The organism is Paraglaciecola sp. QJM3NY_14 (assembly GCF_056173245.1).
Map to the genome: position 1 here is coordinate 2537544 of NZ_CM149664.1, position 57671 is coordinate 2595214.

The window sequence follows — 57671 nt, forward strand, 5'->3', positions numbered from 1 at the left end:
CTCATGCCGAAACCAACAAGCTCTGCATAAATTTTTGCGCCGCGAGCTTTAGCTGACTCATACTCTTCTAGCATAACGACACCGGCACCCTCGCCCATAACAAAGCCGTCCCGGTCTTTGTCCCACGGACGGCTGGCTATTTGCGGGTTATCGTTGCGAGTTGATAACGCTCTAGCAGCCGCAAAGCCACCTAAGCCCAATGGGCAAATAGACGCTTCCGCACCGCCAGCTAACATCGCATCAGCATCGCCGTAAGCAATGGTACGTGCAGCTATCCCCATATTATGGACACCTGTGGTACAGGCAGTCACAATATTTAAATTAGGGCCTTTTAAACCTTCCATGATGGACAGGAAGCCTGAAATCATATTGGTGATAGTAGCAGGAACGAAAAAGGGCGAGATACGCTTAGGCCCAGAGTTAACTAATTTAGTATGATTTTTTTCAATCAAACTTAAACCGCCAATACCTGACCCTATGGCTACGCCAACTCGAGAAGCATTCTTTTCAGTAATGGCTAAACCTGAGTCCACTAAGGCTTGCTTTCCAGCTGCAATACCAAACTGGATAAACTTGTCCATTTTCTTGGTTTCTTTCTTGGCGATGTAATCTTCAACGTTGAAGTCTTTCACTTCCCCTGCGAAATGCGTGGTGTATTCAGATGCATCAAAAACCGTGATAGGGCCTATGCCACTTTTACCGCCGACGATATTCTGCCACGTGGAAGCATAATCATTGCCCACAGGAGAGAGTACGCCAAGACCGGTTACTACAACCCGACGTTTAGCCACTTTGGCCTCCGAACGTAATATAAATTTGGTGTGTTAGATAAGAGAAACGGCTCAGAAAGAGCCGTTTTTAAAAACTGTTTACGCGTCTTTGTGAGCGTTAACGTAGTCAATAGCAGATTGAACTGTTGTAATTTTTTCTGCTTCTTCATCAGGAATTTCAGTATCAAATTCCTCTTCTAAAGCCATAACCAATTCAACTGTGTCTAGAGAATCCGCACCTAAATCATCAACAAACGAGGCTTCTGATTTTACTTCTTCTTCTTTAACACCAAGTTGTTCAATAATGATTTTTTTAACGCGTTCTTCGATGTCACTCATAATTCTAGTTTTCCCTTAAAAGTCGCTAGATATAAATTTCGAGTAGTGTATTCACCAACCCATCGCCTTGCAAGCAAGACATTGAAGTTTTTTACTGGTCGAACCACTAAAAACTATATAATAATCAACAAAAAATTAACAGGCAAGCAATGTTTTAATAACCTAGGTTATTAAATAAACATACTACCCCATATACATTCCACCGTTTACATGCAAGGTTTCCCCTGTTATGTATGCGGCGCTATTACTAGCTAAAAAGCCAACCGCTGAGGCAACTTCTTGAACAGAGCCTAAACGATTTGCTGGAATATCTTTAAAAATGGCCTCACGTTGGTCGTCGTTCAGTGCCTTAGTCATATCAGTATCAATGAAACCTGGAGCAACTACATTGACTGTAATTCCACGAGAAGCGACTTCACGTGCCATTGATTTAGTAAAACCTATGACGCCAGCTTTAGCTGCAGCATAGTTTGCTTGACCTGCATTACCTGAACTGCCTACAACAGAACCAATATTGATGATTCTACCACAACGTTTTTTCATCATGCCACGTAAAACTGCTTTAGACATGTTAAACACGGATGTGAGGTTGGTATTAATGATATCTTGCCATTCTTCATCTTTCATTCGCATGAGCAGGTTATCCCGGGTGATACCGGCATTATTGACCAAAATATCGATCACACCAAATTGTTCTGCGATGTCAGCTAACAAGCGAGTCATCGATTCTGGCTCTGATACGTTGAGTACCATGCCTTTGCCATTGTCCGCCAAATATTCACTGATAGCGCTGGCGCCAGCTTCAGATGTAGCTGTACCAATGACCCTCGCTCCATCATTTACTAATTGTTCAGCGATCGCTTTACCGATACCGCGACTAGCGCCCGTTACAAGTGCTATTTTTCCGTCTAATCCAGACATATATATTCTCTATATTATTGAATTGTTGATACTGTTTCAGCGTTGTTTACCGCATCACAGCTCAATGATTTATCTATGCGTTTTATCAAGCCAGTTAACACCTTACCAGGGCCAATTTCATGAATCTGGCTTACACCCAAAGCGGACAGCTTTTGAATGGTTTCAGTCCAACGCACTGGGCTATATAACTGGCGCAAAAGTGCAGATTTGATATCTTCTACATTAGATTCAATAGCGACATCAACATTGTTTACCACCCCTATAGAAGGGGTTGTAAACTCAATAGTTTCAAATAGCTCAGCAAGTTTATCTGCAGCGGGTTTCATCAAAGCACAGTGAGAAGGCACACTTACTGCTAGAGGTAGAGCGCGTTTAGCGCCCGCTTCTTTGCACAGCTCAGCTGATTTTTCAGCAGCTTCTGCATTGCCTGCAATAACGACTTGGCCTGGTGAATTAAAGTTTACTGCAGATACGATTTGCTGTGTTTCGTTTTGCGCTTGTTCGCATGCTTGAATGACTTTCGCATCATCAAGACCAATGATCGCATACATCGCTCCTACCCCTTCAGGGACAGCCTGCTGCATAAACTGGCCGCGCGCTTCTACTAATTTGACGCCATCTTCAAATGATAGAACACCAGCACACACAAGGGCTGAGTATTCTCCCAAGCTATGACCTGCAAGATAGTGCGGTAAATTAGCGCTTTGTGCTTTTAAAACTTGGAATATAGCGAAACTAGCAGCTAACAACGCAGGCTGTGTCACCTGCGTTTGTCCTAATGTTTGCCCACTGTCGTTTTGCACTACGTCCCAAAGGTCGTAACCTAAGACCTTGCTTGCCCGGCTAAATGTTTCTTCTACTAGCGGATGATGAGCCGCTAAGTCTTTCAACATGCCCACTGTTTGTGAACCCTGACCTGGGAACACCCACGCGCGTTTTGACATAAAACTTCCTTTCATTTGATCACTAAAATAATCGTTACCACCACATTAATGATGCTGGTCTTTAATATCGCACTAAAGCAGATGCCCAGGCGAAACCACCACCAAAGGCTTCTAATAGGAGGTTTTGCCCTCTCTTGATACGCCCATCTCGAATTGCTTCATCTAACGCCGTTGGCACCGTCGCCGCTGACGTATTACCGTAGCGCTCAAGTGTTATAACCACTTGATCAAGCGACATATCTAATTTTTTCGCCGTGGCTTTAATTATTCGGAAGTTAGCCTGATGAGGAACGAGCCAATCTAAATCAGATTTCTGCATATTATTGGCGGCTAAGGTTTCTTCAACGATTTCACTTAACTTTGTCACAGCAACGCGGAATACTTCATTGCCTTTCATAGAGCCCCAGTTTTCGTGGATGGATGATTCATCCCCACGAGTTGGATTACCAATGGCCAATAAATCACCGTATGACCCTGCAGCATGGATATGAGTGGATAATATGCCAGGCTCTTCGCTCGCTTCGATAATTGTTGCACCTGCAGCGTCACCAAATAAAATTACCATAGTGCGGTCTTCTGGGCTGATCATGCGACTTAGGCAATCAGTTCCTACGACCAAAATGCGTTTTGCCATGCCTGATTTAATGTACTGATCAGCCACGCTTAATGCATAGCAATAACCTGCGCAAGCAGCCGCTACGTCAAATGCAGGAATGCCATCGACGTCTAACGCTTTTTGGATCTCACAGGCTGTACTGGGTAGAGAGTAACGTCCGCTGGTTGTGGCACATACAATCATGTCTAATGACCTGGCGTCTATGCCAGCTGCTTCCAGTGCTTTTTTACTTGCCTCAAAGCCCATAGTGGCAGCGGTTTCATGCTCCCCGATAATGCGGCGTTCTTTGATACCAGTGCGATCTGTTATCCATTCGTCTGACGTATCCACCATGAGGGATAAGTCGGCGTTCGTGCGCACGTCGCTTGGATAATAACTACCAGTACCAATTATTCTAGAATTCATTTATTACGATCGCTCCATCAAGAGGTTTTCAATCTTATCTTTAATTTTTGTGGGAACTTGCCTTTCGGCTTCTTGAACCGCTTCGCGGATCGCATACAAAAAAGCCTCATCCGAGGCATTTCCGTGGCTTTTGACCACAATTCCGCGCAATCCTATCAGACTCGCACCGTTATACTGGTCGGGGTTCACTCGCAAATAAAGACGACGTAATAGGGGCATGGCCAGTTTTGCCATGATTTTACTCAATATATTTCGTTTAACATCACGCTTTACTTGCTCTATCAATAACTTAACCAGTCCTTCGCAGGATTTTAAAGCGATGTTTCCTGAGAAGCCGTCGGTGACAATGACATCGGCAATATCGTTAAATATATCGTCACCTTCAACGAACCCAATATAGTTTAAGTGGTCGCTGGCGGCTAATAATTGACTTGCCTCTTTGATATTCGCAGGGCCTTTGATTTGCTCCTCTCCCACGTTTAAAATAGCTACTCTCGGGCGTTCAATTCCTGCAATTTGCTCAGCTAATACAGACCCCATCACAGCATTTTGTAGCAATGTTTGTGCGTCGCTTTGTACCGTCGCGCCTAAATCCAAAAGATAGACTTTACGACCTTTAGCAGTGGGTAAGCTTGATACCAAAGCAGGACGGTTAACACCAGAGAGAGTTTTCAGTTGAGAGCATGCCATTGCCAGCAAAGCGCCTGTATTACCCGCACTTACACATGCATCCGCTTGCTCATTGTGAACGTGCTTAATAGCACAGGCCATTGACGAGTCTTTTTTATGACGAAGCGCTTTAACAGGGTTGTCATCCATCAAAACCTGTTGGTTGCAATGAACTATTGAATATCGATTGGATAAGGAAGAGGAGTGCTGGTTTAACCAAGATGTAATAACATCTTCGTCTCCGCAAAAAATTAAATTTAGGTGGGGGAATTCATTCAGTGCTTTTAAAGCTGCAGATAGAATAATATGGGGGCCGTTGTCGCCCCCCATAATATCTAACGCTAAGGTTAGATGACGCAAAGCTATCTCAAATTATAATGAGAGAACTTTTTTGCCTTTGTAGTAACCATCAGCTGTAACGTGATGACGAACGTGCGTCTCACCTGATGTTGAATCTACAGACATAGTCGCAGTTCCCAACGCATCATGCGAACGACGCATGCCACGCTTAGAACGAGTTTTACGATTCTTTTGTACTGCCATTAGTTTGCTCCTAGTCTCGCTTAAGTTCTTTCAAAACCGCGAACGGGTTTGGACGTTCATCGACCGGTTCAATTTTTCCGAACGTCATGTCCTCTGCTTTTATGTCACAATCCTCCTCTGCATGAAGGGCGACAATTGGCAAAGAGATGATCATTTCGTCTTCAAAAATTTGAAGTAAATTGACTTCTCCGTGGTCATTGACCTCTACCGGGTCGTAAATATCCGGTAACTCATCGGCCTTTTCATCATCAAGTCCCTGCACAGGACTGAAACAAAACGACACGTCTAAAGGATGAGTAAAAACACCATTACATCTTTGACAGACAAGTGATGTTTCACAACGAATTTGACCTTCGAAGTATGAAAGACCCTGCTCGTCTTTTAAAAACTTCACTTCGATATCAACTTCGTCGTCTACGCCAGCAACTGTACTTAGCAATCTCGGCATATCAGCCGTTAACATTACCCCCTGATATTCAGAGCGTTTTGTTGCACTTTTGATTGGGTCGAGTTGTTTAGGTAATTTTACTTTCTGCATAGCGCGCGCATCATAAAGGCTGAAAAGGGTTTAGTCAAAGAAAATATAATCTTAAGTCCTATGTAAATTAAGCAATTTATGCTTTTATGTCGGCCGTCAATAATAATACAGGTCGTCAAATTGATGAAACTAATTCTTGCTTCAACCTCCCCATATCGAAAAAATATTCTTGAAAAGCTGTGTATCCCCTTTTCATGTGCCTCACCCAGCGTGGATGAAACGCCGATGAATAATGAGTCTGCCAACACTTTAGTGGCGCGATTAGCAGCAGAAAAGGCAATATCTGTAGGGGTAACTCAAAAGGGGCTTATTATAGGCTCTGATCAAGTCGCTTGTGTTGACGGTGCTATTCTCGGTAAACCTGGTAATAAGCTCAAGGCATTTGACCAGCTTACACAGCTAAGCGGAAAAACTGTTACTTTTTTTACCGGGTTGTCCTTACTTGATAGTAAAACACAGCGTCAGGAAACGATTATTGAAACGTTTGATGTAATATTTAAATCACTTAGTGCTAAACAAATTAGTCGATATCTTGAACTTGAAGAGCCGTATGATTGTGCTGGTAGCTTTAAAAGCGAAGGTTTGGGAATAGCGTTATTTTCATCATTAGACGGTCGCGACCCTAATACCCTTATTGGTCTTCCTCTAATTGCACTAGTGGCGATGCTAAAAAAGTTTGAAATTGATGTATTTGAGCATATGCAGTAGATGAAACATCGTTCAACTATGTTATTGAGCGACGTTTCTCAAATACCAAATGGATATCTGTTTACCTAAAGATTATCGAGCATATTAGATAATTGCTTGCGCCAGTGGACAGTTTGGACACCTGAATCCTGTTCTGCCGCGGTTTTGTCGATAACAGAAAATGCGGGCCGTTTAGCCGGCGTCGGGTACTGGGCCGCATAGATTGGCTGCACTGGGATCGCTTTATGCAACAGTCCCTTTTCTAGTCCTAGCTCTTGGATAGCGATAGCAAAGTCATACCAACTGGCCACGCCTGCATCTGTCCAATGGTACATGCCTTTAATATCAGGCTTGTCGACCACCGCCCAAAGCCAATCAGCTAGCCCAGCAGCGTAAGTGGGTGTACCAATTTGGTCTGAGACAATACCTAGCTGGGGTTTCTCTTGCATTAACCGCAGCATGGTTTTAACGAAGTTATTACCATGGCTAGAATATACCCAGGCCGTTCGCACAATAATCGCATCAGGCAGCATGCTTTGAATCGCTAACTCACCTGCTAATTTTGACGCGCCATACACTCCAAGCGGGTTAGGTCTATCAGATACGATATAAGGTGAACACTTAGTCCCATCAAAAACAAAATCAGTTGATATGTGTAACAACCTTGCACCGACTTCTTTACAGCCGTTAGCGATATTCTTAGCACCTTCTTCATTTACTAAGAAGGCGGTGGCTTCATCTGTCTCCGCTTTATCCACTGCGGTATAAGCTGCGCAATTAATAACCACGTTAGGTTGAATAGATGCAAAAATTTCAGCAACTTTTTTAGCATCAGTTATATCGAGCTCTGCGCTATCAAAAGCGAACACCTCAACAGTAGGTTCGGGAGCGCGGTTACAAAGCTCCCACCCTAGTTGACCTTTTTTTCCAGTGATAAGTACTTTCACAATATTTCCGTATCTAAATTTAGATTAAATGTGCATCAGCGCACTGTTAAGCAAATTTTGGGGCATCGCTGAATAAACAACCCACTTTATCTTTTTCCGATAATGCTGGCGTTTCTCCGTTCACTAATGGCCACTGGATGCTAAGGGCAGGATCATTCCATAAAATAGACACTTCAGATTGTGGGTGATAATAATCACTGCATTTGTATACAAACTCAGCTGTTTCGCTGGTGACGTAAAAACCATGGGCAAAACCCGCTGGGACCCAAAGTTGTTTATTATTCTGCGCTGACAATTCGATGCCATATGATTGACCAAAGGTGGAAGAAGATTGGCGTAAATCTACGACCACATCATATACACTGCCTTGGGTAACCCGTACTAACTTACCTTGGGTGTGCTCTAACTGATAATGTAAGCCGCGTAATATACCTTGGCGGGATTTACTGTGGTTATCTTGTACCAGTGCTCTCACACCTGTTGCTTCGGTAAATAAGTCCGCGCGGAAGGTCTCCATAAAGAAACCTCGCTCATCGCCAAATACTTTTGGCTCGAATATGAGAACGTCATTGAGTGGTGTTTGGGTGATTTGCATATTATAAACTCAGAAAATTAATTGGGATTACTCGTAACCATTTGCGACTTTGAGCAAATATTGGCCGTAACCTGTTTTGGCCAAACTGTTGCCTTGTTCCGTCAACTGCGCTTTGTCTATCCATTTATTGCGATAGGCAATTTCTTCTAAACACGCCACTTTCAAGCCTTGGCGGTGCTCAACGGTTTGTACGAACTGCCCAGCGTCAAGGAGCGAGTCGTGGGTACCTGTATCAAGCCAAGCGAAACCACGACCCAATAACGACACGTGTAAATCCCCTCTTTCAAGGTACGCTAAATTCACATCGGTGATTTCCAATTCACCACGCACAGACGGTTTGATATTTTTTGCAATTTGGATGACATCATTGTCATAAAAATACAAACCTGTTACTGCATATTGTGATTTTGGCGCTAGGGGCTTCTCTTCAATACTGATGGCTTTTTTATCTTTATCAAATTCAACCACACCAAAGCGTTCTGGGTCAGTGACGTGATAACCAAATACGGTGGCCCCTTTTGTCACTTGGGTGGCGTCTTTCAACTTATCAGAGAAATGCTGACCATAAAAAATGTTATCCCCCAATACTAAACTGACATTCGCATCTCCGATAAAATCCTCTGCAATAATAAATGCTTGAGCAAGGCCATCTGGACTCGGCTGCACGGCATATTCGATTTCAACTCCATAGCGACTGCCATCTCCTAACAAACGTTGAAAGTTTGCTTTATCTTCGGGAGTGGTGATGATCATTACTTCCCGAATACCTGCGAGCATTAATACCGAAAGAGGATAGTAAATCATTGGCTTGTCATAAATAGGCAGTAGCTGCTTTGATGTCCCTTGCGTAATGGGATGTAAGCGGGAGCCTGAGCCCCCAGCCAAAATGATACCTTTATATTTAGGAATGTGATTAGCCATGTTTACTCCCCTTCGCCTAAACGGCCTAGTTTATACTTCCCTGATAACACTCGCTGCCACCATGATTCATTGGAAAGATACCATTGCACCGTCTTTCGCATACCTGATACGAAGTCTTCTTCTGGTTTCCACCCTAACGCTTTTTGAATATGACTCGCATCGATGGCATAACGAGCATCGTGCCCTGGCCGGTCTTTCACAAATGTAATTAAATCAGCGTAGGCTGAAATATCTGCTGCTCTTTGTTGCGGGGCTAACTCATCAAGCAACGCACAAATAGTACGTACTACATCTAAATTACGCTTTTCATTATGGCCGCCTATATTGAACGTCTCTCCTACTCTCCCAGATTTAACCACTAGACATAACGCACGGGCGTGATCTTCAACAAACAACCAGTCACGAATTTGACTGCCATCACCATATACAGGTAGAGGTTTACCGGCCAGCGCATTTAGAATGACATGTGGGACTAACTTTTCCGGAAAATGATAAGGGCCGTAATTATTAGAGCAATTTGTGATTACCGTCGGTAAACCATAAGTGCGCTGCCAGCTTCTGACCAAATGATCTGAACTCGCTTTACTTGCCGAATAAGGAGAGCTGGGTGCATAGGGGGTGTTTTCTGTAAATAAAGGCAATTCACCGCCTCCAGAGACTTCGTCCGGGTGAGGTAAGTCTCCATAGACTTCATCGGTAGAAATATGATGAAAAATAAACTGCCCTTTGCGCTCTTCTGGCAAATCCTGCCAATACGCGCGAGCGGCGTCTAATAGTGTATAAGTGCCGACCACATTGGTTTGAATAAAGGCACCCGGCCCATCAATAGAGCGGTCAACGTGTGATTCGGCTGCTAAATGCATCACCGCATCAGGTTGGTGTATATTGAATACACGTTTAATTTCTGCTGCATCACAAATATCTACTTGCTCAAAACGATATCTGTCGCTGTGTAATTCTTGGGGAATGGACTCTGTGTTTCCTGCGTACGTCAATACATCAACATTAATCACACTGTCTTGCGTGTTGGCTAATAGATGCCTGACGACAGCACTGCCGATAAAGCCGGCTCCACCGGTAACGAGTATTTTCATGTAAAACTAAACCCTTTTTTTAATTCTAAAATAGACATCTTGTCTTTGTTTTTAACTACGTATTTCCAACACGCTTAACGCTCTGTTTAATTGCTTATCGAGTGGGGCTTGAAAGCTGACTCTGTCTTCAGTCTTAGGGTGAATAAACGCTAAGGAGTACGCATGCAAGAATAAACGCTTCAACCCTTTTTGATTCATCAGCCCAGTAAACTCTGCATCACCATATTTGTCATCGCAAGCAATGGGATGACCTGCATGCAAGCAATGCACACGTATTTGGTGGGTACGGCCTGTAATAGGTGTGGCTTCAACAAGTGTGGCGCCTACAAATCTATCGAGCACTCGAAAACGTGTTTCAGACGGTTTACCTTCAGTATCTACCGACACTAAACGTTCACCCGATTTAAGAATGTTTTTTAACAATGGTGCATTGACTTTATAACGATTTTCGGGCCACTCACCTACTACTAATGCTTGATAGCGCTTATCCATTTTTTTATCACGAAGTTGCTCATGCAAGTTTTTAAGTGCTGAGCGTTTCTTAGCAATCACTAAACAACCTGATGTGTCTCGGTCTAAACGATGAACTAATTCTAAGAATCGCGCTTGAGGGCGCAATGCACGAAGCGCTTCAATCACCCCGAAGCTCAAACCACTGCCTCCATGCACTGCCATTCCTGACGGTTTGTTTAACACGATAAGTAAATCATCTTCGAACAAAATATGAGACTCAAGGGAAGCCACTTTGTCCAATTTAGTGGAAGGCGCCTCATTGGGCTCAGACACACGTATGGGCGGAATGCGTAATTGGTCATGGGCTTGAAGCTTATATTCAGGCTTAACGCGCTTTTTATTAACCCTAATTTCGCCCTTACGCACGATGCGATAAATAAGGCTCTTAGGTACCCCTTTGAGTAAGGTACGTAAAAAATTATCGATGCGCTGACCCTCTAGGTCGGGCTCGATATCGATAAACTGGACTTTCTGAAATGTAGTATCTGTGATCATTAGAGTATTATAACTGGAAGCCCCCCATGTATGACCAGCACTTTATTCGCTTGCCAGCGTTTAGATTTTAATGTGATAATGCACCAGTCTTGCTATAGGCACACGCCGAACAAGACAAACAGATGTAATAATCCGTTCTGGTAGCAGTGCGATACAAATAAGTCGTTAAATACTGCCCTATCAATCGCGAAGTGAGTAACTTTTCGTGGATTAGATAAAACAGAACCAAGACATCAGCGATGATAAATAACTATTTGATCGCGGCCGATGTAAAGAATGTAATTGAATTGACAACATACTGGGTTTGTTATGCCCATTTTTTTCAACGCATAACCACCGAGTATTAACCGTTTTAAGAAACGAATTTATATAAGTCAGGAAATGCCGAAACTGACACCCAAATGGGAAGTATTTAATACATATATGCGTTAAATAACGCATAAGGTACTTAGGCAGAAACTTAAAATTAGTTAGATACAGCCGCGAGGCTGCATGACAGAAAATTGTCGAAACTCAACGCATGTCTTTCATCCGTGGCGATCGGTACACCACCGAGTCAATAAGAATGAAAAGAATGTTAATCAATGCAACGCAGCAAGAAGAATTGCGTGTTGCCCTCGTCGATGGTCAAAAGCTTTACGATTTAGACATTGAAAGCCCTGGTCACGAACAGAAAAAAGCCAATATATATAAAGGTACAATTACCCGCGTAGAGCCTAGTCTAGAAGCAGCTTTCGTGGATTACGGCGCAGAGCGTCACGGGTTCCTACCTCTTAAAGAAATCGCCCGCACCTATTTTCCTCAAGGTTATAAATTTGAAGGCCGTCCGAATATTAAAGACGTCATCAAAGAAGGCCAGGAAGTTATTATTCAAATCGATAAAGAAGAGCGCGGCCAGAAAGGCGCTGCGTTAACCACTTTTATCAGTTTGGCAGGTAGCTACCTAGTATTGATGCCTAATAACCCAAGAGCCGGTGGTATCTCTCGTCGCATCGAAGGTGATGAACGTACGGATCTTAAACAAGCCCTAAGCAACCTTACGTTACCTGATGGAATGGGTTTAATTGTTCGTACCGCTGGTGTTGGTAAATCAGCTGAAGAATTACAATGGGATTTGAGTGTTTTATTAACCCATTGGACCGCTATTTCTGAAGCGGCGGATTCTCGCCCTGCTCCTTTCCTAATTCACCAAGAAAGCAATGTTATTGTACGCGCAATTCGCGACTACCTGCGTCGTGATATTGGCGAAATACTGATTGATAAAACCAGTATTTACGAGCAAGCCATGAAGCACATCGAGTTGGTTCGCCCTGATTTCGCGAATCGTGTGAAGCTATATCGTGGTGATGTGCCTTTATTCAGCCATTATCAAATTGAAAGCCAAATTGAATCTGCTTTTCAGCGTGAAGTGCGCTTGCCATCAGGTGGCTCAATCGTAATTGACCCAACCGAAGCCCTTACCTCAATTGATATTAACTCTGCCCGCGCTACCAAAGGCAGTGATATCGAAGAGACTGCATTTAATACCAACCTTGAAGCCGCTGATGAAATTGCCCGTCAGTTACGTTTGCGTGATTTAGGTGGTTTGGTGGTCATTGACTTTATTGACATGACGCCTGTACGTCACCAACGTGAAGTGGAAAACCGCATGAAAGACGCGGTAAGACACGACCGTGCTCGAGTGCAATTGGGTCGCATTTCTCGTTTCGGTTTACTTGAAATGTCACGTCAACGCTTACGCCCATCACTAGGGGACTCTGCCCACAATGTGTGCCCACGTTGTAGTGGTCACGGTACCGTGCGTGGGACTGAATCGTTAGCATTATCAGTACTGCGTATCATGGAAGAGGAAAGCATTAAGGACAACACAGGGCAAATCGAAGCCCAGTTACCTGTTAATGTGGCCACTTACCTGTTGAATGAAAAACGTGGCGCGGTTGCTGGCGTTGAAAAACGTCATAAAGTGCAATTGGTCATTATTCCAAATCCGAACATGGAAACCCCTCACTACAACGTTGCTCGTCGTCGCCCTGATGATGCTATTCATGACATGAGCTATAACGTTGAGTTAATGAAAAACGAAGATACCGAAGCAGATAAAGCCGTAACGGCCACACCTGTTAAGGAACAACCTATGCTACAGAGCTTCGTCTCGCCTGCTAAGGCTGCAGCTGTTCAACCTGAAACACCCAAAAAGGCTGATGTTGAAAGCGTGTCGTTGCTCTCAAAAATTGCTAGTTGGTTGAAGTCGTTATTCGCGCCAGCGCCACAACCTGAGCCAGAGCCTGAAGTTAAACCTCAGCGTAAGCCGCAACAACGTCGCAATAGAAACAATCCTCGCCGCAGTAAGCAAGGTGATAATCGCGATGACAACCGCTCTTCAAGCAAGGACGACAATCGTTCAGACAACCGCGATGGCAATGAAAAGCCGAATAATCGTAAGCCTCGTCGCAATGATACTCGTAAACCTCGAAATGATAACAAGTCGCCAAAAGAGGCAACTAACACCACCACTGAGCAAAAGAAAGATCAAAAGCCAGCCGCTCCTCAAAAAGAAGTAAAAGAGCACAAGGTTGCTGAGCGTCGTAAACGTCGTGATAACAGACGTAGCGTGCGTGTAGATGATAGTAAAGAGCAAACAGCTAAGGCTAACACTCACACTAACAATGCTGATATCGCTGCGACCAACAATCATAACGCTCAAGCTGCCGTTGAAGTCGACAGCAAAGTTGCCGCAGTCATTGAGCAAACCGCTACACAGGACACTCCTGCTACCGCGGAAACTCAGGCTCCTGTTGCCGTATCTGCACAAGATATTGAATCACCGAAAAAGTCTAAGATGAAGGCGGAAGAGAAGCGCGCTCAAGAGTCTTCTCACGAGACCCACGAAGACCCAGCTAAACCAGAGTCAATGGATAACACCGGTAACGATAAAGGTGAAAACTCGACTCAGCGTACACGCAGTCGTCGTTCACCTCGTCACATTCGTGCTGCAGGCCAAAAGCGTCGTAAAGATGAGGAAGCTCAGGCAACACAGGTGACCGATAACGAGCAAAGCGCTAAACAAGATGAGTTACAATTTGATGCACCACAGGCTGAAGCAGCGCCAGTGCAAACTGAACAAGCCATCAAAGAAAATGCTGTGCCTGTAACGGACACAGTTTCTGAGGTTGCTATCAGTGCTGATGTGACTCAACAAGCACCGGCTCAAGGCGACTTGTTAACTCAACCAGAGGACACTATTTCCAAAGGTGAAGAAGTCGCTGAAGCGCCTGAGGTCACGGCAGTTCAATCTATTGATGAGCAACCTGTCATCGCAAACGATACTAGCGTGGAAAGTAACGCACCTGTTGAATACGCAAAGGTTGAAACTGCAGCACCCGAAGTAGACGCGGTTGCAATTGTCCATGAAGCAGATGAAGTCATTGTGAAAACGACACCGTCAGCTCCAGAAAAGCGTGAAGAGAAATCTAAACCTACGAATAAGCCAAAAGCGAAAAAAGCGGTGGCAAAATCAACTCAGGTTAGCGCTAGCGATACTAAGGCACGTGCTTCACACCCAATGGCTACGCCAGCCAGTGTTGAGCATGAGTTCAACACGTTAAACATTGGTTCGCTAAGTGATGATGCACGACCGTCTGTAAATGCTTCTGGAAGATCAGCTGCTATGGTGGCTGCATCAACTCGTTCCGGGGCACCGGCTACGAGACCCGCATCACAAGACTAAAATTGTCAGACGCGTAAGCGTTCAATAGTGTCAATATAAAACCGCTGTCAGCATAGCTAACAGCGGTTTTTTTATATTCTCGATTGCTAATCACGGGATATACTGTATCCTCCCGCCCTCTCTATAATGCTTGAAAAAGCAGCATAGAATTTGATAATTAATTCACGACCAGCGAGTAAAATATGAGTTTTGCCGATTTAGGCTTATCCCCCGCAATTTTGTCTGCCGTTACAGCGAAAGGCTACACAGACCCATCTCCAATTCAAGCACAAGCGATACCTGCCATATTAGAAGGCAAGGACATCATGGCAGCAGCACAAACCGGTACAGGTAAAACAGCGGGCTTTACTCTGCCTTTACTCGAATTGCTGAATCGTGGAACACATGCACGTGGAAACCAAGCTCGTGCATTAGTGTTAACTCCTACGCGTGAACTTGCAGCGCAAGTCGCTGCCAGTGTGGTTGACTATGGCAAGGATCTTCCATTGCGCTCAGCTGTTGTGTTTGGTGGTGTTGGCATCAACCCACAGATGATCAAGTTGCGCAAAGGCGTCGATATTCTAGTCGCCACACCGGGGCGCTTGCTTGACCTGTATAACCAGAATGCGGTTAGATTTGACGATTTAGAAATTTTGGTGCTGGATGAAGCGGACCGTATGCTAGATATGGGCTTTATTCACGACATCAAAAAAGTGCTAAAGCTGCTACCAACGAAACGTCAAAACTTACTTTTTTCAGCCACCTTTTCAGATGATATACGTGCATTAGCGAAAGGGCTTGTGAATAACCCGGTCGAAGTATCTGTTTCCCCGCCTAATACAACAGTAGAAGCCGTGGAACAGTTTGTGTGCCCCGTTGATAAGAATCAAAAGACACCCGCTTTGATTCGCATGATTAAAGACAATGATTGGCAACAAGTGTTGGTATTTAGCCGCACCAAACATGGTGCGAATCGGATCGCCAAGCAACTTGAAGCGCGTGGAATCACCTCAGCCGCTATTCACGGTAACAAAAGTCAAGGCGCACGCACAAAAGCGCTGGCCGAGTTTAAAAGCGGTAAAGTGCGTGCATTAGTGGCGACCGATATTGCCGCTCGTGGTCTAGATATCAGTCAATTACCCCAGGTAGTCAACTATGACCTACCCAATGTAGCAGAAGATTACGTTCACCGTATCGGTCGCACAGGCCGTGCTGGTGCAAGTGGACAAGCTATTTCACTTGTCACTGCGGATGAGTTTTCCTTGCTGGCTGATATTGAACGTTTTACTAAGCAAATCATTCCACGCAAGGGGATTGAAGGGTTTGAGCCTGTTCATGCATTACCTGAATCAAGATTAGATTCGCGCCCTATTAAACCTAAAAAGCCTCGAGTTCAGCACCGAGATGGTCAACGTTCTGGTGATAATGCTCGTGGGCACCACTCTGGTAACCGCCGGGGTAATGGGCCTAAAAATGCCAGCCCTCGCCGCTCAGCGTCTTAATCGTTAAATAGAGTATCCATCCTCTGCGTTTTATCGTGTTTCGGGTAAAGCGCAGAAATTTTTCTTAGATTAATATATGCATTTTTTGTTACTGTACTAGCCTTGATTTGCTTCTTGCTAGGCTGTTCTCAGTGGGTAAACTGTTTTCTCAAAAGCGCTACGCTGTTCCGCTCCTTTCTTTTGTTATATTGTTCATCATTGTCGCTACAACGTATTTTTTCAGAAACGCAATTAGCATCTTTTTCATAGAGCACTACGCTCGTGAGCAACACATCACTGTGAACTGCCTATCGTTTGATATTGATAGCCAATTGAATATCGAATTGAAAGAGTTGTGCTTACAAGCTCCGGGGATAAAAGCTAAAATCGAGGACGCGCTATTCTCGTACCAAGAAAATACACTTTATACTTCAACGCTGATTGTTCATCACATTTCGAGTAAAAGCGCTGATAAACCTTCATCTACTATCGCACCCATAGACATAACCAGCTGGAAACTACCAGTTAACTTCCCCAAAGTAACCATTGATGAAGTTACGATTAACAGCGATGTATTAAAAGAGTCACTGACCTTTAGCCTTATTCAACCAACACCCGATTCTTTGAAATTCGAAGGTGATATTCATGCAACGCTTTATTTGACAACAACTGATGATGAAAGTGAGCAAAGCGCTATTACGGCGGATATCAAATGGGTGCTATCTGAAGTCATCGGTCTCGTTAGCCTTAATGAAACGCAACTGACGGATCTCAAGCCTTTGCTAAATCAAACTTCTTTTATGAATACTCAGATCAGTACTCATCTCAGATTTGACGGTAACCAGCTTTCCTCAAAACATAGTCTTAATACCTCTTTTCATTACAATCATAATTCGTGTTCAATACAGTCTGAAATCGATGGGCTTGTGGTTGCTGATATTTCACTGTTAACCCAACAACTCAGTTTAGATATTTCTGCTTTAGACAACCGTATTGTATTCGGTGACGACTGTCTGGCATTGTTGCCTCAGGTGCCGATTAAGTTACCTAACGTGTTTTCACTCACATCATCAACACCTATGTTAGTCACACTCAATGATGCAGTGGTTCCTTCCTTGTCACTCACTGATGAAAACAAAGCATTAGCGCTAACGCTAATTGATACAGGCATTTCGTTTCCAAATGAAAAATCGCCGATTCATATTGAAAGTAGGCTTACCCTAAAAGGGCAACTGAATTTAAACAAACACGTAAAACCGAGTGAAAATTTAGCCAAGCAATCACCTCTGCCACCAATAACGCTATCTCATAGTGCGTACGTAGAAGTAAATGACCGAGATTGGTCATTAAGTCAAATTGATGGAGTCATTGAGGCCCAAAATTTTTCACAGGCAGGTTTTACCAATAATACGTTTTCGATGAGCGCCAGTGGATCTGTATCTTCCCGAAGAGGAATTGCATTGCAATTAACAGCAGATGCAAATGGTTTACGTTATTTGAGTCCAGAGGAGGCGAGCATCCCTATCACGATAAAATCAGTTCAGGCCGCCCTCACCCTATCCGGGGAAACTATAAACAATGTTTCTGTGATGTCTGATGTCACCTCGTCGCAAATCAAACGAGATGCTGTATTGGTAAACAAACTAACGAATCATCTAACCGGTAATGTATCTGATTTTAATCGTCTTGACTTTAGCGGTGACTCGATACTCAGTGGCATTGCTATTAATGTATCTGCGAAGCAGTATCTAACTTTTTCGAGCATTGATGTACGACATGACATTACAGCACAGCGCAGCTCTAGCACATTAATTAGCCAGCATGATGTGTCAATAGAAAAGTCTTTGCAGTTTAAACTCGGCCAATCTGGACAGCAGCTTAACCTAATGATGCGCCAGCAATCCATAGACAGCTTGCAAGCAGTCGCTAGCCGGTTTTTGCCGGAGCTCATACTGCAAGATGGTACATTGGATATTGATGCTCAGATGAAGTCAGATGGTCAAGATTTACAAGCATCTATTGAGCTTGTTAACGCAGAGATAAAATACGCAGACTTCAGTGCCAGCGGTATTTCAACTCACAGTAACCTATATTCTGATTCAGCGGGTCTTCAGCTTGATGACGCTAGGTTAACTATACTCAATGCGAATACTGGGGTACCTATCAGTAATATTGCTTTGGACTACTCCATCAAAAACAACAGTCTTAAAGTCGACAAAGCGACGGGTAACGTATTAGGTGGTAACTTCATATTAGGCGGTTTCTGGTTAGACAAGCGCAACCAAAACGCTCAGCTCACCATGAACAATATTGACTTAGCCGAAATTGTTGAATTACAGCAACAAAGTGGTATTGATGTGACTGGCTCTGTTAGTGGGATATTGCCTTTGACGTTAGAAGACGGCAAAGTGAATATCGATAACGGCCTATTAAAGAGTGACAGTGCTGGTGCCCTTAAAATTGATGGCAACCCCGCATTTGATTCCATTGCTCAACAACAAACCGAGTTGCTTTATTTAAAAGATCTAGAGTTTGAAAAACTAAGTAGTAAAGTGAAGTTGAATTCCGATGGATTATTGTTTTTGGATTTCTCTATATTAGGAAAAAATCCAACGCAACAACAAGCAGTTAATTTTAATTACCACCACGAGGAAAATATTCTAACCTTGATGCGTTCCTTAAGATTGACTGATTCGGTACAGAATCAAATTGAACATAACATTAAAAAAGGTGGTGAAGAGTGAAAATGTATTGGCTTATGGCGGCCTTGTTACCGTTGAGCGCTTGTACTCATAAAGTGCAAGTAGAAACGAAAGAACCCATTACTATCAACATTAATGTAAAGATAGATCATGAAATACGTGTGAAAGTTGATAAAGAGTTAGATGACTTATTCAGCGATGACAGTGAATTATTTTAAGGAGTGAACATGAAAATGAACCTATTACCTACATTGCTAGCAGCATCGTCCTTACTATTCGCCAGTATGAGCTTTGCAATAGAATTGGATGACGCTAAAGCACAAGGTTTGGTTGGCGAGCAAACAGACGGTTATCTTGGCGCAGTAGTCAGTAAGCCTGACGTAATTTCTTTGATCAAAGAAGTAAACGACAAACGAAAGCAAAAGTATGCGCAATTAGCCACTAAGAATAACCTTACTCTTGAGCAAGTTGAAAAGTTAGCTGCGAAGAAAGCCTATGAAAAAACCGACACTGGGCATTTCGTGTTGGTTAACGGTGCATGGGTTAAAAAGCCGTAGAAAGTAAATGTCATTGATTCAGCATAAAAAGCCGCCAGTGTATTCGTTACACTGGCGGCTTCATTTCTATTTACGGGCAACACGCTTTTAAATAGCTTAGGCTAAGTACCCTCCGTCCACTGTGACTGTTGTACCTGTCGTGTATGAAGATGCATCAGATACCAGATACAATACGGTTCCAGCCATTTCGTCAGGCTGAGCAACCCGTCCTAATGGGATCGTCATCAAAGCTTGTTTAAGAATTTTGTCATTGGATGTCAAAGCCGATGCGAATTTCGTTTCGGTTAAACCAGGCAGTAATGCGTTCACTCGAATGTTTAGCGAGCCGCACTCTTTTGCAAATGCCTTAGTCATGCTGATCACCGCAGCTTTCGTTACAGAATAAATTCCCTGCATATTGCCTGGAGAAATACCGTTGATCGATGCTGTGTTGAGGATAACCCCGCCACCCTGCTCTTTCATCATGTTTCCGGCGGCGATAGACATAAAGAAATAGCCTCTAATGTTCACATCTACCGTCTTTTCATAAGCCGCCAAGTCAGTATCTAATATATGACCGAAATATGGATTAGCTGCAGCGTTATTTACTAATATATCCAATTGCCCGAAGTCTTTCTTGATAGCGTCAAACGTGGCGTCTATCTGCGCCATTTCACCTACATGACATGCCATCGCAGTAGCTTTACCACCTGAATCGCGAATGCTTTTAGCAACCGCTTCACAACCGTCTAACTTGCGGCTTGATACAATCACATGTGCGCCGTAAGTGGCCAGTAATCTAGCAATAGACTCACCGATACCCCGGCTTGCACCGGTTACCAGGGCAATTTTGCCAGTTAGATCAAATAATTCTGTTTTCATTTATTGTCCTTTAATATTAATAACACGTTACGCAGTCATACCACCGTCGAGTACTACGGTATGGCCGGTCATAAAACTTGACTCTGCTGTACATAACCAAGCAATCGCGCCAGCCACCTCTTGTGGCTCTCCAAGGCGTTTCATTGGATTAGCCTTGACGAGTGCTTTTTGCCCACGTTCATCTAATTTAGACAAAACATTTTCCACCATAGGGGTGCGTATGAAGCTGGGGCAGACAGCATTAAAACGTATATTGTGCCGGGCATATTCCACCGCTGCTGACTTGGTTAAACCCACCACTGCATGTTTCGCTGCGCTATAGGCCGATAGCGTGGGAGCGGCACGAATACCTGCCACAGATGAGATATTGATCACATGGCCACCGCCATTTTGCATCATATGAGCCAATGCCTGTTTCATGCAAAACCACACACCATTCACATTCACCGCGATGTTTTTATGAAAGGTAGCATCGTCTATTTCCAGCATAAATTTAGGATCATGATCAATGCCAGCATTGTTTATCAACACATCGATATTACCTAATTCATCAATGGCTGAATCAAAAAGTGCCGCAACGGATGCACTTTCGCTGACATCTACTTTAACAAAACGCGCTTGACCGCCTTCATCACAGATGCGTTGAACCAGAGCATTGCCATCGACGTCGTTTAGATCTCCCAGTGTGATACTGGCCCCTCGTTTACTCAGTAACAAAGCAGACTCGGCCCCAATTCCTGAGGCCCCACCTGTAATTAATATATGCTTTCCAGCAACACTGTTGTCACTCATTAGCTGTATTCCACCTTATACTCAAATTCGTTTGTACCTCTGGGGTTTTTAACAAGCGCAATTCAGAAAGAGGGATAGATAATTGGATCCGCGCTTTGCCAATTAAAGCGCTCTTATTCCATATTAAACGCTGCTACCTATCCCTAATTAATATAATTTAAAACCAAGTTTCTTGCATCGCACTGCAGCTGTCACTCATGCTGCTTAACACTTTAAAATCCCGGTCCGTCAATGGTAATTCCCAATCAAGGAAATACTTCGCAGCTTGTAATTTTCCGCGATAAAATGCTTCATCATCCTGTGATACCGCATTTTTATTAAGTGCTTCTTCTGACGTAATTGCCTGCCTGATCCACATCCAACTGACAACTACTTGGCCAAATATGGTTAAGAAGCAACTCGCATTGGCTAGCAGTGCATTTTGGTTTTCACCTGCTAACTCCGCGCCTATGACAGGAATAAGCTTTTGCAGTTTTAATAAGTAAGGTTGAAGCTCAGCGATAAGCTGTTTGCTCACTGGGTGTTGAGCTTTAGCGAAGTCTTCGCCCATGACTTTTTGTAATTGCACTAAACCAGCGCCATCTGCCTGCCACAATTTACGTGTCATCAGATCTAACGCTTGAATACCGTTCGTCCCCTCATGAATCGGATTTAAACGGTTATCGCGCCAGCACTGCTCTACTGGATATTCTCTGGTATAGCCTGAGCCGCCCAGAATTTGAATTGCTAAATCATTAGCTTTCGGGCCGAATTCGCTGGGCCATGCTTTCACCACAGGGGTTAACAGATCAAGCAGCTCAGCTGTCCTCTGTTTCGCCTCTGGTGTTTCTGCTATATGCAGTTCGTCAACTAGTCTGGAAGCATAAAAACACAATGACATAGCACCTTCGACATATGACTTTTGCGCTAATAGCATGCGCTTTACATCACCATGTTTAATGATAGTGGCTGGTTTGTCGGTCGGTTTGCTGTTTGGCGCAACACGCCCCTGTGTTCTTTCTTTAGCGTAGCCCAACGAGTAACGATAGCCTGAATACCCAAGCATAGCGGCACCAAAACCAACACCAATTCGCGCTTCGTTCATCATCAAGAACATATACTTAAGGCCTTGATGCGCTTCGCCTACTAAGTAGCCGTGGCAATCGTCTTTTTCGCCGAACGATAAGACGGTAGAAGTAGTGCCTCGATACCCCATCTTATGAATAAGTCCTGCCAGTGAGACATCATTACGCTGTGCTGGCTCGCCGTTTTCATCGAGGCGAAATTTTGGCACCACAAAAAGTGAAATACCCTTAACACCCGCAGGCGCGCCTTGAATTTTTGCTAGTACCAAATGCACAATGTTGTCAGATAATTCATGATCACCCGCCGAAATGAACATCTTACTGCCCTTAATACGATACGTACCATCATCAGCCGGCTTTGCATTTGTGGTTATATCAGCAAGAGAAGAACCGGCATGTGGCTCAGTTAACGCCATAGTCCCAGTAAACTCACCTGTGAGCATACGCGGCATAAACTTATCTTTAATACTCTGCTCAGCAAAGTTCTTGATCACGTTGGCTGCGGCAACTGTCAAGAATGAGTAAGATGTGCTGGAGGGGTTCGACGCGGTAAAGTAACTTGAACACGCCATCATAATAGTTTCAGGCAGTTGCATACCGCCATCATCAAAATCGAAACGGCCGGCAATTAACCCTGAGTCTGCGTAGGCATCGAACGCCTCCTTTACTTCAGGGATCATGTGAACTTTCTCACCATCAAAGGTCGGCTCATTGAGGTCAGCCTTTCGATTATGTGGTGCAAACTTTTCCCGTGCGATTTTCTCCGCGGTGTCCATGACTGCATCGAACGTATCTTTGTTGTGTTCACTGAATCGCTCTTTATCACACAAGGACTCTGTATCGAGCAACTCGTACAATTGAAATGCTAGTTCTTTACGACTGACTAATTCTTCACTCATTTACCCACACCTTCTCTGATTAACTTGCCGCTTACGCCAAACATATAAGTATCTGTTGATATGTTTCGACTCTTATAAAGACAACATTCTTTTAACGGTGCTTAGCTTCGCAGATAAAAGTCAGGCGATTAATTGTCATATATGACATAATAATGGTCGTATATGACAGATATAACGCTCCGTGATACGCGCTAAAAACACGGGTTTATAGAGAGGACGAATTAGTGTACAAAGTGACTATTTTGGGATTCGATCAAGCCTACGCTAGTGCCATCACTGGGGTGCTAGATATATTTGGTTTAGCAGGTATTACTTGGCAGCGGATGCAGGGATTACCCATTAAACCGCTGTTTGATGTTCAAATAGCCTCGTTATGCCAAAGGCAGGTTAAATGTATTAATCAGCTTGAATTGAATGCCCATGTGTCAATAGAAAGCGTAGACAAAACGGATCTCCTCCTTATTCCTACCATCGGTGGTGACCCCATTGATGTCCTTAAAAATAATGTTGAACTCTTAGCCCATATAAGAAAACACCACGCTTTAGGAGCAGATATTGCGAGTAACTGCAGTGGCGCTTTTTTTTTAGCTCAGGCGGGAATACTTGACAAGCGTATGGCAACAACACATTGGGGCTACGCAGACTTATTTAGGCAGCTATATCCCAACGTTAATTTGCAAATCGATAGAATGATCACAGAGCAAGACAACATTTTTTGTTCAGGCGGAGGAATGGCGTGGTTTGATTTAGCACTCTTATTGATCGAGCGTTACGCTGGCCATGATATCGCGACCACAACAGCCAAGGCACACGTTATCGATTTATCTCGTGGGGACCAATCTGCTTACGCTTCTTTGCGCACTAAGAAATACCATCAGGATGCGGAAATTCTCGCTGTACAACAGTGGCTTGAGGAGCATTTCGCGCAAAAAATTGTGGTAGACACCTTGTGCGAAAAAGTAAATTTAACATCTCGTACTTTTGTTCGCCGCTTTAAGCGCGCAACGGAACAATCACCCCTAGCCTACCTGCAAGGTGTGAGAGTTGAAGCAGCGAAAAAGCATCTAGAAGCATCTGCTCATAGCGTAGAGCGCATTGTGAATCTCGTGGGTTACGATGATTTGAGCTCATTCACCCGACTTTTCAAAAAACACACTGGTTTGTCTCCCAGCCAATACGGGAAGAAATTTAGACGTTGAGCCTGTACGTTTACCAGCTGATAACTATCAGGGTATATTTCACATCATAAAGCTTAGAAACGGTGAATTAGCTAACGTAAATCATATTGTGCACAGTTTATGCTTAGTAAAAGCTATTGAACTGAGTATTAATCACAATATCTAGCTGATTTGCCAAATAATACGCTGTTAAACTAAAGAAAATCATGCGCATCAGATAGTTACAAGAATGGTGCTGAATTTTTGCCCTTATGTCGTCAATGGATAAAATAAGAAAAACAAATGATATGCATCAATTTAGGGCAAGTTATGTGCGCTAAAATAGAGATGTATATTTAAAATGCGAGTTTTAGTCTCTAGGAAGGATTGTCATAACGAGCCATTTGACGATGATAGTGGCTTAGGATGCGCTATTAAATAACATGCTATTCCGCTGCGGTAATAATGCGCGATGATGAAGTTCAATAGTTTAGTCGAACACAATAAGAGTTTAAGAATTTTAGGTTTATTTCGTAGTTTTATTACAAATAATTATAAAATTACGGCCAATTGGTGTATAAATGCACAAAATCTGTTCTTTAATTACGTTTGAGAGGAAATTATGGCTTTTAAGAAACAATATTTAAAATCGAAACCCGTTTGTAAGGTCACATTTAAAATCAGCAAGGAAGAGGCTAAAGCAGCAGATTCTGTCAGTATCGTGGGTGACTTCAATGATTGGGATAAGAAAGCTACTGTTATGAAGAAGCTTAAGAATGGTAGTTTCTCTGCAGCCATGGACTTACCCGTTGAGAAAGAATATCAGTTTCGTTACTTGTTAGACGGTAAAGCGTATGAGAATGACTGGCAGGCTGATGCTTATGCCATGTCTCCGATGTCTAATGAAGAAAACTCGGTTATCAAGCTTTAAAATGGATTGGGTGCTCTGCATTTTGAATGATTTGCAGAGCCCCCAATTTTAAAGACTTAATCGAGTGTTGTAAAAGATACGCCTGGGTAGGTTGTACCACTCCATTCTACGTCTTGCTGATTAAAGTTCAGCACAAGGGTTGTTTCACCACGTCGACTCAATCTCATGCCTTTAGGCAATGTGAAGGTTTCAATACCTACTTCACCTAATGCCGACTTGAAAATACTCTTTATTAAAGCCCCTGATAAAGCGCCAATAACGCTCACATTATCTTTTTTGGTCACCGCAGCAAGTCCTGCCATGGGACCGTTTACATACGTGTGTGTGGCATCCGCATCGGTTAATTCATAGCTCTCACACCAAAGTTTTGCAAAAAATTCCGTACTCGTTTCCCTCTGTTCAATTGATTGGGAAAGCGTTGGGCGCAATGAATCAAAATTTGCTAATTTGATACCTACCAAATCTTCTATTAATTGAAATTGTCCTTTTTCTGCTACTCGGCCTGTATCATTACGAAATGCGGTGCGAGGCCCAAAAATAATAGGGCAATTTTTAGCACTTTGGCTCAAATAAGACGCTATTTCTGATGTCATGATAGTCAGCGCAGGCGCAACAACTAAAGCATACTCCTTGTCCGCAAGTTGTTCAGGATGAATAATGTCTACGTCTACCCCTAACTCACGAAGTGCGCTGTAAAACATCATAAACTGATGCCAATAGTTTAGATCTTTATTGTGGGGTTGAAGGTTGTAAGCCCACAGGCTGTTGTAATCATGAAGCACAGCAACTCGAGCGTTCACTTTCTCCAGTGCAAACTGAGCAGTATCGAAGTCGTTAACTTCTTGGTACCCCCGGTCAGCCCGCCCATCTTGTTGTAATAAACCTGAATGCATAATTTCTTGTGCCATATGGCTTGCGCGCCATCTAAAATAGGTCACTGAACTCGCACCATGGACCCAGGCTTGGGCTGTCCAAAGCTGCACTGCCCCTTTAGCCGGCAACGGATTATACTGCGCCCAGTTGGCATGACCGCACTGTTGCTCCATTACCCAGAAATCCTTGCCGCCTTTAATTCCGCGATATAGATCATGATTAAAGCTCACTAGATCAGGGTGACCGGTCCGAGCAAACTCCGACTTTGTTTGTTCAGTTTCCCACGTGGCAAAAAATTCTAACATGCCGATCGGGTAACTATCCCAAGCGACAAAATCCAAATTTTTGGCGACTTTGTATAAATCGAACTCTTGAGCGAAAATGACAAAATTGTGAGTCAAAAAGCGATGAGGAGAAAGTGCTCTAAGTACATCGATTTGAACTTGTTGAAATTCTTCAATCATATCAGAGCAAAAGCGCTGATAATCCAACGCTTGTGACGGGTTTGGTTGACGTACAGCAGTCAAATTAGGCGGACAAATCTGTTGCCATTGTGAGTAGTCTTGGCTCCAAAATGCACAACCCCATGCCTCATTCAATGCATCTAAGGTTTCATATCGAGCTTTAAGCCATTTTGGGAAACGCTCAGCACTCGCACCACCGTAAGATACAGCTGTCCCTTCGTGGCCAAGTTCATTGTCAGTTTGCCAACCAATCACATCAGTGTGCTGACCATAACGCTGAGCCATAAGGGTTGTAATACGTTTACATTCTTGGCGATAAATATCGCTGGCATGGTCATAATGGCGACGAGAGCCAAACTTCATGGTTTGGCCTTGCGCATCAACAGCTAGCATTTCCGGATACTTTTGAACTAACCATGCAGGGGGAGTTGCAGTTGGCGTGCACATAACAATTTTTAGGCCCTGTGAAACATAAGTCTCAATCGCATCATCAAGCCATTGCCAATCAAATATGCCATCGCTAGGTTCAATTTTAGCCCACGAAAACTCTGCTAGACGTACATATTGCAAGCCCATAGCCTTTTGTTGTTCTGCATGGGTTTTCCATTCACTAGCCGGAACGTGCTCCGGATAGTCGCACACTCCTAGTGCAAGAACGTTGTTTGATGTTGCGACCATAGTGACGCCTCCATAATTTTATTTGTATGATAAATATGATGTGAGGAAATTAAACACTTATCGTACTCAACGCAAAGAATTTTTTGTCTTGTACCTTTGTTCGATGATTAATTAACCTAACGCCTAAATGCTTGCTCATGTTTAGAGTGAACTCAGGTATTCAGGATAATGAATGTAAGTAAGCGAGCTTATTGCTATTTAATAAGCATGACCTTTAGTGGTCATTCTACGAAGGACTGCAAAGCAGTAATGTAACGAAGACATCCACGAACAGCAGATAAAAAAATGCCGCTTATATAAAGCGGCATTCGAATGATAAAGGGTATTGCTTACAACGCTGCTTCTAGTTCAGGAAGAACGTCAAACAAATCTCCGACTAAACCGTAATCAGCCACCTGGAATATTGGTGCTTCTTCGTCTTTATTAATAGCAACGATGACTTTAGAGTCTTTCATACCGGCTAAATGCTGGATTGCACCGGATATGCCAACAGCGATATAAAGCTGGGGTGCGACAATTTTACCCGTTTGACCAACTTGCATATCGTTTGGCACAAACCCAGCATCAACCGCAGCTCGTGACGCGCCCATAGCTGCACCAAGCTTATCTGCTATGCCATCAAGCAATTTGAAGTTATCACCGTTTTGCATACCACGCCCGCCCGAGATAACAACGTCAGCAGCTGTGAGCTCTGGACGCTCAGATTTGGTTAATTCAGCACTAACAAATGAAGAAATGCTTGATGACTTCACTAAGTCTATAGCTTCTATCGGTGCAGAATTCTCCGTAGCATTTGCATCAAATGTTGAAGTACGCACTGTTAGCACTTTTATGTTATCACTTGATTGCACTGTCGCGATCGCATTACCCGCATAGATAGGACGTACAAACGTATCACTACTTTGTACACCAATAACATCTGATAATTGTGCTACGTCGAGTAAGGCGGCAACACGAGGCATAAAGTTTTTGCCCGTTGTGGTCGCGGCACAAACAATGTGGCTGTAGTCTTTACCCATTTCGGCAACCAAGTCAGCGACATTTTCTGCTAGTTGATGCTCATAGGCGGCGTTGTCTGCTAGTAGTACTTTGCTGATGCCATCTACTTCACTTGCTTGATTAGCCACATCAGCACAGTTAGACCCAACAACCAAAAGATGGAGTTCATCTCCCATCTTGCTCGCAGCATTGGCAAGTTTGAGTGTTTCAGACTTCAACTGGCTGTTGTCGTGCTCAGCATAAATAAGAATTGCCATTAGATCACCTTCGCTTCGTTTTTCAATTTATCAACCAATTCAGCTACATCAGCTACTTTCACGCCACCAGAACGTTGTGCAGGTGGCTCCACTTTGAGCACCTTCACACTCGAGCTTAATTCAACGCCGAAATCAGCGGCTACTTTTACTTCAAGGGGTTTACGCTTGGCTTTCATAATATTAGGCAAAGACGCGTAGCGCGGTTCATTTAAGCGCAAATCAGTGGTAACAACCGCCGGTAAGTTAAGCTCTACCGTCTGTAGACCGCCGTCAATTTCGCGGGTTACTTTCACCTTACCTGCATCGATATTCACTTCTGATGCAAACGTGCCCTGAGGCATACCAGTAAGCGCTGCTAACATCTGACCTGTTTGGTTATTATCTGAGTCAATAGACTGCTTACCTAGAATAACTAAGTCAGGGGCCTCTTCTTCAACCACCTTCTTAAGTAGTTTTGCTATTTGCAATGAATCCAAAGACTCGTTGGTATCAATTTGCAGACCGCGATCGGCACCGAGCGCAAGAGCGGTTCTAATTTGTTCTTGGCAAGACTTATCACCGATGGAAACAACCACTATTTCAGTTGCAACACCTTTTTCTTTCAGTCTGACTGCTTCTTCAACCGCGATTTCACAGAATGGGTTGATGGACATTTTGGCGTTGGTTAAATCAACTGCACTGTGATCGGCTTTAACTCGCACTTTCACGTTGTAATCGATTGCGCGTTTTACCGGCACTAATATTTTCATTTTCACCTCATTTGACAGGCGTTTAAGCAACAAAAATGTAATTAACATTACATTTACGGAATACATTCAATTTACGTTCTGTTGACGTACACGTCAACCCGCCCCTTTGTCGAACAAATGATCTAAAGCAATATATCCCCCTTTTGAAAGACAATGAGGATGATTTAGCCAACACTTAGATTGTAAAATAGGCAGTTGAAAGATTGGTTTTGAAGTAAAAGGGTTTCTATGGCATTCAGTATTTGTAGTCTGTGGCCCGAGCCGTAAGGCCGCATAAACGTGGCTTATAGAAAATATATATACAAATAAGTTGCGCTTTGTCGGCGCTATACGTAAAACATCTGCCAACTAAATTGTAAAATTTGTGTGACGAGTAAACACAAACGCATTTTTTTAATTAATACATATTTATAAAGAAGGAGATACTGGTGGAACGAGAATCGATGGAGTTTGATGTTGTGATAGTCGGTGCTGGTCCAGCTGGGCTCTCTACCGCATGTAAATTGATGCAATTGGCACAGGAAAAAGACCAAGAACTTATGGTCTGTGTTGTTGAAAAAGGCTCTGAAGTGGGCGCGCACATATTATCTGGTGCAGTATTTGAAACACGTGCCATGGATGAATTGTTCCCAGATTGGCAATCAATGGGGGCGCCTATTACGACCCCAGTCAAAGAAGATCATATTTATTATTTACGCAGCGAAGAAAAGGCCACTAAATTACCCAATATCATGACGCCGAAAACCATGCACAACGAAGGCAATTATATTGTCAGTATGGGTAATGTCACTCGCTGGTTAGCTGAGCAAGCAGAGTCCCTTGGCGTTGAAGTGTTTCCGGGATTCGCAGCAGCAGAAGTTATCTACAATGATGATGGCAGTGTTGGTGGGGTGCTAACCGGTGATATGGGCATAGGGCATAATGGTGAGCATAAAGATGGTTATATGCCTGGTATGGAACTTCGTGCCAAATACACAGTGTTCGCAGAAGGCTGCCGTGGTCATCTAGGCAAAGAACTCATCGCGAAATTTGAACTGGATAAAGGTAAGTCCCCACAGCATTATGCTATTGGTTTTAAAGAAATTTGGGATATTGAACCAAGTAAGCATCAAGAAGGCTTAGTTGTTCACAGTGCGGGTTGGCCGTTAACCGAAGCGTCAGGCGGTTCTTATTTATATCATGCTGAAAATAACCAAGTATTTGTCGGATTAATCGTTGACCTCAACTATAGCAATACGCACTTGAGCCCGTTCGATGAATTCCAGCGAATGAAACACCACCCCGTATTTAAACAATACTTAGAAGGTGGCAAACGCGTGAGCTATGGCGCAAGGGCCATTGCCAAGGGCGGGTATAATTCATTACCTAAAATGTCCTTGCCTGGTGCCTTACTGGTAGGTTGCGATGCGGGTACATTGAATTTTGCAAAGATTAAAGGTAATCACACGGCCATGAAATCCGGCATGTTGGCTGCTGAAACATTGATTAATGCATTAGGACCTGAAGACGCTGGCCGTAAGGATTTAGTCGATTACAGTAAGCGGTTCGAGGACTCTTGGGTCTACGATGAGCTATTCAGGTCGCGTAATTTTGGTGCTGCGCTACATAAATTTGGCACGTTTGGCGGCGGTGCTTATAACACCCTCGAGCAGAATATCTTTAATGGCAACATGTTCTTTAATTTGTCTGATAACGAGAAAGATCATGAACAACTTAAGCAGGCCAAAGACTGCCAGAAAATAGATTATCCAAAATATGACAGTGTGCTGAGTTTCGATAAGTTGTCCTCTGTATTTTTGTCAAACACCAATCATGAAGAGGATCAACCCTGTCATCTTAAATTAAAGGATAATGCTGTTCCAATTACGGTGAATTTACCTTTGTATGATGAACCCGCTCAGCGTTACTGCCCGGCCGGGGTATATGAAATCATAGATAATGAGCAAGGTGAAAAAGCATTGCAGATTAATGCCCAGAACTGCGTACATTGTAAAACCTGCGATATAAAAGACCCTACACAGAATATCCAATGGGTAGTACCAGAGGGTGCAGGCGGTCCTAATTACCCAAATATGTAATTAGTTTTAATGAATCTAAAAGGCGAATTTTATTTCGCCTTTTTTTCTTTTCAATTTTAAAACATTCGAATATTTAAGTTTTAAAACTATGAAAAATCATAAATTCCGATAAACTTATTGCTAACTATCACGTAAAAATATATGTTCAAACAAAATATACATTTAAATAAGAAGGGTAATTATGAGTGATTTTATTAGCATTTTGACTCATGGACGTCGATTACAAGGAGCGGTAAAGGAATTATCGGTAGAAGAATTAGAAACAGTCGCAGATAAACTCAATTCGATTATTGATAACCGTAAAGCGAAAGAATTAGAGCAGCAAGAAGCGGCCAAAGAGAAAAACGAAAAGCTAAATGAGATCCTAGCGCAATTAGAAGCAGCAGGACTTGATGTCAACGATTTACAAAAAGCTGAACCCGCGAAAAAATCAACTAAAGTGGGCAAAAAACGTCCAGTAAAATATATTTTAAAAGACAGCGCAGGTAATGAGCATAAATGGACTGGTATTGGTCGTATGCCTAAAGTTTTCAAAGCTGAACTTGATAACGGTAAATCACTAGATTCTTATCTAATAGACTAAGTGAATGAGTGGTCATTGAATTATGGCCGCTCTCCCCTCTTCTCTTCGCAGTACCACTAACCTTATTGATTAATAGGGGTCATTATTTCTATTTTAAATATTAACCACAGAATCGACCACGGTGAAAAAAATCAGCCTTGGTTATTATTAATACATGGTCTATTCGGCAGTTTAGATAACCTCGCTATGTTGCGCCGTAAATTAAGCCAAGATTTCAATATTCTATCTATTGATTTGCCGGATCATGGAAAGTCAGAGCACTCTGCGCAGTTTAGTTTTACTGGTTACGCGGATTCTATTATTGCTCTTTTAGCTCAGTTAAACATTTCACGTGTAAATGCAGTGGGCCACTCTTTAGGTGGAAAAGTCGCTATGCAAATGGCGCTGACTTATCCAGAAATTATTTCGACACTTACGGTGCTTGACATAGCACCAGTAGCGTATGAGCCAAGACACAGTAACGTTTTTAAATCTTTACTAAATGTAAAGCTTGAGAGCATTCAAGACCGCAAAGACGCTGATAAAATGATGAGCAAATTTGTCAATGAGGCTTCTGTTAGGCAGTTTTTATTAAAAAGCTTATACCAAGATACCAAAACACACTTTTGGCATTGGCGCTTTAATTTACCTCTATTGCATAGAGACTATTCATTGTTATCACAAGCGATTAGCAGTGACAGTCAATACACCAAACCCGTTTTATTTCTTAAAGGTGAACTGTCTGATTACTTAGTCGCAGAATACACCAAACAAACAACGGATTTATTCCCCAAAAGCCGCGTTAAAGTCGTTTCAGGGACTGGTCATTGGTTGCACGCTGAAAAACCGGCAGAGTGTGCGGATCACATACTCACATTTTTACGAAATTAGTTTTTTTCAAGACTGCCTCAATATGCTAAAGTAGCGCCGCAATGAAATGTAGCGAGTTCCCATGTTAAGCGAAAATTATGAACAAATTGAAGCCATCGCCTTAGATTTGGCATTGGTTGGTTTATTCTTACTCATGGGCTTTGCGGTACATGATGTTTTGAAGAAGAATAACGTACCTATGATAGGTAGAGTTGTTGTTTATTTAGTCTTGTTTTTAGGTGCCGCAGGCTTTTTGTTTAAGGGCGTGGTGCAATTTTTCTGGCAAGCGAATTAATGGCTCTGGTGAATGACCAGACATGTATAACTAGATTTTGAGGTATTCAATACGATGGCGAGCGTAGGCCTATTTTTTGGTAGTGACACAGGTAACACTGAACATATTGCCAAGATGATTCAAAAAGAATTGGGCAAAGGCCTAATCGACGTACACGATATTGCCAAAAGCAGTAAAGAGGATATTGCCGAGTTTGATTTACTCATGTTTGGTATTCCTACTTGGTATTACGGCGAAGCGCAATGTGATTGGGATGACTTCTTCCCAGAGTTAGAAGAAATCGATTTCGCCGATAAACTGGTCGCGATTTTTGGTTGTGGCGACCAAGAGGATTACGCTGAGTACTTCTTAGACGCTATGGGTATGGTCAGGGATATCGTTGAAGCTAAAGGCGCTATTTTGATTGGTCAGTGGCCTAGCGAGGGATACGATTTTGAAGCATCAAAAGGCATGGCTGATGATGACCACTTTGTCGGCCTTGGTATTGATGAAGATAGACAACCTGAATTGACCGAAAGCCGAGTAAAGGCTTGGTGCAAACAAATACACGAAGAAATGTGTTTAGCTGAACTGCAATAAATTCGGCAGTAACACCCTTCGTTATGAAAGGAGCGTGAGCTCCTTTTTTATGATTAAAGAGAAATCAAAACGTATTTTGGGGTCGGTTTTGAATATTAAATTAAGTAAAACGCCCTTTAATTGAACTGTTGAATTCGTAAGCGATGATATGACTGGATAACCGACGCTATAATCGGTACAGTTTATGATTACGTTGTTTACATCAAATGCTAAGTTGGATCTATGGACCAAAATAAAGAACTCAAAAAAGCGGGATTAAAAGTCACATTACCTCGTTTAAAAATCCTCGAAATACTACAAGATCCGAACAATCAACATATCAGTGCTGAAGATGTTTACAAGATCCTCATCGAACAAGACGAAGAAATCGGTTTGGCCACGGTATATCGTGTTTTAAACCAATTTGATGATGCTGGCATTCTAAACCGTCACCATTTTGAAGGCGGTAAATCTGTTTTTGAAATCAGTCATAAGAAACACCATGACCACCTCGTATGTTTAAATTGCGGTAAGGTCATTGAGTTCGAAGATGAAGTAATTGAAAAGCGTCAAGAAGAAGTTGCTAAACGCCACAACATGACGCTTATTCATCACAGCCTTTATCTGTACGGTGAGTGTCAAGATGACTGTGGCAACGACGAGTAAATAGTCTTTGCACAATATACCCGTTGAGACGCTAATCTAATATAGATGCGTACAACAATAGCCAAGATAGATATCACCCAAAATGTATATTCTATCTTGGCTTTTTATCCCCCAGCTTTTCCTTTATTCATTTTCTCCACTGCTAACACATCACATCACGTCTATACATATTTGCTTTTCAACGTGATGGTTTGAGTTGTGCTGGCGAGCAAGTATCTAACCCTGGTACGAAAACAACATTAGCCATGTTGTACCCCACCCTTTGAGATTAAATGAAGCACTGTGTCTGGTGATAAATTCACAGCTTTATCATAAAATTGTATATTTTCCCCTGCGCCTCATCATACTCAAAGACAACAAAACCACAAAAGCAAAGCCAACTAACATTAACGCCACATTATTTGCGGCGTCCATTTGATTGGTTTCAATTAAATCGTAAAGCAGGATAGATAAAACACGCGTTTCACTTTCTATATTGCCGCCAATAAGCAGTACCACACCAAATTCACCCACCGTATGGGCGAACGCTAAAATACAACCTGTGGTAATACCATGTTTGCTTAAAGGTAAAATGATACGCCTGAATGTGCTGGTTTTACTCGCTCCTAAGGTATGACTGGCGTCTAAGAGGTCGCGATCCACTTTTAAAAATGCGTCTCGTATTGGTTGCACCATAAATGGCAAACTATACAAAATAGAGCCTAAGAGTAAGCCGTAAAAAGAGAAAACCAACGTTGTGTCGAATGCCGTGACCCACGCGCCTCCTAAAAGATGCTGTGGAGAAAACAACACAAGAAGATAAAAACCTAGCACAGTAGGTGGCAAAATTAACGGTAAAGTCACGCATGCTTCAATAACGGGTTTTACGGGATTATTCGATTGGCTTAACCACCACCCCAAAGGAATTGAAATAACCAGTAGCACCAAGGTCGTTGCACTCGCGAGTTTCAACGTTAGCAACGTGGCGAGCCATATCTCACTGCTTACAAAATTACTGAGCATCAGGCTTTACTCCCGAATCAGTTTGCATCTCACTACTCTGATAACCCCTTTTTGCTATAAGCCCTTGCCCTTTTGTACCGAGAATATATTGGTACAGTGCGAGGGTCTCTTTTGTTTGTTGTTCCGTGCGCCCCAGTTGTTTGATAATGACCATTTGTTGGTTTATCGGTGAGTAAAGGTGACGGGGCAGTAACCAGTACTCTTCGGTGGCACTTATAATACTCAATACTTGACTGAGCGCGACAAATCCAGCTTGAGCGGCCCCTGTTTGTATATAATGTGCCGTTTGGGAAACGTTATTCCCCATCACGATATTGGGCCTCAACTGATCATACTTTTCGAGCTTTTTTAACGCTTGCTCAGCGGCTAAACCAAAAGGTGCAAGCTTAGGGTTCGCAATAGCAAGCTTACCCGTCAACGTATCCAGTGAGCTAGGGGCAACATTTGTTTGGCCCTTGATCCATAATACAAGCTGGCCTAACGCATAATTTTTGCGTGTATTGTTTTCCACTAACGATTTTTGTTCAAGTCGCCTCGGGCGTTCGCTATCAGCGGATAAAAATAAGTCGAAGGGCGCGCCTCTTTCTATTTGGGCGTATAAAACCCCAGTGGAAGCGCTTGAAATACTGACTTTTATGCTTGGATGTTCTAACGTAAATTGTTCAATGAGCAACGCTAGGGTCGGCTTAAAATTCGCTGCAACCGCTACTTTTACATCTGCAACTGTGCTCATACTCATACATGCTGTCATTATAAACAAGAATACGCAGCTGAGCTTACTCATCGCTAGTCCATCGCTGACGGGCTGCGGTATCACTGATATTTGCCTGAACCCACTTTTCCCCTAACGCTGTTGATTCTTTTTTCCAAAAGGGAGCCTCTGTTTTCAAATAATCCATTATGAATTGCGCAGCTTCAAAGGCATCTTTACGATGCATCGATGTCACACCCACAAAAACAATCTGGTCTCCCTGAGCCAAATGCCCCACGCGGTGAATAAGTATGATTTTACCGAGACCCCAACGAGCGCGAGCCTGCGACACAATCTGCTGCAAACTGATTTGGGTCATAGCCGGATAGTGCTCTAAAAACAAGTCCCCCACTGCCAGCCCTTGATTAAAATCTCGCACTAACCCACTAAAGGTCACGATAGCGCCATTGCTGAGACTGTCTTGTCTGAGGGCGTCGTAAAGTACACCATGATCGAAATCTTCTGTTTGAACCGCTATGATATCACTCACTTTCTATCCTCCCGTTACGGGCGGAAAAAACGCGACTTCATCCCCATCAACCAGTGACGTGTTTTCATTGCAAATTACCTGGTTAACAGCAACCAGAGTGGCATCAGCGGATAGATACTCGCCCCAGTGAGGGTGATGTAACACCAAAGTCTGCTTCAGGTTAGCGACATCCCCCACCGACTCGGCAACTTCTGTTGAGCCAGTTTGCACTTGATCTTTCAATTGACCGAAAAAGAGAACCTTGATCATGACGTTGCAACCTCTTTTCGTTGCCAATGACCGCTTTTGCCCCCTTGCTTTTCGAGCACTTTAATTCCGTCGATGGTCATTGATGGGTCCACCGCTTTACACATATCAAATAAGGTCAACGCGGCGACAGAAACCGCGGTAAGAGCTTCCATCTCTACCCCTGTTTGTCCCGCTAGTTTGCACATAGCCGTAATTTCGATGCCACTGTTATCTTCAAGGTTTGTAAAGTCTATTTGCACTTTGGTTAGCATCAGCGGATGGCACAATGGAATCAAATCACTGCACTTTTTAGCGCCCTGAATACCTGCGATACGCGCAACAGCAAAGACGTCTCCTTTGGCGTGTTGCTTGTTGTTAATGAGAGACAATGTTTGTGGCGACATCAATACTCTGCCTTGAGCATAAGCAACGCGCTGCGTAACTGACTTATCGGTGACATCCACCATGTTCGCTTCGCCTTGCTGATTAACGTGGGACAACATTTTATCTTGTGCCATCCGTTACCCCCGAGTTTCACAAGGTGTTGCATTAACGTCTTTCAAATGCACGATGAAATTACAAGGCCTGTGAGTTGAGTTGAGTTGTTGCTGCAATATGCCTGTCCACGCGGTTCGACATGCACCAGTGGAGCCAGGCATACAAAATATTGCAGTACCATTGGCCATGCCTGCTAAAGCGCGGGATTGCACTGTAGAGGTACCAATCTCCGTATAGGATATGTACCTAAACAGTTCACCAAACCCTTCAATTTCCTTATCAAATAATACCGATAAGGCTTCTGGTGTAGTATCCCTAGCCGTAAAGCCAGTGCCGCCCGTCACCAGTACTACTTGTACATCAGTTGAGGCGATCCAGTTAGATACCCTCGCTCTGAGCTGATACTTATCATCTTTTACAATACGCTTATCTACTAACCGATGTCCGTCGGCTTCTAATGCACTCACTAAGTAAGCACCGGATGTATCCGTATCTTCATCTCGCGTATCTGACACAGTCAGTACCGCAATATTGAGTGAGATAACATCTGAATTGTTCGTGTGTCCCATAAATATCCTAGATTTTTGGAGTACGTTTTGAGCAACGTACAAAATTGTTTAGAAGCGAATAGTCCGCAACGTTTACTGCACCGCTGGTTATCGTTAAGCACTGAGTCAAGGTATTTAGCCCGAAGTAAAGCTTTGATTTAATTCAAGCCATTGCTCTGGCGAGTTAATATTATCAAACTCGTTTGGATGAATATCATTAGGAATAGCTATTGCGTTGGCGTGATTTTTTTCAAACATATTAAATAAAGACAATGATTTACCTTCGCGCAATACACATTCTAAAGATGTAAATAAGTCAGTTTTATATGGGATGTAAACAGGTAAATTAAACCCTGTGAAATGCACGATCACGTCGCTTTGCGTGCCCTCAGATACCAATGCCTTCAATGTGTTTGGAGTGACATTTGGCATGTCTACCGGCAACACTAATAGTCCCATGGCCTGCTGCACATCATCACCACTACGTTCGGTAACTTGCCCAGGGTGTCGCTCAGCGAGATAGCTCATCCCAGCGTGGACCCCCGCTAAAGGGCCACAATCTGGATATATATCATGGATCTGCTCGGGCTCTTTGCCACTCACTAATACTGTCCCTACTCCGGCATGGGTTAATAGATCTTGTGCATGACTGAGTAAGGTTTGATTTTTGTCTTTAAGCCGAAGCAGGCTTTTATCTTGCCCCATGCGCGATGACAAACCGCCCGCGAGCACCAAGCCAATGACACTCATGCTGTTGTCATCAGGCGATATCGACGTTGATGAGCTTTCGCCAACATCAATCGTCATGTTGACTTGATTAACGTACATGAAATAAGCGGATCAAGTGTTAGCCGCCCAGCATTGCAAGGTGCTTAGTGGCGCCAGTATAACCATCATGAAGGAAGTGAGTGGATTTTTTATCTCCTAGGAGTGTCCTTAACTCTTCTTGTAAACGCTGGGTATCATCGTCAGTAATATACTCTCGTATATCAAGGCCCTGTTCACTGAACAAACACAGGTGCAGTTTACCCAAGGCTGAAATTCTAAGACGGTTACAGCTCGCGCAGAAGTCTTTGCTATAGGGCATAATAAGACCAATACGCCCCTTAAAGTCAGGGTGAGCAAACTCTTGCGCTGGCCCCGCGGCTTTATCGCGAATAATTTGCTGCCATCCCTCACTGATAAGTTGCTCTTTAATGGGCAAACCAGAGGCGTGGTTCTTATCAAAAAACAATTGATTATCACCGGTTTGCATTAATTCTATAAAGCGCAACGTAATTGGGGTTGTTTTGATCCACTTTAAGAACGCGGATAACTCATGCTGGTTAAAGTGGCGCATCAAAACAGCATTGACTTTCACTGTCACCCCAAGCTCTACGGCTCTATCAATTCCGCGTAGAATAACATCAAGTTTATCGTGGCCAGTGATAGACGCGAACATACGGGGGTCCAAGCTGTCAATACTGACATTCATTTGCGTCAGGCCAGCTTCTACCCAGCTGTCGATATGATCAGGTAATTTATAACCATTCGTCGTGATCGCGACCTGCTTGATGCCCTGGGTATTTGCGCAGGCACGAATAGCGTCTGGCAAATCTTTTCGTAGCGAAGGCTCGCCACCCGTTATACGAATTTTGCTGGTGCCTAGTTTCGCAAAGGCACCTGCAATGCGTTTAATTTCAATCAGAGACAAGAAATCCCTGTCGGTATCGCACTGATACCCATCAGGTAGACAGTACTCACAACTAAAATTACACACATCAGTAATGGACAGCCGCAGGTAATGAAACCGGCGACCAAATTTATCTTGCAACATATTCACTAACACCTTTCCAAATTGAAGTTGCCGGGCCTTATCGCCTTGGCACTTACGGGGAGGCTGTTTGATTTCTCTCACAACCCTGGCGAATGACACATTCTTGCGAACGCACTTCGCGGCCAACATACCTTGTCTTCTGATTTAGGTATGAAGGCTCGGAGTTAAACCACCTGTATATCTACTTTATTAATTTCGACCCACTATTTTTACCACACTTAGGGCGCTTAAAGCTATTAGCGCTGAGTTTAACCAGCCTAATAGTTGTGTACAAATATGTATGTGACACTCATCACCCCGGCGCAAAGACGAAGTCTGTTTAGCGCGTGCGTTTTTTAGCCTTATATCCATACCTCACTATATTAACGCAATAGATACTCACTGCGCTTTTCACATCATAAAATTCATGCCCCTTAGCCCAGAAATAGCAGCCAAGCATACTCATTGATAGTGATTGGCATGTATGTTGATTGCTTGGATGTGTCATAGCATATTGAATATGGTTAATGAGCAGCAACATTGGTGCATAACAAGGGAGAGAACGTAAATATGTTAACCGAATTTACTGATAAACATCAGTTAAGTAAGGACTTTTTACACGATGCAAGAAAATGGTACATACCGCTTGCTGAAAACATCGCCAAGCACCAATCTGGTGCATGCGCGCCCTATTTTTTAGGCATCAATGGATGCCAAGGGTCTGGTAAATCAACATTATCCGAGTTTCTAGCCAGTTACCTTACACAGGAGCATGGTTTAAAAGTGGTTGTCATGTCACTTGACGACTTTTATTTGGATCAATCCCAGCGCAATGCTATTGCCGTCAAGGTGCACCCATTATTCAAAACACGCGGTGTGCCAGGCACACACAATATAGCATTAGCGTCGCAGGTACTTTCATCGCTACACAGCGGCGCTGCCACATCAATCCCTCGGTTTAATAAAGCCGATGACAATCCCGCTCCGGTTAGTCAATGGCAACAGATAGACGAACAGGTAGATGTGGTTATTTTTGAAGGTTGGTGCTGGGGCGTTGAAGCTCAGAATGAGGCACAACTTATCGCTCCCATCAATGCCCTTGAAGACGAACAAGATGAGACGGGTGTGTGGCGTCGATTCGTTAATAAACAATTGGCGCGAAACTACGTACCACTTTATGGGAACATGGATTATTGGGTGATGCTTAAGGCACCTTCTTTTGAGAGCGTCTATGCGTGGCGATTGGAACAAGAGCACAAATTACGTGCCTCCCTTTCGACCGCAGATTCTAGTACTGGAAGCAAAGTAATGAGCGATGAGCAAGTGTTAGCCTTCATACAATATTATCAACGCCTAACTGAACATGGTTTATCAACGCTGCCACAAAAATGTGACCTCGTGTTCAGTTTAAATTCAGCGCGCAGAATCACTGCACTTACACGAAGAGGTGTTCATGCTTAAACAGTTACTCGTATTTACCGATATGGATGGCACATTGTTGGATCATAACACTTATAGTTATGCGCCAGCACTGAACATGCTGGATATCCTTAGAAGCAAACACATTCCAGTCATCCCTACCACAAGCAAAACCAAAGCAGAGTTAGACTCTCTTATGGCAGAGCTAAAACTTAATGGTCCACTTATCGTAGAAAATGGCGCTGCGGTTTTTATCCCTCAGCATTTAATGAAGACACAGCCCGAAGGTACAAAGAGCAAAGAAGGCTTTTGGGTCAAAGAATTTGCTCAACCTCGCTCGCATTGGCTGGCATTAATTGCCAGTGTTGAAAGTGACTTTTCAGGCGAGTTTTTGCAGTTTTCTACCATGGGCGAGCAACAAATCATAGAGCACACCGGACTTAGCCCTAAAAATGCAAAGCTGGCCAACACCCGTATGTATAGTGAGCCCGTTAAATGGCTCGGGTCGCCAGATAGAAAGCGCGAGTTTGTCACTCAGTTGCAGCAACTGGGTGCTACCGTGTTACAAGGCGGTCGCTTTCTTGGTGTGTCAGGGCTATGCGATAAAGGAATTGCCTTGCAATGGTTAGTCACAGCATTCCAACGTCATATTGGGCACAGTGCAACTTTGAGTGTCGCGTTAGGCGATAGCAACAATGATGTGGCTATGCTGGAAGCCAGTAACATTGCGGTACGTATTAAATCACCCACCCATTCGTTTCCACCACTTGAGAGAACAACAGGTGTCTACGATAGTACATTAGAAGGACCTTCAGGCTGGACTGAGTGTTTATCTAAAATTCTGATCAATGAAAGTTAGTATAAAGCTCAACTTTTATTAATTTACTTATTATTTTTATCCTAGAACCAAAGGAATCATCATGGCTGACTTTTATCAAAACGGCATTGTTACCACATTACATAACTTATCTGAAAGACCCGTTGAAGATTTAGAAAAAGAACTAGTGAGTTTTGCTAGGAGGCGTCCGATGGCGCTCATATTACCTTCATTGTTTTCTGAGCTAGAAGGAGAGGCGTTACCGCATATTGTTTCAGAGATTTCTAAAGTCCCCTACCTTTCTCAAGTCGTTATCGGCTTAGACCGAGCAGATAAAGAACAATATAAGCATGCACTGGGCTTTTTCGACAAACTTGGACAGAACCACCGTATCTTGTGGAATGACGGACCTCGTCTCAAAGCGTTGGACGAAGAGTTAGCTCAAATGGGCCTTGCGCCAAAAGAGTTAGGAAAGGGCCGTAATGTTTGGTACTGCATGGGTTACATTCTTGCCACAGGCACGGCTGAATCAGTCGCGCTACATGATTGCGATATATTAACCTATGACAGAAGCCTGCTAGCGCGATTGATTTATCCAGTAGCGAATCCACAATTTAACTATGAGTTTTGTAAAGGCTATTACGCTCGTGTTGCTAACGGCAAAATTAATGGTCGTGTATCACGATTGCTCGTCACCCCCATGCTCAGAGCGTTAAAGCGTGTGATTGGCAACACCGATTATCTCGATTTTATGGACAGTTTCCGCTACCCCCTAGCCGGTGAATTCTCCTTCAGACGCGACGTTTTGAATGATATTCGTATTCCTAGCGATTGGGGTCTTGAGATTGGTGTGTTATCAGAAATGCACAGAAACTATTCAAGCAATCGCTTGTGCCAAGCAGATATTGCCAAAACATATGATCATAAGCATCAAGATCTTTCAGCTGACAATGACGCAGGTGGTTTGTCGAAAATGTCTATCGACATTACCAAGGCCATGTTTAGAAAGCTAGCGACCCAGGGTGAAACGTTCAACATGGAAACGTTCCGTTCTATCAAAGCGACGTATTACCGAATCGCTTTAGATTTCGTCGAAACCTACCATAACGATGCCATCATGAATGGTTTATCACTGGATATTCACAACGAAGAAAAAGCGGTTGAATTGTTCGCTCAGAACATTATGAAAGCAGGCGAAAGCTTTTTAGATAATCCAATGGAAACCCCTTTCATCCCTAGTTGGAACCGTGTGGTAAGTGCCATGCCTAATGTATTGGAGCGCTTAAAAGACGCTGTTGAACAAGATTATAACGAGTGTAAAGAATCCCTTTAGAACAACAATAAAGAATGGTGAAGCAATGCAAAGTACTTATGACCAATTAACCGAGTTAGTCGAACATCATTTGGCCGTTATTTACAACGAGGTTGAGCTGAGTGTTACCTACCAAACATTCGCTCAAGATCTGTTGACTACGATGGGGTTTCAAAAGGACGTAGCAATAACACCTCCTTTACGTCACCACAATAATTGGACGCAAGAAGATGCCGTGCTGATCACCTATGGCGATTCAATTGAATCGCCTGGGGAGAAGCCATTAACGACCCTTTACACCTTTCTAAATGAAAGTTGTGCGAAGAACTTAAACAGCGTGCATATATTACCGTTTTTTCCTTACAGTTCAGACGATGGCTTTTCTGTGATCGACTATTCTAGTGTGAACGAAGCATTAGGCGATTGGGAAGACATCAAACGGATCGCGACAGACTTTAGGTTAATGTCAGATGTGGTAATTAACCATTGTTCTTCGCGAAGCGCTTGGTTTGATAACTTCATTAAGGGTGAAGGACCAGGCAGCGACTTCTTCTACACGGCAAGTCCAGATGAAGACCTATCAAATGTGGTCAGGCCTCGTACGTCTCCTCTATTACGTGAGACTGAAACAGCAAAAGGTATCGAGCATGTTTGGTGCACATTCAGTCACGATCAAGTTGATTTTGATTTTCGTAATCCCAAAGTGTTAGAAACTTTCGTTTCAATCATTCGTCAATATTTGGATAATGGCGTCAGGCTGTTCAGGCTGGATGCCGTGGCTTTTTTATGGAAAAAACTTGGCACACCTTGTATCAACTTAGAACAAACCCATGAAGTGGTAAGATTACTGCGCACACTTATTGAACATGCGCAGCCAGATGTGATTATTATCACAGAAACGAATATACCAAATAGAGAAAACTTAGCTTACCTTGGCAATGCCAATGAAGCTCATGCGATCTACAATTTCTCTTTGCCCCCATTGTTGGTAAATACTCTCATTACGGGTGATTGTCATTACCTGAAGTCATGGTTAATGAGCATGCCCCCAGCGCAAAACGGCACTACCTATTTTAATTTTATTGCATCCCATGATGGAATTGGTCTACGCCCAGCTGAAGGCTTATTAGAAGACGAGGAGCTCACGGTACTCGTAAACACTATGCAGAATTTTGGCGGCAGAATTTCGTGGCGTGCTTCTGAAAATGGGCAGCAAAAAGCGTATGAAATTAATATTGCATTATATGACGCTCTTCAGGGTACAACGAAGGGAACGGATAAATGGGGCTTCCAGCGTTTTATGTGCGCCCATGCGATTATGCTTGGTTTAGAAGGGATACCTGGGATCTATATTCACAGTTTATTGGCCACAGGTAATGATTATGAACGGGTTAAAAATACCAGTCATAACCGCGCTATAAACCGTCACAAGTGGCAATATACTGAATTACAGAAGCAATTAGCATCGCCCTACTCCCAACACCAACGCGTGTTGAAGGCCATGGGTGAGCTACTCACCATACGCCGCCAGCAGGTGGCATTTCACCCCAACGCTACACAATTTACCTTGCAGTTAGGAAGCAAAGTATTTGGTTTCTGGCGTCAGAGTATCGATAGAAGACAAAGCATATTTTGTATCAGTAATATTTGTGATGAGATACAAGAAATACACTTAAGTGATATTAACCTAGTAGGTACCGACGAGTGGATAGACTTAATGACGCAGCAACCCATTTATGCTGCAGACAGTTTCATTGAACTAGCACCATATCAAACGATGTGGATCAGCAACTTACCTAAACGTTAAATAGCCAAATCCTTCTTATCTTTGGCGACAAAATAAATGAGACAATGCGCACAAAATGTTTCTTTATTTTGTTGCTTTTTCGCTACGCGTAACCAATTTAACTCCATTTAAATAATTGATATTTAACAATTTTTGTTTCAACCCGGAATTTGTGTAACTGTTTTAGCACTATAACATTAAATTATCAACGTCCGCTTTGTATCTAGGCCGCTCTCCCCCTTATAACTCATTGAAAATTATGCACTATTCTTAGTTGGCATGAAGCGTGTAACCGTTTAGCTGAGTTTAGGAGCGAGTTCGGCATATATATAAATGCTTCTACCCGATCTGAACCGCCGAGCAAGTCCGCTCTTTAAATTTGTCAGACCGGATTCAATAGAATCAGGTATAGCTACGAAAACCTAGCTAAATGTTTAGCCATAAGGAATCGATAAGATGAAAAAGTTAATTGTTATTACTAGCCTACTTTTCGCCTCAAACTGTGTATTGGCACAAGACGATATAATGGACGCGTTAGACACGGATAATGACGGTCGCATTAGCCTAGAAGAAGCCTCCTCAGATGCGGCCCTGTCTTCGGTTTTTACCGAGTTAGATGTGAACAAAGATGGTTACCTTAGCGCCAGTGAGTTAGAGAACTAAACCCTTATTGCCTTGGTCGCAAGATTGTAGCCTATTTAAATCAGCGTAACGTTAAAACAGTCCTAGCGCCTTACAAAGTAAACGACATTCTTAAATAACGAGGAGAAACGAATGAAAAAAATTATTATAGCGGGTGTTCTCGCCCTAACGTCAGTAGGCGCATTTGGCGCAACGGATATTTTTGCTGCTTTAGATGTAAACGAAGACAATATGTTAAGTGCAAAAGAAGCCAGTATTGATACTACTTTGGCCACTATATTCAACGAATTAGATAGCAACAAGGATGGATTTGTCTCTAAAGAGGAGTTCAGTGTGCTTCAACAGCAATAATTCTTATCGACGTTGTAATCGATAGAATGAGGTTAGAGGCTGTTTATTGTCTCTAACCTTCCATTTCATAGTCTATATTTTCAAACAATCGATGATAAATCTGTGGCCTACCTCCCAAGCAGTTCATCACGAGACGTGCACCACACCTCTTTTAAAACATTTAACATCGCGCTAAGTAAGCAACCTTGTAGCGAGATAGATTAATTCCAACTAACAACCAATTTACCCATGGTGTCATTTCGTTCGAGGCGTTCGTGCGTCAATGCAATATCTTTTACGTTATATTGGGTGTCGATAACAGGTCTTAAAGCACCATTGTCAAAATCAGCCAAAAACCTGTGACAAAAGTCATGTATTAAAACGCTTTTGTATTCGTCGCTCCGGCTTCGCAGCGTAGAGCCTGTGATGGTGGCGCGTTTCGCAAGCATCAGGGCCATGTCTACTTTGTCGGCATAGCGACCGGCCAACATAGCTAAGTACACTATCGTTCCATCAGCGTTGAGGATTTTTAAGTTTCGATTCAAATAATCCCCTGCAACAAAATCAATAATAACGTCGACTCCGCCTTGCTCGAAACATTCAGCAAAATTTTGAGTTTTGTAATTTATCAGTCGATCGGCGCCATACTTTTCGCATACCGCAAGTTTTTTCTCAGTTGATGCGGTAACACTGACATGACAACCATCCGCTTTTGCTAATTGAATCGCGGCAAGACCCACAGCACTCGCTCCAGCATGTATAAGAACCCGCTGCCCAGTTTTTAATCCGCCCACTTGAAACAAACTTTGGTATGCCGTTAAGAAAACCTCGGCGATACCAGCGGCACTCGGCATATCCACGTTTTTAGGCTTAGGCATTAAGTGTTCAGAATTGACCGCCACATATTGGGCATAACCGCCGCCAGCCACAAGCGCAAAGACTTCATCGCCTATTTGCCAACGGGAAGACTCGTTATCAGCAGACATACCAAGACTTACAATTTCCCCTGATACCTCAAGACCAAGAATTGGACTTTCCCCTCTTGGTGCTGGGTATTTACCTTGGCGCTGTAATGTATCAGCGCGGTTAATACCAAAGCTGTGTACCTTTACTAACACTTGCCCCTGTTTGAGGGTAGGTTTTGTAGTATCATTAACAAAAAGCGTGTCCGTTGCCGTTCCTTCTTCATAATCGATAAATTGCATGAATTCTCCATTGAATTTTTTGTTTAATTTGTACCATTGATAATGTGATTTTGCGCCACGCTCATCTACTTTCAATTTGTATGCTGGAAACCACCACACTATGTCATCACGCGTTACACTTCACCCCGGTCGAGAAAAGTCTTTATTACGTCGTCACCCTTGGATATTTGCCAGTGCAATTGAGAGCACTAAAGGCCGAATGAATCTCGGCGATACCGTCGATGTTTATAGTCACGAAGACGTATGGCTAGGCCGCGGAGCCTACTCACCACATTCTCAGATACAAGTTAGAATATGGACGTTTACGCAAAATGAAAGTGTCGACAACGGTTTTTTTCAACGTCGTATCGCTAGAGCCCAACAATCCAGAGAAGAGCTAATTGAGCGACATGGTTTAACCGGATATCGTTTGATTGCCGCAGAATCAGATGGCCTACCAGGGGTGACCATCGATGTTTATGCCAATGTTATCGTCTGCCAACTACTCTCAGCAGGGGCTGATAAACATAGAGAAAAAATAGTATGGGCGCTAAAAGCACAATTTCCTGAGCATGGCATATATGAGCGAAGTGATGTAGCAGTGCGCAAAAAAGAGGGATTAGAAGAAATCACCCAAGTGCTTGCTGGCGACATACCGGATGAAGTCATCATTGAAGAAAATGGTGTAAAAATCATCGTCAATGTGAAACAAGGTCATAAAACGGGTTTCTATTTAGATCAGCGCGATAACCGCGCTATTGCCGCTCAATATGCCAAAGATCGTGACGTATTAAACTGCTTTTGCTACACAGGCACATTCGGTAGTTATGCACTTGCTGCCGGTGCGCGTAGCGTTACTAGCTTAGATGTATCTGACCTTGCCCTTGAAACGGCTAAACGCAACGTGGATATTAACCAGCTAGATAGTTCAAAATCTGAGTTTATTAATCATGATGTATTTCAAGCATTACGTGATTACAAAACACAGTCTAAACAGTTTTCTCAAATTATACTCGACCCACCTAAATTCGTAGACTCTAAGGCTTCGCTAAATAGAGCCTGTCGTGGATACAAAGATATCAACATGCTGGCAATGCAGATCATGGCCCCTGGCGGCATTCTTGCCACATTTAGCTGTTCAGGTTTAATGCCCTTCGATTTGTTTCAAAAAGTCGTAGCGGATGCTGCATTAGATGCTGGCCGAGAAGTACAAATAATCCAGCGCTTATCACAAGCGCCTGATCATCCCGTCTCAACAAACTACCCTGAGGGGTTTTACTTGAAGGGATTAATTTGCAAAGTGCTGTGAGGTACTATTGTGAGGCGTCATAGAAATACTTAACAAGCGCTACTTTTAAAATTAGCGCTTGTTTATTTTTCTACGCTTTGCTCAGCGTCCTACCCCTTTAAAACTGAGATTAGCAGCCCGTTATGTCTAAGGCTAATTCATCTCAGTAATTTCGACGCCAATTACGCATGTACTGTCTTCATTGCACTCAGAGCGCACCACGCGAGCTTTGGCTGACAAGGAAGGGATTTGGCTGTTTGTTGATTCAATATAAACGTCAACAGCGGTACCGATTTCTACGGATTGCTCTTCCACCTCAAATGACATGCCTGTAGCACTTATATCCTTACATACTGCGTGCAACGTACGACTCGACTCATCGTCGTTAACCACAATCTCGCAAGCTGAATTGACCATCATGCGAAAAAAATTACGTTTGTCGTTGTAGCCTAACATCAAAAATTCCGTCCTAGTTTATTGCCTACTCTGTGTTTATAGGGTGCGGATTAAGCAATGTCAACGGACTTTTCTTAATCCACTCAGTTAAATCTAAAGATCGCCCCTAAATGAGCTAATTAGCGTCTAATTGGCTGATAATCCGTTTGGTTGATATCGGCATAGCTGTGCCTAATTGCTGGGCAAAGAATGACACTCTAAGCTCTTCTATCATCCAGCGAACTTCTTTTAATTCATCAGGTATAGGTACGCCGGCAGGGATTTTCTGCAACCGCTTTGTATACTCACCGTGCACTTTTTCTACGTTCAATTGATGCAAGCGGTCTTTTGTTGGGTCGATAGGTAGTTTTTCGATTCGTCTGGCGATCCCTTCAATGTAGCGTTGCCAATCGCTCAAACGTCGAGCACCGATATCACTTACAAACCCGTTGAATACTAGGCTGTCTAAATGCTGCTTTATATCCCCATAAGCATTGATCATCGCCATCGGCACATTACCCTTCATTTTCTTCTTGATTTGGTGCGCTTTGGTTAGGCCGGTTTCAACTTTCTGGGCGATGGTTAACACGCTATCATTTATTTCGCTGCGAACATGCTCGCTACAGGCGTGAAAGGCTTCTGGCGTGCGAATGTCACCGTGAAGGTCACGGTAGCTTTCTATCAGCTCGTCTGTTGCGGCCGCGATGACATCATCAATCAGGGCAGCAACCTTCCCGAATGGGTTAAAGTACAAACCGAGCTTAGCTTTATTAGGCAGTTTTTCATGCAGATATTTAATAGGAGATGGAATCGATAACAAAGTTAACTGTCGTAATCCTAGCTGATGCGCTTCGAGTGCCATATGCGGCTTATCAAACAGTTTTATCGCTACTACATTTTTTTCAGACACCAATGCGGGGTACGCTTTTACATTAAAACCACTTTGCTTACTGACATATTCGGTGGGTAACTGCTCAAAATCCCACTGGGTTATGCCTGACCTTTCTAAACCAGGTTTCGCCATTTTACTCAGGCTCTGCTTAACTTTTCCCTGTAACTGGTGCTGTAACGCTTGCAGATCCCTACCTTGTTGCACGACCTTGTTATTATCGTCTAGCACTTTAAAATTAAACCGCAGATGAGAAGGTAGGCTATCTACCTGCCATTCTTCTAATTCAACTTCTACGCCAGTCATGCGCTTTAACTTTTGGCTGATTGCACTGAGAAAAGCGATAGGTTGGCCTTTCTTATCTATCGCAGAGATATCGGACAAACAAGCATCCGCGTAGTTAGGTGCGGGTACAAAGTTTCGTCGAAGACGTTTTGGTAATGATTTAATAAGAGTGACGATAAGCTCGTGACGTAGCCCAGGCACTAACCAATCAAACCCCACAACAGACAACTGGTTTAATAGGGAAAGCGGCACCAATAAATTGACACCATCATCTATATCCGTGGGGTTGAAGTGGTAATCTAGACGCAGAGTTAAATTGCCTTGCTGCCACGTTTCAGGGAAATCATATGCATGTGACTTTGTCGGTGAGTTCTTAAGCAGCATTTGCTTTGAATAGGTTAGCAAGTCGGGATGGGTGTTTTTAGTTTTGCCCCACCATTTCTTAAAACTGGCCTCGCTGCATACATGTGTAGGAATAAGCTGAGCATAAAAATCAACCAACGCCTCTTCATCCACCAACAAGTCGCGGCGGCGTGTCTTATCCTCTAACCCTTTAATTTCATCCACTTCTAACTGGTTTTCAGTTAAAAAATCGTCATTTAACTTAGTATCTTGATTAACCAAGGCCTCTCGTATGAATATTTCACGACTGATAACTGGGTCTATTTGGCTGTAAACAACGCGACGTTTAGAAACTAAAGGTAAGCCGTACAAAGTCACACTTTCAAACGCTTGGACAACTCCTTGCTTCTTCGACCAATGTGGCTCACTGTAATTACGTTTAATTAAATGAGGCGCTAGTGACTCCAGCCATTGAGGTTCAATTTTTGCGCCCATTCGACCAAATAGTCGGGATGTATCCACAAGCTCAGCAACCATCACCCATTTAGGACTCGCTTTGGCAATTCCTGACCCAGGAAATAACATGAACTTGCCGTTACGTGCGCCAAGGTATTCCTTGTCTTTATCTTTATTGCCGATATGAGATAGCAATCCAGCAGCCATCGCTTGGTGAATAGCTTGATAATCCGCATCTGCCTGGCTGATACTAAACCCGAGCTCTGCGATAGATTTTTTCAACTGGCTTACAATGTCTTGCCACTCTCGCATACGTAAATAGTTAATGAAGTTTTGCTTGCACCACTTGCGTAATTGATTGTTGGTCAGTTCGACTTGTTTTGCTTTAAATTCTAACCAAAGCGTTAATAAGGCTAAAAAGTCAGACTCTTTATTGGCAAATGCTTGGTGTTTCTCATCAGCCGCTTGCCGTTTATCTTGTGGGCGCTCTCGCGGGTCTTGAATGCTTAAACCAGCAGTAATAATAGATACGTCTCGCATACTATTGAGTTTTTCTGCTTCGACAATCATCCGGGCATAGCGAGGATCAATGGGTAAACGCGCCATTTGCCGGCCGATGGTGGTTAAGTTTAGACGCCCTGTATTTTTCTCGACTCCACCAAGCTCTTCGAGCAGATTAAAACCATCATTGATACTGCGTGAGTCTGGCATCTGCACAAAGGGGAACTCGTCAATTTTGCCAAGGCCTAGCGCCATCATCTGTAAGATGACAGAGGCTAAATTCGTTCTTAGTATTTCAGGATCTGTAAACTCATTGCGATTGTTATAGTCATCTTCACTGTACAAACGAATACAGATACCATCTGATACGCGACCACAACGCCCTGCCCTTTGATTGGCGGAAGCTTGAGAAATCGGCTCAATTGGTAATCGCTGTACTTTACTGCGCACACTGTACCGTGAGATACGTGCCGTACCTGGGTCAATAACGTATTTAATCCCAGGCACAGTTAATGATGTTTCAGCGACGTTGGTGGCAAGCACGATGCGTCGACCCGAGTGAGATTGAAATATCTTGTTTTGTTCTGCTGCAGACAGCCTAGCGTAAAGTGGCACGACTTCAGTGTGCCGGAATTGTTGACGTGTCAGTGCATCTGCCATGTCGCGAATGTCTCTCTCACCACTTAGAAAGACTAAAATGTCTCCTTGGCTATGGTTACCCAGTTCATTCACTGCATCAATTATCGCTTCCGCTTGGTCCCTGTCGTTCTCACCGTCGTCATCTAGTAATGGTCTGTAACGCATTTCGACTGGGAAAGTTCGGCCGCTCACTTGAATAATCGGAGCATCATCAAAATGCTTTGAAAAGCGCTCAGGGTCGATCGTCGCTGAGGTGATGATCAACTTTAAATCCGGTCTTTTAGGCAGTAGTTGTTTCAGTATACCGAGGATAAAATCAATATTGAGACTTCGCTCATGCGCCTCATCAATAATAATGGTGTCATATTGATTTAAAAATCTATCTTGTTGAATTTCGGCGAGCAAAATACCGTCTGTCATTAACTTTACATAGGTACGATCACTCACTTGATCTGAGAAACGAATTTTAAACCCAACTTCATTTCCTAGTTCGCTATGTAGCTCTTCTGCTATGCGGTTAGCGACGCTTCTAGCGGCGAGTCTTCGTGGCTGAGTATGGCCGATTAAACCACTTACACCTCGCCCTAACTCTAAACAAATTTTCGGAATTTGAGTTGTTTTACCCGAGCCCGTTTCACCTGCAATAATCACCACTTGATTATCGCGGATCGCATCTGAAATTTTCTGTTTTTGTTCAGTAACGGGTAAGTCTGGGTATTCTACCTTTGGAAGGTTAGCTTGCCTTTGCTCTTTTAATAACACCGACCTATCGATATCTTTACTCAACTTAGCGAGGGCTTCGTTTTTCTTTTTGTTATCGAATCGTTGAATCTGTTTAAAGCGGCGTTGAAAACGAAACCGATCCGACGCCATACACACTGACGTCAGTTCGTTTAATTGGGAATAAGTTAACGGAGCGCTTTGCGTTTCTGATAAATGTGAAGACAATAAAATTTGCTCATACTAGGGACAACCACAATGGGTGTTGATCCTAGAAGAATGAGAATTTAAATACTAGTACCGATTGGGTAAAACCCTAAAAAAGCCTAACCGGCTATACGGTATCCATCTCTTAGCTGCATATCTATTGCGTTCAAAAGTTGAGAGCGATTGATTGTTCCTAATAAATAACCGTCATCGTCGACGATTGGGTAAACCTTAGGTTTAGCGACTAACATTTTCTGCGCTTGTTCAATCACAGAGACGTAAGGACGAATTGAGATAACCTCCGTTTGCATAATGTCTTTTACCCGACAAACTTGCTCTCGGTAATAACTTGATTCGATCATTCTTACCAAACAGTCTTGCTCCGATAGGAAACCAACGACTTTATTCTTTTCGTCAACAACCGGACCACCCGTTTGGCCACTTTGTAGTAAACGTTCGACGGCTTCGGCTACAGACATTTCTAGGGAAAAGGTAACAGGGCGACAATTCATATAATCGCTAACTCGTAATGATTGCATAAATACTCCAAAGGTGAGCTACCATTTGAACAACAAATTGTTAACACACTTAGAGTTAAGCACAAATTGTCGGTTTTAATAGGCTTTATAGGTAGTACTTTAGTTTGTGCGAGATAAATAAATACAATGTTCAATTAAATTACATAGTTATGAACAAAAAACGGGGTTTAATTTGAGTTTGCAACGTAATTCTGTTGAGATCCCCTGAGAATCAAAACGATAAGGAATACTGTGTCTACACCATCGATATATTGGCACGATTACGAAACATGGGGCGTTAATCCTCAAAAAGATCCTGCATGTCAGTTTGCTGGTATTCGAACCGACTTGGATCTGAACATCATTTCCCAGCCGTTGATGATTTTCAACCAAATTCCAAATGATTATTTACCTAACCCACAGGCATGTTTGATCACAGGTATAACACCACAACATAGCTTGCGTGACGGCATGGTAGAGCCCGACTTTATCCAAAAGATACATCAAGAATTTTCGGCGCCTGAAACCTGTGTTGCTGGCTACAATAATATCCGTTTCGATGACGAAGTGACACGATACACTCTGTATCGAAACTTTTACGACCCTTACGGCCGCGAATGGCGCAATGGTAATAGTCGTTGGGATATTATCGATGTTGTTAGAGCCTGTTACGCACTTCGACCTGAGGGTATAGAGTGGCCATTAAAAGACGATGGTTCTCCTAGTTTTAAATTAGAAGATTTAAGCAAAGCGAATAACATTGAGCATGCTGCAGCCCATGATGCCATGTCGGATGTACACGCCACGATTGGTATGGCAAAACTCGTCAAAACGGCGCAGCCAAAATTATACGATTATTTGTTTAATTTACGGTTTAAGAAAAACGTTATTGCCCTTTTCGATATCAATGCACATACCCCTTTGGTACATATATCTTCAAAGCTACCAGCCATAAACGGGTGTTGTACGTGGATAGCCCCTGTTGCTCAACATCCTACTAATAAAAATGCTTTTATAGTGGTAAATCTAGCGTTGGACATTCAGCCTTTAATTGATTTGTCGGTGGACGAGATTATTGAAAAGCTCTACACCCCATCCAATATGCTTGAAGAAGGTGAACAACGTTTACCAATCAAATTAATTCATGTTAACAAAAGCCCTGTAATTGCTCCGGCTAAAACGTTAGATGAATCTAACGCTGCTAGACTCGGTATTGACCGAGAAGCGTGCCTAAGCAATCTAAAAGTACTCAAACAACACCCTGAGTTGGTTGCTAAACTGATTGCGGTTCACAGCGCGACTAGAGATAACAAAGAACAGGACGCTGATCATGCTCTTTATAGCGGCGCATTCTTTAGTCCAAAAGATCGGGCTTTAATGGATCAAGTGTTACACAGTAGCCCTGAACAATTGGCCGACCTTACACTCCCCTTTGAAGATCCTAGATTAGGCAATCTACTGTTTTATTATAAAGCTCGAAATTTCCCCACATCGTTGAATGAGCAAGAACTGCAACGCTGGCAAAACCACCGTAAGTTCCGCTTGTTGGATGATACGTCACCGTCCAGTATTACGATGACGGATTACGTACAAACCTTAGAGTTACTCAGCGAACAGTATCAATCTAATAACGACAAATTAGCCATACTTAAAGCGTTATATACATACGCTGAACAACTTTAAGCAAGCTATTAATCACTGTATATTTCTAAATAATCATGCATTGTGGATTATGACCGATAATAAACACAGTGATGTCGACTTTATCTAAGTATTTGAGATTGTGGGTTGTAATGATGAAGTGTTTCAATATTTATAATGTAGGTGATTAAAATGGATGGAATAACCCTAACGGTTGATGAAACAAATACGCACCTTAGTGCGCACATTAACCCACAAGAGTTGAACGGTAAAATTGATTTTAAAAGCGTGTTGCAGGTTATCAAGAAAAGTGAATACGCCGAGTTTTATTTGAATGATGACGCTATCCACACGTTATTATCCGATACGCAAAAAGCAATTAAAACAGAAGCCAGCGCAACGCTCGTGGAGCGCGTAGGCGAACGGCAAGATAACGAGATTAAATGTAAGGTTGAAGAAGGCCAATTAAGCGCTAGTATGACGATCACAAAAGGCTACGGTGCACCTCTCTTAACCTTAACTGACTTAGTCGCACTTACAAACAAAAGTAATATCGTACGCGGGTTGAGCACTAAACGTCTGCAGGCATTGCATCAATCTTATCTATCCTCAGCCTCGGGAGAATCTGTCAGTGCGACAATCGCCAAAGGTTTGCCGCCTAAAACAGGCCGTTCATCAAAGCTAAAACCGCTAGTACAAAATGCATTAGATCGCATATTGCGTCCTCAATCATCTCATCACGGTCGTGTTGATATGCGCAATTTAGGCGACATTATATGTGTAAAAGTCGGCACAGAATTATTGCGCAGAATGCCTCCCTCTGATGGTCGTTCAGGTTATACCGTTACGGGTGAAACTATCCGCCCTAAAGCGGGGGAATGGATAACATTCAGGCCTGGTGATGGCACTATGATAAGCGATAAGGACGAGAATCTACTTATCGCAGAAATTTCAGGCATGCCTAAATTTAAAGATCAAAAGATGTGGGTAGACGATACCTATATCTGTAAAGGCGTTAACGTCGGTACAGGCAATGTTAACTATGACGGCGCAGTCTTGGTCAATGGCGATATCACAGAAAAAATGGAAATTATTGCAACCGGCGATGTAACCGTTAACGGTTTTGTTGAGTCTGCCACTATTCGTGCTGGTGGCGATATCATAATTACCGAAGGCGCAATGGGCAAAGTGAATGATGCTGGAACCGAGTACAGTACCACGTTACGCGCAAAAGGCAGTATTCATATTCAACATGGTCAAGGGCTGGATATAAAATGTGACGGTGGTATAACCATTGGTCGTCAATTAGCATTTAGTAAAGTCGTGTGTCGACAGGAAATGTTTGTTGGTCCGATTGATAAACCTAATGGAAATTTATTTGCGTGCTCTATCTTCAGTCAAAACCGAGTTCAAGCAGGTACGTTTGGCGCTGTTTCTGGTAGTAATCTAACGTTAGATTTCAGCGATGGCTTTAATTCACTTTTAGCGCGTAAAGACTCGCTGGACGAATTGGTTAGGCAAATTCGCCAAAACTGTAGTCGTCACGAAGATCGCATGAAGCTTATCCACAGCAAATTTATTCCTGATGACCTGCGGGACAAAGTCAGTGCAGCTCAAGAATTATTCGATAACGAACACCAGTTAATGCAATGGCTTGAACGTAAGGCAGTGGAGCTTGCAGCAAATAAAGACGACTACCAGCAACGGATCATGGTATCGGCAAATAAACGTATTTACCCAGGTGTTGTCGTTAAGCTAAACAACCGTACTTGGCGAGCAGACAGAGAGTATGGAAAAGCGAATGTAAGTTTTCATGGCCACCAGTGGCATTGTGAAGCGGTCACTACTTAACGAGCGATGAGTTATGCCAGTTCCACCTAGTGCGATTAACAAAAAACGGCGCTATACGCGCCGTTTTTTGATGATTTTATGACTAAAACACGTTATTAGGACTGCTTCTTGGCATTTTCGATAGAACGCTTAATAGATTCAACCTGAGCTTCACATTCACGTTTATTTTCACCTAACATATCCGCGCACTTTTGGCCCTCTCTAGGTTTTGCTTTGACTACGCCTGAAAAGATGGCAGAAGCTGCACATCCAGGTGCCCCATCACATGTATCCGGTGCAGGAGCATGATAGCCATAGGGATACGAACAAGCGGTTAACCCGCTAATGGTCAAAAGTATCAATAGAGTTCTTATTTTCATAACGATTCCTTGTATTTTATTAGGTTTCTTAACCTTTCGGTCGCTGGTGTTCGTTAAGAGTGGTAACCATAAAAAGACTTAACTAACGATAAAAAATAATACGACATCATATGGCGTTGAAACTTATCAATGGCTTTTCAAACGAGTAAGTAAACTCGAAGTATCAAACCGACTCCCGCCCTGGCGTTGCACGTCAGCATAAAACTGGTCAACTAGCGCTGTCAGCGGCAGTGTGCTTCCGTTTTTTCTAGACTCATCAAGAGCAATCCCTAAATCCTTACGCATCCAATCTACTGCGAAACCAAAGTCGTACTCGCCCGCTAACATGGTTTTTGAGCGATTATCCATCTGCCATGATTGAGCTGCTCCCTGAGAGATAACATCGATGACCGACTCACAATCGAGCCCGGCATTTTGACCAAAGTGGAGCGCTTCAGCTAACCCTTGTACCACACCAGCGATACAAATTTGATTCATCATTTTTGCAAGTTGACCACTGCCTATTGAACCGAGTAATCGACTGAACTTAGCATAGGATGCAA

56 protein-coding genes and 1 riboswitch (2 of these 57 cut by a window edge) are annotated in these 57671 nt (G+C 43.1%); of the genes, 23 read left to right on the forward strand and 33 right to left on the reverse strand.

Annotation, left to right across the window (positions count from 1 at the left end; all coding sequences use genetic code 11):
- From fabF to yceD, 8 genes are all read right to left on the reverse strand, one after another.
- Window positions 1-791: the 5' portion of a beta-ketoacyl-ACP synthase II gene (gene fabF, locus AC0VYA_RS10665; RefSeq protein WP_475490992.1), read on the reverse strand. 448 nt of this gene lie to the left of the window's left edge; the window shows 791 of its 1239 coding nt (coding positions 1-791); its start codon is at window positions 789-791; its stop codon lies off the left edge, out of view.
- A gap of 78 nt (window positions 792-869) precedes the next feature.
- A complete protein-coding gene (gene acpP, locus AC0VYA_RS10670; RefSeq protein ID WP_006993870.1) occupies window positions 870-1109 on the reverse strand; it encodes an acyl carrier protein in 240 nt (79 codons plus the stop codon).
- A gap of 183 nt (window positions 1110-1292) precedes the next feature.
- The gene (gene fabG / locus AC0VYA_RS10675; protein ID WP_475490993.1) at window positions 1293-2030 is read right to left on the reverse strand and encodes a 3-oxoacyl-ACP reductase FabG; all 738 of its coding nucleotides are present in this window, start codon (window positions 2028-2030) and stop codon (window positions 1293-1295) included.
- Window positions 2031-2044: 14 nt separating this feature from the next.
- Window positions 2045-2974 (reverse strand): ACP S-malonyltransferase, encoded by a 930-nt coding sequence (gene fabD / locus AC0VYA_RS10680; protein ID WP_475490994.1) that lies wholly within the window; start codon window positions 2972-2974, stop codon window positions 2045-2047.
- A 61-nt stretch (window positions 2975-3035) separates the two neighbouring features.
- Window positions 3036-3995: a beta-ketoacyl-ACP synthase III gene (locus tag AC0VYA_RS10685; RefSeq protein WP_475490995.1), complete on the reverse strand. Its 960-nt coding sequence runs from the start codon at window positions 3993-3995 to the stop codon at window positions 3036-3038.
- Window positions 3996-3998: 3 nt separating this feature from the next.
- The gene (gene plsX, locus AC0VYA_RS10690) at window positions 3999-5024 is read right to left on the reverse strand and encodes a phosphate acyltransferase PlsX (protein ID WP_475490996.1); all 1026 of its coding nucleotides are present in this window, start codon (window positions 5022-5024) and stop codon (window positions 3999-4001) included.
- Window positions 5025-5036: 12 nt separating this feature from the next.
- On the reverse strand, window positions 5037-5207 hold the full coding sequence (rpmF, locus tag AC0VYA_RS10695; protein WP_011574931.1) for a 50S ribosomal protein L32: 171 nt from the start codon (window positions 5205-5207) through the stop codon (window positions 5037-5039).
- Between the two features lie 10 nt (window positions 5208-5217).
- Window positions 5218-5745 carry a 23S rRNA accumulation protein YceD gene (yceD, locus tag AC0VYA_RS10700; RefSeq protein ID WP_006993865.1) on the reverse strand — a complete coding sequence of 176 codons (528 nt, stop codon included), beginning with the start codon at window positions 5743-5745 and terminating at the stop codon, window positions 5218-5220.
- A gap of 123 nt (window positions 5746-5868) precedes the next feature.
- Between yceD and AC0VYA_RS10705 the strand changes: the two genes are divergently transcribed.
- On the forward strand, window positions 5869-6453 hold the full coding sequence (locus AC0VYA_RS10705) for a Maf family protein (protein WP_475490997.1): 585 nt from the start codon (window positions 5869-5871) through the stop codon (window positions 6451-6453).
- Window positions 6454-6518: 65 nt separating this feature from the next.
- Here AC0VYA_RS10705 and rfbD read toward each other — a convergent pair whose 3' ends face one another.
- The 5 genes from rfbD to rluC are packed head-to-tail and all read right to left on the reverse strand — an operon-like array spanning window position 6519 to window position 10997.
- A complete protein-coding gene (gene rfbD / locus AC0VYA_RS10710) occupies window positions 6519-7379 on the reverse strand; it encodes a dTDP-4-dehydrorhamnose reductase (protein ID WP_475490998.1) in 861 nt (286 codons plus the stop codon).
- A 46-nt stretch (window positions 7380-7425) separates the two neighbouring features.
- The gene (rfbC, locus tag AC0VYA_RS10715) at window positions 7426-7974 is read right to left on the reverse strand and encodes a dTDP-4-dehydrorhamnose 3,5-epimerase (protein ID WP_475490999.1); all 549 of its coding nucleotides are present in this window, start codon (window positions 7972-7974) and stop codon (window positions 7426-7428) included.
- 27 nt (window positions 7975-8001) lie between these two features.
- Window positions 8002-8895: a glucose-1-phosphate thymidylyltransferase RfbA gene (gene rfbA, locus AC0VYA_RS10720; protein ID WP_475491000.1), complete on the reverse strand. Its 894-nt coding sequence runs from the start codon at window positions 8893-8895 to the stop codon at window positions 8002-8004.
- Window positions 8896-8897: 2 nt separating this feature from the next.
- Complete coding sequence (gene rfbB / locus AC0VYA_RS10725; RefSeq protein WP_473480539.1) at window positions 8898-9989, reverse strand: dTDP-glucose 4,6-dehydratase; 1092 nt, start codon at window positions 9987-9989, stop codon at window positions 8898-8900.
- Between the two features lie 51 nt (window positions 9990-10040).
- Complete coding sequence (rluC, locus tag AC0VYA_RS10730) at window positions 10041-10997, reverse strand: 23S rRNA pseudouridine(955/2504/2580) synthase RluC (protein WP_475491001.1); 957 nt, start codon at window positions 10995-10997, stop codon at window positions 10041-10043.
- Window positions 10998-11571: 574 nt separating this feature from the next.
- Between rluC and rne the strand changes: the two genes are divergently transcribed.
- From rne to AC0VYA_RS10755, 5 genes are all read left to right on the forward strand, one after another.
- Window positions 11572-14724 (forward strand): ribonuclease E, encoded by a 3153-nt coding sequence (gene rne / locus AC0VYA_RS10735; RefSeq protein ID WP_475491059.1) that lies wholly within the window; start codon window positions 11572-11574, stop codon window positions 14722-14724.
- A 182-nt stretch (window positions 14725-14906) separates the two neighbouring features.
- Entirely contained in the window at window positions 14907-16205 is a 1299-nt protein-coding gene (locus AC0VYA_RS10740; protein WP_475491002.1) for a DEAD/DEAH box helicase, read from the forward strand.
- 131 nt (window positions 16206-16336) lie between these two features.
- Window positions 16337-18928, forward strand: coding sequence for an intermembrane phospholipid transport YdbH family protein (locus AC0VYA_RS10745; RefSeq protein WP_475491003.1), 2592 nt, complete (start codon window positions 16337-16339; stop codon window positions 18926-18928).
- A gap of 2 nt (window positions 18929-18930) precedes the next feature.
- Entirely contained in the window at window positions 18931-19104 is a 174-nt protein-coding gene (locus AC0VYA_RS10750) for a YnbE family lipoprotein (protein WP_011574942.1), read from the forward strand.
- Window positions 19105-19113: 9 nt separating this feature from the next.
- Complete coding sequence (locus AC0VYA_RS10755; protein WP_475491004.1) at window positions 19114-19443, forward strand: YdbL family probable chaperone protein; 330 nt, start codon at window positions 19114-19116, stop codon at window positions 19441-19443.
- A gap of 96 nt (window positions 19444-19539) precedes the next feature.
- Here the strand turns inward: AC0VYA_RS10755 and AC0VYA_RS10760 are convergent, their stop codons facing one another.
- The 3 genes from AC0VYA_RS10760 to AC0VYA_RS10770 all read right to left on the reverse strand — a co-directional run bounded on the left by AC0VYA_RS10760 (window position 19540) and on the right by AC0VYA_RS10770 (window position 23059).
- A complete protein-coding gene (locus AC0VYA_RS10760) occupies window positions 19540-20304 on the reverse strand; it encodes an SDR family oxidoreductase (RefSeq protein ID WP_475491005.1) in 765 nt (254 codons plus the stop codon).
- A 27-nt stretch (window positions 20305-20331) separates the two neighbouring features.
- Window positions 20332-21096 (reverse strand): glucose 1-dehydrogenase, encoded by a 765-nt coding sequence (locus AC0VYA_RS10765; protein ID WP_473480549.1) that lies wholly within the window; start codon window positions 21094-21096, stop codon window positions 20332-20334.
- 157 nt (window positions 21097-21253) lie between these two features.
- Window positions 21254-23059 carry an acyl-CoA dehydrogenase gene (locus AC0VYA_RS10770; RefSeq protein ID WP_475491006.1) on the reverse strand — a complete coding sequence of 602 codons (1806 nt, stop codon included), beginning with the start codon at window positions 23057-23059 and terminating at the stop codon, window positions 21254-21256.
- Between the two features lie 224 nt (window positions 23060-23283).
- On the opposite strand from AC0VYA_RS10770, the gene AC0VYA_RS10775 reads away from it, so the two are divergent.
- Window positions 23284-24258, forward strand: coding sequence for a GlxA family transcriptional regulator (locus AC0VYA_RS10775; protein ID WP_475488237.1), 975 nt, complete (start codon window positions 23284-23286; stop codon window positions 24256-24258).
- Window positions 24259-24838: 580 nt separating this feature from the next.
- Complete coding sequence (locus AC0VYA_RS10780; RefSeq protein ID WP_011574948.1) at window positions 24839-25147, forward strand: isoamylase early set domain-containing protein; 309 nt, start codon at window positions 24839-24841, stop codon at window positions 25145-25147.
- A 56-nt stretch (window positions 25148-25203) separates the two neighbouring features.
- On the opposite strand, the gene AC0VYA_RS10785 is transcribed toward AC0VYA_RS10780, so the two are convergent.
- The 3 genes from AC0VYA_RS10785 to AC0VYA_RS10795 all read right to left on the reverse strand — a co-directional run bounded on the left by AC0VYA_RS10785 (window position 25204) and on the right by AC0VYA_RS10795 (window position 29167).
- Entirely contained in the window at window positions 25204-27162 is a 1959-nt protein-coding gene (locus AC0VYA_RS10785) for a beta-galactosidase (RefSeq protein WP_475488238.1), read from the reverse strand.
- A 329-nt stretch (window positions 27163-27491) separates the two neighbouring features.
- On the reverse strand, window positions 27492-28418 hold the full coding sequence (locus AC0VYA_RS10790) for an electron transfer flavoprotein subunit alpha/FixB family protein (protein ID WP_475488239.1): 927 nt from the start codon (window positions 28416-28418) through the stop codon (window positions 27492-27494).
- On the reverse strand, window positions 28418-29167 hold the full coding sequence (locus AC0VYA_RS10795; RefSeq protein ID WP_475488240.1) for an electron transfer flavoprotein subunit beta/FixA family protein: 750 nt from the start codon (window positions 29165-29167) through the stop codon (window positions 28418-28420). The genes AC0VYA_RS10790 and AC0VYA_RS10795 overlap by 1 nt, the downstream gene beginning before the upstream one ends.
- A gap of 428 nt (window positions 29168-29595) precedes the next feature.
- Between AC0VYA_RS10795 and AC0VYA_RS10800 the strand changes: the two genes are divergently transcribed.
- The 6 genes from AC0VYA_RS10800 to fur all read left to right on the forward strand — a co-directional run bounded on the left by AC0VYA_RS10800 (window position 29596) and on the right by fur (window position 34196).
- Window positions 29596-31245, forward strand: a complete 1650-nt coding sequence (locus AC0VYA_RS10800; RefSeq protein WP_475488241.1) for an electron transfer flavoprotein-ubiquinone oxidoreductase — start codon at window positions 29596-29598, stop codon at window positions 31243-31245.
- Between the two features lie 181 nt (window positions 31246-31426).
- Window positions 31427-31828 (forward strand): H-NS family histone-like protein, encoded by a 402-nt coding sequence (locus AC0VYA_RS10805; protein WP_473480565.1) that lies wholly within the window; start codon window positions 31427-31429, stop codon window positions 31826-31828.
- 186 nt (window positions 31829-32014) lie between these two features.
- On the forward strand, window positions 32015-32698 hold the full coding sequence (locus AC0VYA_RS10810) for an alpha/beta fold hydrolase (RefSeq protein ID WP_011574954.1): 684 nt from the start codon (window positions 32015-32017) through the stop codon (window positions 32696-32698).
- 61 nt (window positions 32699-32759) lie between these two features.
- Window positions 32760-32972: a DUF2788 domain-containing protein gene (locus AC0VYA_RS10815; protein ID WP_006993318.1), complete on the forward strand. Its 213-nt coding sequence runs from the start codon at window positions 32760-32762 to the stop codon at window positions 32970-32972.
- A 54-nt stretch (window positions 32973-33026) separates the two neighbouring features.
- Window positions 33027-33551, forward strand: coding sequence for a flavodoxin FldA (gene fldA, locus AC0VYA_RS10820; protein ID WP_007987378.1), 525 nt, complete (start codon window positions 33027-33029; stop codon window positions 33549-33551).
- 222 nt (window positions 33552-33773) lie between these two features.
- A complete protein-coding gene (gene fur, locus AC0VYA_RS10825) occupies window positions 33774-34196 on the forward strand; it encodes a ferric iron uptake transcriptional regulator (protein ID WP_011574956.1) in 423 nt (140 codons plus the stop codon).
- A 309-nt stretch (window positions 34197-34505) separates the two neighbouring features.
- On the opposite strand, the gene modB is transcribed toward fur, so the two are convergent.
- The 8 genes from modB to moaA form a co-directional block, all read right to left on the reverse strand.
- The gene (gene modB / locus AC0VYA_RS10830) at window positions 34506-35198 is read right to left on the reverse strand and encodes a molybdate ABC transporter permease subunit (RefSeq protein WP_011574957.1); all 693 of its coding nucleotides are present in this window, start codon (window positions 35196-35198) and stop codon (window positions 34506-34508) included.
- A complete protein-coding gene (gene modA, locus AC0VYA_RS10835) occupies window positions 35188-35937 on the reverse strand; it encodes a molybdate ABC transporter substrate-binding protein (protein WP_475488242.1) in 750 nt (249 codons plus the stop codon). Before modA ends, modB begins: the two co-directional genes overlap by 11 nt.
- Before the next feature lie 37 nt (window positions 35938-35974).
- On the reverse strand, window positions 35975-36439 hold the full coding sequence (gene moaE, locus AC0VYA_RS10840; RefSeq protein WP_011574959.1) for a molybdopterin synthase catalytic subunit MoaE: 465 nt from the start codon (window positions 36437-36439) through the stop codon (window positions 35975-35977).
- Window positions 36440-36442: 3 nt separating this feature from the next.
- Complete coding sequence (locus AC0VYA_RS10845) at window positions 36443-36688, reverse strand: MoaD/ThiS family protein (RefSeq protein ID WP_475488243.1); 246 nt, start codon at window positions 36686-36688, stop codon at window positions 36443-36445.
- Window positions 36685-37185 (reverse strand): cyclic pyranopterin monophosphate synthase MoaC, encoded by a 501-nt coding sequence (gene moaC / locus AC0VYA_RS10850; RefSeq protein ID WP_475488244.1) that lies wholly within the window; start codon window positions 37183-37185, stop codon window positions 36685-36687. The genes AC0VYA_RS10845 and moaC overlap by 4 nt, the downstream gene beginning before the upstream one ends.
- A 3-nt stretch (window positions 37186-37188) precedes the next feature.
- On the reverse strand, window positions 37189-37734 hold the full coding sequence (gene moaB, locus AC0VYA_RS10855) for a molybdenum cofactor biosynthesis protein B (protein WP_011574962.1): 546 nt from the start codon (window positions 37732-37734) through the stop codon (window positions 37189-37191).
- A gap of 114 nt (window positions 37735-37848) precedes the next feature.
- Window positions 37849-38520 carry a molybdenum cofactor guanylyltransferase gene (locus AC0VYA_RS10860; RefSeq protein ID WP_475488245.1) on the reverse strand — a complete coding sequence of 224 codons (672 nt, stop codon included), beginning with the start codon at window positions 38518-38520 and terminating at the stop codon, window positions 37849-37851.
- Between the two features lie 40 nt (window positions 38521-38560).
- The gene (gene moaA / locus AC0VYA_RS10865; protein ID WP_475488246.1) at window positions 38561-39529 is read right to left on the reverse strand and encodes a GTP 3',8-cyclase MoaA; all 969 of its coding nucleotides are present in this window, start codon (window positions 39527-39529) and stop codon (window positions 38561-38563) included.
- Window positions 39523-39705: riboswitch (molybdenum cofactor riboswitch) on the reverse strand. Its footprint overlaps the gene before it by 7 nt.
- A 373-nt stretch (window positions 39706-40078) precedes the next feature.
- Here moaA and AC0VYA_RS10870 point away from each other — a divergent pair.
- From AC0VYA_RS10870 to AC0VYA_RS10895, 6 genes are all read left to right on the forward strand, one after another.
- Window positions 40079-40969: a kinase gene (locus AC0VYA_RS10870; RefSeq protein ID WP_475488247.1), complete on the forward strand. Its 891-nt coding sequence runs from the start codon at window positions 40079-40081 to the stop codon at window positions 40967-40969.
- Entirely contained in the window at window positions 40962-41786 is an 825-nt protein-coding gene (locus AC0VYA_RS10875) for an HAD-IIB family hydrolase (RefSeq protein WP_475488248.1), read from the forward strand. Before AC0VYA_RS10870 ends, AC0VYA_RS10875 begins: the two co-directional genes overlap by 8 nt.
- Window positions 41787-41847: 61 nt before the next feature.
- Window positions 41848-43077: a glycosyltransferase family protein gene (locus AC0VYA_RS10880; protein ID WP_006993331.1), complete on the forward strand. Its 1230-nt coding sequence runs from the start codon at window positions 41848-41850 to the stop codon at window positions 43075-43077.
- A 25-nt stretch (window positions 43078-43102) separates the two neighbouring features.
- The gene (locus AC0VYA_RS10885) at window positions 43103-44863 is read left to right on the forward strand and encodes a sugar phosphorylase (RefSeq protein WP_475488249.1); all 1761 of its coding nucleotides are present in this window, start codon (window positions 43103-43105) and stop codon (window positions 44861-44863) included.
- 435 nt (window positions 44864-45298) lie between these two features.
- Window positions 45299-45505: an EF-hand domain-containing protein gene (locus AC0VYA_RS10890; RefSeq protein ID WP_011574968.1), complete on the forward strand. Its 207-nt coding sequence runs from the start codon at window positions 45299-45301 to the stop codon at window positions 45503-45505.
- 111 nt (window positions 45506-45616) lie between these two features.
- Complete coding sequence (locus tag AC0VYA_RS10895; protein ID WP_475488250.1) at window positions 45617-45835, forward strand: EF-hand domain-containing protein; 219 nt, start codon at window positions 45617-45619, stop codon at window positions 45833-45835.
- Between the two features lie 200 nt (window positions 45836-46035).
- Here the strand turns inward: AC0VYA_RS10895 and AC0VYA_RS10900 are convergent, their stop codons facing one another.
- On the reverse strand, window positions 46036-47019 hold the full coding sequence (locus tag AC0VYA_RS10900; protein WP_473480591.1) for a zinc-binding dehydrogenase: 984 nt from the start codon (window positions 47017-47019) through the stop codon (window positions 46036-46038).
- Between the two features lie 100 nt (window positions 47020-47119).
- Between AC0VYA_RS10900 and AC0VYA_RS10905 the strand changes: the two genes are divergently transcribed.
- Window positions 47120-48307 carry a class I SAM-dependent rRNA methyltransferase gene (locus tag AC0VYA_RS10905; RefSeq protein WP_475488251.1) on the forward strand — a complete coding sequence of 396 codons (1188 nt, stop codon included), beginning with the start codon at window positions 47120-47122 and terminating at the stop codon, window positions 48305-48307.
- A 132-nt stretch (window positions 48308-48439) separates the two neighbouring features.
- Here AC0VYA_RS10905 and AC0VYA_RS10910 read toward each other — a convergent pair whose 3' ends face one another.
- From AC0VYA_RS10910 to AC0VYA_RS10920, 3 genes are all read right to left on the reverse strand, one after another.
- Window positions 48440-48742: a PilZ domain-containing protein gene (locus AC0VYA_RS10910; RefSeq protein ID WP_006993337.1), complete on the reverse strand. Its 303-nt coding sequence runs from the start codon at window positions 48740-48742 to the stop codon at window positions 48440-48442.
- Window positions 48743-48857: 115 nt separating this feature from the next.
- The gene (hrpA, locus tag AC0VYA_RS10915) at window positions 48858-52781 is read right to left on the reverse strand and encodes an ATP-dependent RNA helicase HrpA (RefSeq protein ID WP_475488252.1); all 3924 of its coding nucleotides are present in this window, start codon (window positions 52779-52781) and stop codon (window positions 48858-48860) included.
- 98 nt (window positions 52782-52879) lie between these two features.
- Window positions 52880-53299, reverse strand: a complete 420-nt coding sequence (locus AC0VYA_RS10920) for a CBS domain-containing protein (protein WP_011574973.1) — start codon at window positions 53297-53299, stop codon at window positions 52880-52882.
- A gap of 231 nt (window positions 53300-53530) precedes the next feature.
- On the opposite strand from AC0VYA_RS10920, the gene sbcB reads away from it, so the two are divergent.
- Together sbcB and AC0VYA_RS10930 are read left to right on the forward strand one after the other, a co-directional pair.
- Window positions 53531-54961 (forward strand): exodeoxyribonuclease I, encoded by a 1431-nt coding sequence (gene sbcB / locus AC0VYA_RS10925; RefSeq protein WP_475488253.1) that lies wholly within the window; start codon window positions 53531-53533, stop codon window positions 54959-54961.
- 150 nt (window positions 54962-55111) lie between these two features.
- The gene (locus AC0VYA_RS10930) at window positions 55112-56770 is read left to right on the forward strand and encodes a DUF342 domain-containing protein (RefSeq protein WP_475488254.1); all 1659 of its coding nucleotides are present in this window, start codon (window positions 55112-55114) and stop codon (window positions 56768-56770) included.
- A 95-nt stretch (window positions 56771-56865) separates the two neighbouring features.
- Here the strand turns inward: AC0VYA_RS10930 and AC0VYA_RS10935 are convergent, their stop codons facing one another.
- Entirely contained in the window at window positions 56866-57129 is a 264-nt protein-coding gene (locus AC0VYA_RS10935) for a hypothetical protein (protein WP_475488255.1), read from the reverse strand.
- Window positions 57130-57255: 126 nt separating this feature from the next.
- Window positions 57256-57671, reverse strand: the final stretch of a protein-coding gene (locus AC0VYA_RS10940) for an NAD(P)-dependent oxidoreductase (protein WP_475488256.1). 457 nt of this gene lie beyond the right edge of the window; only the last 416 of its 873 coding nucleotides appear in the window; the start codon falls outside the window, past its right edge; its stop codon occupies window positions 57256-57258.

What these genes read in the sequence shown, in the direction of transcription:
- acpP (WP_006993870.1), bottom strand. Translation starts at nt 1,109, where the DNA reads ATGAGTGACATCGAAGAACGCGTTAAAAAAATCATTATTGAACAACTT.
- fabG (WP_475490993.1), bottom strand. Translation starts at nt 2,030, where the DNA reads ATGTCTGGATTAGACGGAAAAATAGCACTTGTAACGGGCGCTAGTCGC.
- fabD (WP_475490994.1), bottom strand. Translation starts at nt 2,974, where the DNA reads ATGTCAAAACGCGCGTGGGTGTTCCCAGGTCAGGGTTCACAAACAGTG.
- AC0VYA_RS10685 (WP_475490995.1), bottom strand. Translation starts at nt 3,995, where the DNA reads ATGAATTCTAGAATAATTGGTACTGGTAGTTATTATCCAAGCGACGTG.
- rpmF (WP_011574931.1), bottom strand. Translation starts at nt 5,207, where the DNA reads ATGGCAGTACAAAAGAATCGTAAAACTCGTTCTAAGCGTGGCATGCGT.
- yceD (WP_006993865.1), bottom strand. Translation starts at nt 5,745, where the DNA reads ATGCAGAAAGTAAAATTACCTAAACAACTCGACCCAATCAAAAGTGCA.
- AC0VYA_RS10705 (WP_475490997.1), top strand. Translation starts at nt 5,869, where the DNA reads ATGAAACTAATTCTTGCTTCAACCTCCCCATATCGAAAAAATATTCTT.
- rfbC (WP_475490999.1), bottom strand. Translation starts at nt 7,974, where the DNA reads ATGCAAATCACCCAAACACCACTCAATGACGTTCTCATATTCGAGCCA.
- rfbA (WP_475491000.1), bottom strand. Translation starts at nt 8,895, where the DNA reads ATGGCTAATCACATTCCTAAATATAAAGGTATCATTTTGGCTGGGGGC.
- rfbB (WP_473480539.1), bottom strand. Translation starts at nt 9,989, where the DNA reads ATGAAAATACTCGTTACCGGTGGAGCCGGCTTTATCGGCAGTGCTGTC.
- rluC (WP_475491001.1), bottom strand. Translation starts at nt 10,997, where the DNA reads ATGATCACAGATACTACATTTCAGAAAGTCCAGTTTATCGATATCGAG.
- rne (WP_475491059.1), top strand. Translation starts at nt 11,572, where the DNA reads ATGTTAATCAATGCAACGCAGCAAGAAGAATTGCGTGTTGCCCTCGTC.
- AC0VYA_RS10740 (WP_475491002.1), top strand. Translation starts at nt 14,907, where the DNA reads ATGAGTTTTGCCGATTTAGGCTTATCCCCCGCAATTTTGTCTGCCGTT.
- AC0VYA_RS10750 (WP_011574942.1), top strand. Translation starts at nt 18,931, where the DNA reads ATGTATTGGCTTATGGCGGCCTTGTTACCGTTGAGCGCTTGTACTCAT.
- AC0VYA_RS10755 (WP_475491004.1), top strand. Translation starts at nt 19,114, where the DNA reads ATGAAAATGAACCTATTACCTACATTGCTAGCAGCATCGTCCTTACTA.
- AC0VYA_RS10760 (WP_475491005.1), bottom strand. Translation starts at nt 20,304, where the DNA reads ATGAAAACAGAATTATTTGATCTAACTGGCAAAATTGCCCTGGTAACC.
- AC0VYA_RS10765 (WP_473480549.1), bottom strand. Translation starts at nt 21,096, where the DNA reads ATGAGTGACAACAGTGTTGCTGGAAAGCATATATTAATTACAGGTGGG.
- AC0VYA_RS10770 (WP_475491006.1), bottom strand. Translation starts at nt 23,059, where the DNA reads ATGAGTGAAGAATTAGTCAGTCGTAAAGAACTAGCATTTCAATTGTAC.
- AC0VYA_RS10780 (WP_011574948.1), top strand. Translation starts at nt 24,839, where the DNA reads ATGGCTTTTAAGAAACAATATTTAAAATCGAAACCCGTTTGTAAGGTC.
- AC0VYA_RS10785 (WP_475488238.1), bottom strand. Translation starts at nt 27,162, where the DNA reads ATGGTCGCAACATCAAACAACGTTCTTGCACTAGGAGTGTGCGACTAT.
- AC0VYA_RS10790 (WP_475488239.1), bottom strand. Translation starts at nt 28,418, where the DNA reads ATGGCAATTCTTATTTATGCTGAGCACGACAACAGCCAGTTGAAGTCT.
- AC0VYA_RS10795 (WP_475488240.1), bottom strand. Translation starts at nt 29,167, where the DNA reads ATGAAAATATTAGTGCCGGTAAAACGCGCAATCGATTACAACGTGAAA.
- AC0VYA_RS10805 (WP_473480565.1), top strand. Translation starts at nt 31,427, where the DNA reads ATGAGTGATTTTATTAGCATTTTGACTCATGGACGTCGATTACAAGGA.
- AC0VYA_RS10810 (WP_011574954.1), top strand. Translation starts at nt 32,015, where the DNA reads ATGTTGCGCCGTAAATTAAGCCAAGATTTCAATATTCTATCTATTGAT.
- AC0VYA_RS10815 (WP_006993318.1), top strand. Translation starts at nt 32,760, where the DNA reads ATGTTAAGCGAAAATTATGAACAAATTGAAGCCATCGCCTTAGATTTG.
- fldA (WP_007987378.1), top strand. Translation starts at nt 33,027, where the DNA reads ATGGCGAGCGTAGGCCTATTTTTTGGTAGTGACACAGGTAACACTGAA.
- fur (WP_011574956.1), top strand. Translation starts at nt 33,774, where the DNA reads ATGGACCAAAATAAAGAACTCAAAAAAGCGGGATTAAAAGTCACATTA.
- modB (WP_011574957.1), bottom strand. Translation starts at nt 35,198, where the DNA reads ATGCTCAGTAATTTTGTAAGCAGTGAGATATGGCTCGCCACGTTGCTA.
- modA (WP_475488242.1), bottom strand. Translation starts at nt 35,937, where the DNA reads ATGAGTATGAGCACAGTTGCAGATGTAAAAGTAGCGGTTGCAGCGAAT.
- AC0VYA_RS10845 (WP_475488243.1), bottom strand. Translation starts at nt 36,688, where the DNA reads ATGATCAAGGTTCTCTTTTTCGGTCAATTGAAAGATCAAGTGCAAACT.
- moaC (WP_475488244.1), bottom strand. Translation starts at nt 37,185, where the DNA reads ATGGCACAAGATAAAATGTTGTCCCACGTTAATCAGCAAGGCGAAGCG.
- moaB (WP_011574962.1), bottom strand. Translation starts at nt 37,734, where the DNA reads ATGGGACACACGAACAATTCAGATGTTATCTCACTCAATATTGCGGTA.
- AC0VYA_RS10860 (WP_475488245.1), bottom strand. Translation starts at nt 38,520, where the DNA reads ATGACGATTGATGTTGGCGAAAGCTCATCAACGTCGATATCGCCTGAT.
- moaA (WP_475488246.1), bottom strand. Translation starts at nt 39,529, where the DNA reads ATGTTGCAAGATAAATTTGGTCGCCGGTTTCATTACCTGCGGCTGTCC.
- AC0VYA_RS10870 (WP_475488247.1), top strand. Translation starts at nt 40,079, where the DNA reads ATGTTAACCGAATTTACTGATAAACATCAGTTAAGTAAGGACTTTTTA.
- AC0VYA_RS10875 (WP_475488248.1), top strand. Translation starts at nt 40,962, where the DNA reads ATGCTTAAACAGTTACTCGTATTTACCGATATGGATGGCACATTGTTG.
- AC0VYA_RS10880 (WP_006993331.1), top strand. Translation starts at nt 41,848, where the DNA reads ATGGCTGACTTTTATCAAAACGGCATTGTTACCACATTACATAACTTA.
- AC0VYA_RS10885 (WP_475488249.1), top strand. Translation starts at nt 43,103, where the DNA reads ATGCAAAGTACTTATGACCAATTAACCGAGTTAGTCGAACATCATTTG.
- AC0VYA_RS10890 (WP_011574968.1), top strand. Translation starts at nt 45,299, where the DNA reads ATGAAAAAGTTAATTGTTATTACTAGCCTACTTTTCGCCTCAAACTGT.
- AC0VYA_RS10895 (WP_475488250.1), top strand. Translation starts at nt 45,617, where the DNA reads ATGAAAAAAATTATTATAGCGGGTGTTCTCGCCCTAACGTCAGTAGGC.
- AC0VYA_RS10900 (WP_473480591.1), bottom strand. Translation starts at nt 47,019, where the DNA reads ATGCAATTTATCGATTATGAAGAAGGAACGGCAACGGACACGCTTTTT.
- AC0VYA_RS10905 (WP_475488251.1), top strand. Translation starts at nt 47,120, where the DNA reads ATGTCATCACGCGTTACACTTCACCCCGGTCGAGAAAAGTCTTTATTA.
- AC0VYA_RS10910 (WP_006993337.1), bottom strand. Translation starts at nt 48,742, where the DNA reads ATGTTAGGCTACAACGACAAACGTAATTTTTTTCGCATGATGGTCAAT.
- AC0VYA_RS10920 (WP_011574973.1), bottom strand. Translation starts at nt 53,299, where the DNA reads ATGCAATCATTACGAGTTAGCGATTATATGAATTGTCGCCCTGTTACC.
- AC0VYA_RS10930 (WP_475488254.1), top strand. Translation starts at nt 55,112, where the DNA reads ATGGATGGAATAACCCTAACGGTTGATGAAACAAATACGCACCTTAGT.
- AC0VYA_RS10935 (WP_475488255.1), bottom strand. Translation starts at nt 57,129, where the DNA reads ATGAAAATAAGAACTCTATTGATACTTTTGACCATTAGCGGGTTAACC.